At 51.1% G+C, this 55,558-nt stretch carries 59 protein-coding genes and 3 pseudogenes (1 of these 62 cut by a window edge); 31 read left to right on the forward strand and 31 right to left on the reverse strand.

Annotated features, from left to right (window positions below):
- Positions 1-233 precede the first annotated feature (233 nt).
- The 5 genes from cmoB to ACLJQD_RS05730 are packed head-to-tail and all read right to left on the reverse strand — an operon-like array spanning position 234 to position 3,815.
- Positions 234-1,205, reverse strand: coding sequence for a tRNA 5-methoxyuridine(34)/uridine 5-oxyacetic acid(34) synthase CmoB (gene cmoB / locus ACLJQD_RS05710; protein ID WP_000569035.1), 972 nt, complete (start codon positions 1,203-1,205; stop codon positions 234-236).
- Positions 1,202-1,945, reverse strand: a complete 744-nt coding sequence (gene cmoA / locus ACLJQD_RS05715; protein ID WP_000019609.1) for a carboxy-S-adenosyl-L-methionine synthase CmoA — start codon at positions 1,943-1,945, stop codon at positions 1,202-1,204. The genes cmoB and cmoA overlap by 4 nt, the downstream gene beginning before the upstream one ends.
- Before the next feature lie 40 nt (positions 1,946-1,985).
- Positions 1,986-2,381, reverse strand: a complete 396-nt coding sequence (locus tag ACLJQD_RS05720) for an MAPEG family protein (RefSeq protein WP_000252975.1) — start codon at positions 2,379-2,381, stop codon at positions 1,986-1,988.
- A 52-nt stretch (positions 2,382-2,433) separates the two neighbouring features.
- The gene (locus ACLJQD_RS05725; protein ID WP_000639226.1) at positions 2,434-3,252 is read right to left on the reverse strand and encodes a DUF72 domain-containing protein; all 819 of its coding nucleotides are present in this window, start codon (positions 3,250-3,252) and stop codon (positions 2,434-2,436) included.
- Positions 3,249-3,815, reverse strand: coding sequence for a hydrolase (locus tag ACLJQD_RS05730; RefSeq protein WP_000916146.1), 567 nt, complete (start codon positions 3,813-3,815; stop codon positions 3,249-3,251). The genes ACLJQD_RS05725 and ACLJQD_RS05730 overlap by 4 nt, the downstream gene beginning before the upstream one ends.
- Positions 3,816-4,139: 324 nt before the next feature.
- Here ACLJQD_RS05730 and aspS point away from each other — a divergent pair, with 324 nt between their 5' ends.
- From aspS to ruvC, 4 genes are all read left to right on the forward strand, one after another.
- Entirely contained in the window at positions 4,140-5,912 is a 1,773-nt protein-coding gene (gene aspS, locus ACLJQD_RS05735; RefSeq protein WP_001258633.1) for an aspartate--tRNA ligase, read from the forward strand.
- A 102-nt stretch (positions 5,913-6,014) separates the two neighbouring features.
- Positions 6,015-6,467 (forward strand): dihydroneopterin triphosphate diphosphatase, encoded by a 453-nt coding sequence (gene nudB, locus ACLJQD_RS05740; protein ID WP_000653693.1) that lies wholly within the window; start codon positions 6,015-6,017, stop codon positions 6,465-6,467.
- Positions 6,468-6,496: 29 nt separating this feature from the next.
- The gene (locus tag ACLJQD_RS05745) at positions 6,497-7,237 is read left to right on the forward strand and encodes a YebC/PmpR family DNA-binding transcriptional regulator (protein WP_000907242.1); all 741 of its coding nucleotides are present in this window, start codon (positions 6,497-6,499) and stop codon (positions 7,235-7,237) included.
- Between the two features lie 36 nt (positions 7,238-7,273).
- A complete protein-coding gene (gene ruvC / locus ACLJQD_RS05750) occupies positions 7,274-7,795 on the forward strand; it encodes a crossover junction endodeoxyribonuclease RuvC (RefSeq protein ID WP_000022509.1) in 522 nt (173 codons plus the stop codon).
- 1 nt (position 7,796) lies between these two features.
- Here ruvC and ACLJQD_RS05755 read toward each other — a convergent pair whose 3' ends face one another.
- Both ACLJQD_RS05755 and ACLJQD_RS05760 read right to left on the reverse strand, forming a co-directional pair.
- A complete protein-coding gene (locus ACLJQD_RS05755) occupies positions 7,797-8,396 on the reverse strand; it encodes a YebB family permuted papain-like enzyme (RefSeq protein WP_000716753.1) in 600 nt (199 codons plus the stop codon).
- 627 nt (positions 8,397-9,023) lie between these two features.
- Complete coding sequence (locus tag ACLJQD_RS05760; RefSeq protein WP_010989032.1) at positions 9,024-9,920, reverse strand: DUF4034 domain-containing protein; 897 nt, start codon at positions 9,918-9,920, stop codon at positions 9,024-9,026.
- A gap of 419 nt (positions 9,921-10,339) precedes the next feature.
- Here ACLJQD_RS05760 and ruvA point away from each other — a divergent pair, with 419 nt between their 5' ends.
- Together ruvA and ruvB are read left to right on the forward strand one after the other, a co-directional pair.
- Positions 10,340-10,951: a Holliday junction branch migration protein RuvA gene (gene ruvA / locus ACLJQD_RS05765; protein WP_000580335.1), complete on the forward strand. Its 612-nt coding sequence runs from the start codon at positions 10,340-10,342 to the stop codon at positions 10,949-10,951.
- Between the two features lie 8 nt (positions 10,952-10,959).
- Positions 10,960-11,970: a Holliday junction branch migration DNA helicase RuvB gene (ruvB, locus tag ACLJQD_RS05770; RefSeq protein ID WP_017441950.1), complete on the forward strand. Its 1,011-nt coding sequence runs from the start codon at positions 10,960-10,962 to the stop codon at positions 11,968-11,970.
- 78 nt (positions 11,971-12,048) lie between these two features.
- Here ruvB and znuB read toward each other — a convergent pair whose 3' ends face one another.
- Positions 12,049-12,834, reverse strand: coding sequence for a zinc ABC transporter permease subunit ZnuB (gene znuB / locus ACLJQD_RS05775; protein ID WP_000571508.1), 786 nt, complete (start codon positions 12,832-12,834; stop codon positions 12,049-12,051).
- Entirely contained in the window at positions 12,831-13,586 is a 756-nt protein-coding gene (znuC, locus tag ACLJQD_RS05780; protein WP_000203023.1) for a zinc ABC transporter ATP-binding protein ZnuC, read from the reverse strand. Before znuC ends, znuB begins: the two co-directional genes overlap by 4 nt.
- A gap of 78 nt (positions 13,587-13,664) precedes the next feature.
- Between znuC and znuA the strand changes: the two genes are divergently transcribed.
- The 3 genes from znuA (at position 13,665) to lpxM (ending at position 17,032) form a co-directional block, all read left to right on the forward strand.
- Positions 13,665-14,609, forward strand: coding sequence for a zinc ABC transporter substrate-binding protein ZnuA (gene znuA, locus ACLJQD_RS05785; RefSeq protein ID WP_000939597.1), 945 nt, complete (start codon positions 13,665-13,667; stop codon positions 14,607-14,609).
- A 15-nt stretch (positions 14,610-14,624) separates the two neighbouring features.
- Positions 14,625-15,944, forward strand: a complete 1,320-nt coding sequence (gene mepM, locus ACLJQD_RS05790; protein WP_001184028.1) for a murein DD-endopeptidase MepM — start codon at positions 14,625-14,627, stop codon at positions 15,942-15,944.
- 116 nt (positions 15,945-16,060) lie between these two features.
- Positions 16,061-17,032: a lauroyl-Kdo(2)-lipid IV(A) myristoyltransferase gene (lpxM, locus tag ACLJQD_RS05795; protein WP_000448397.1), complete on the forward strand. Its 972-nt coding sequence runs from the start codon at positions 16,061-16,063 to the stop codon at positions 17,030-17,032.
- Between the two features lie 72 nt (positions 17,033-17,104).
- Here lpxM and pyk read toward each other — a convergent pair whose 3' ends face one another.
- Together pyk and ACLJQD_RS05805 are read right to left on the reverse strand one after the other, a co-directional pair.
- Complete coding sequence (pyk, locus tag ACLJQD_RS05800; protein WP_000091156.1) at positions 17,105-18,547, reverse strand: pyruvate kinase; 1,443 nt, start codon at positions 18,545-18,547, stop codon at positions 17,105-17,107.
- Between the two features lie 123 nt (positions 18,548-18,670).
- Positions 18,671-19,540 (reverse strand): MurR/RpiR family transcriptional regulator, encoded by an 870-nt coding sequence (locus ACLJQD_RS05805; protein WP_001056719.1) that lies wholly within the window; start codon positions 19,538-19,540, stop codon positions 18,671-18,673.
- A 341-nt stretch (positions 19,541-19,881) separates the two neighbouring features.
- On the opposite strand from ACLJQD_RS05805, the gene zwf reads away from it, so the two are divergent.
- The 3 genes from zwf (at position 19,882) to kdgA (ending at position 24,082) form a co-directional block, all read left to right on the forward strand.
- On the forward strand, positions 19,882-21,357 hold the full coding sequence (gene zwf, locus ACLJQD_RS05810) for a glucose-6-phosphate dehydrogenase (RefSeq protein WP_000301711.1): 1,476 nt from the start codon (positions 19,882-19,884) through the stop codon (positions 21,355-21,357).
- Positions 21,358-21,591: 234 nt separating this feature from the next.
- The gene (gene edd, locus ACLJQD_RS05815; RefSeq protein WP_001069124.1) at positions 21,592-23,403 is read left to right on the forward strand and encodes a phosphogluconate dehydratase; all 1,812 of its coding nucleotides are present in this window, start codon (positions 21,592-21,594) and stop codon (positions 23,401-23,403) included.
- Positions 23,404-23,440: 37 nt separating this feature from the next.
- Positions 23,441-24,082 carry a bifunctional 4-hydroxy-2-oxoglutarate aldolase/2-dehydro-3-deoxy-phosphogluconate aldolase gene (gene kdgA, locus ACLJQD_RS05820; protein ID WP_000800494.1) on the forward strand — a complete coding sequence of 214 codons (642 nt, stop codon included), beginning with the start codon at positions 23,441-23,443 and terminating at the stop codon, positions 24,080-24,082.
- Positions 24,083-24,181: 99 nt separating this feature from the next.
- On the opposite strand, the gene purT is transcribed toward kdgA, so the two are convergent.
- The gene (gene purT / locus ACLJQD_RS05825) at positions 24,182-25,360 is read right to left on the reverse strand and encodes a formate-dependent phosphoribosylglycinamide formyltransferase (RefSeq protein ID WP_017441951.1); all 1,179 of its coding nucleotides are present in this window, start codon (positions 25,358-25,360) and stop codon (positions 24,182-24,184) included.
- A gap of 132 nt (positions 25,361-25,492) precedes the next feature.
- On the opposite strand from purT, the gene yebG reads away from it, so the two are divergent.
- The 4 genes from yebG (at position 25,493) to ptrB (ending at position 29,221) form a co-directional block, all read left to right on the forward strand.
- The gene (yebG, locus tag ACLJQD_RS05830) at positions 25,493-25,783 is read left to right on the forward strand and encodes a DNA damage-inducible protein YebG (protein WP_000257723.1); all 291 of its coding nucleotides are present in this window, start codon (positions 25,493-25,495) and stop codon (positions 25,781-25,783) included.
- Between the two features lie 67 nt (positions 25,784-25,850).
- A complete protein-coding gene (gene yebF, locus ACLJQD_RS05835; protein WP_001042123.1) occupies positions 25,851-26,204 on the forward strand; it encodes a protein YebF in 354 nt (117 codons plus the stop codon).
- A 93-nt stretch (positions 26,205-26,297) separates the two neighbouring features.
- Complete coding sequence (locus ACLJQD_RS05840) at positions 26,298-26,957, forward strand: tellurite resistance TerB family protein (protein ID WP_000024707.1); 660 nt, start codon at positions 26,298-26,300, stop codon at positions 26,955-26,957.
- Positions 26,958-27,169: 212 nt separating this feature from the next.
- Positions 27,170-29,221, forward strand: coding sequence for an oligopeptidase B (gene ptrB, locus ACLJQD_RS05845; RefSeq protein WP_001604737.1), 2,052 nt, complete (start codon positions 27,170-27,172; stop codon positions 29,219-29,221).
- Positions 29,222-29,255: 34 nt separating this feature from the next.
- Here the strand turns inward: ptrB and exoX are convergent, their stop codons facing one another.
- From exoX to ACLJQD_RS05860, 3 genes are all read right to left on the reverse strand, one after another.
- The gene (gene exoX, locus ACLJQD_RS05850) at positions 29,256-29,954 is read right to left on the reverse strand and encodes an exodeoxyribonuclease X (protein WP_000944282.1); all 699 of its coding nucleotides are present in this window, start codon (positions 29,952-29,954) and stop codon (positions 29,256-29,258) included.
- A 23-nt stretch (positions 29,955-29,977) separates the two neighbouring features.
- Positions 29,978-30,634 (reverse strand): carbon-nitrogen hydrolase family protein, encoded by a 657-nt coding sequence (locus tag ACLJQD_RS05855; RefSeq protein WP_000100257.1) that lies wholly within the window; start codon positions 30,632-30,634, stop codon positions 29,978-29,980.
- Positions 30,635-30,741: 107 nt separating this feature from the next.
- A complete protein-coding gene (locus ACLJQD_RS05860; RefSeq protein WP_017441952.1) occupies positions 30,742-30,972 on the reverse strand; it encodes a DNA polymerase III subunit theta in 231 nt (76 codons plus the stop codon).
- Positions 30,973-31,109: 137 nt separating this feature from the next.
- Between ACLJQD_RS05860 and yobA the strand changes: the two genes are divergently transcribed.
- Genes yobA through ACLJQD_RS05875 form a run of 3 tightly spaced genes read left to right on the forward strand, consistent with a single transcriptional unit; the run spans position 31,110 to position 32,730 of the window.
- Complete coding sequence (yobA, locus tag ACLJQD_RS05865) at positions 31,110-31,484, forward strand: CopC domain-containing protein YobA (protein WP_000168395.1); 375 nt, start codon at positions 31,110-31,112, stop codon at positions 31,482-31,484.
- On the forward strand, positions 31,485-32,360 hold the full coding sequence (gene copD / locus ACLJQD_RS05870; protein ID WP_017441953.1) for a copper homeostasis membrane protein CopD: 876 nt from the start codon (positions 31,485-31,487) through the stop codon (positions 32,358-32,360).
- 16 nt (positions 32,361-32,376) lie between these two features.
- The gene (locus tag ACLJQD_RS05875; protein WP_017441954.1) at positions 32,377-32,730 is read left to right on the forward strand and encodes a YebY family protein; all 354 of its coding nucleotides are present in this window, start codon (positions 32,377-32,379) and stop codon (positions 32,728-32,730) included.
- A 364-nt stretch (positions 32,731-33,094) separates the two neighbouring features.
- Here the strand turns inward: ACLJQD_RS05875 and ACLJQD_RS05880 are convergent.
- Positions 33,095-33,448 (reverse strand): annotated as a pseudogene (locus tag ACLJQD_RS05880) (tyrosine-type recombinase/integrase); the annotation flags it as partial.
- 262 nt (positions 33,449-33,710) lie between these two features.
- On the opposite strand from ACLJQD_RS05880, the gene sspH3 reads away from it, so the two are divergent.
- From sspH3 to ACLJQD_RS05895, 3 genes and pseudogenes are all read left to right on the forward strand, one after another.
- Positions 33,711-36,131, forward strand: a complete 2,421-nt coding sequence (gene sspH3 / locus ACLJQD_RS05885; protein ID WP_024149295.1) for a type III secretion system effector SspH3 — start codon at positions 33,711-33,713, stop codon at positions 36,129-36,131.
- Between the two features lie 33 nt (positions 36,132-36,164).
- A pseudogene (locus ACLJQD_RS05890) lies at positions 36,165-36,266 on the forward strand (DUF4113 domain-containing protein); the annotation flags it as partial.
- Positions 36,267-36,272: 6 nt separating this feature from the next.
- Positions 36,273-36,801: pseudogene (locus ACLJQD_RS05895) on the forward strand (transposase); the annotation flags it as partial.
- A gap of 145 nt (positions 36,802-36,946) precedes the next feature.
- On the opposite strand, the gene ACLJQD_RS05900 reads toward ACLJQD_RS05895, so the two are convergent.
- Both ACLJQD_RS05900 and ACLJQD_RS05905 read right to left on the reverse strand, forming a co-directional pair.
- On the reverse strand, positions 36,947-37,087 hold the full coding sequence (locus tag ACLJQD_RS05900; protein ID WP_031615664.1) for a hypothetical protein: 141 nt from the start codon (positions 37,085-37,087) through the stop codon (positions 36,947-36,949).
- Positions 37,088-37,252: 165 nt separating this feature from the next.
- Positions 37,253-37,522, reverse strand: a complete 270-nt coding sequence (locus ACLJQD_RS05905) for a hypothetical protein (RefSeq protein WP_077907250.1) — start codon at positions 37,520-37,522, stop codon at positions 37,253-37,255.
- A gap of 370 nt (positions 37,523-37,892) precedes the next feature.
- Between ACLJQD_RS05905 and ACLJQD_RS05910 the strand changes: the two genes are divergently transcribed.
- Positions 37,893-38,312 (forward strand): GNAT family N-acetyltransferase, encoded by a 420-nt coding sequence (locus tag ACLJQD_RS05910; RefSeq protein WP_017441959.1) that lies wholly within the window; start codon positions 37,893-37,895, stop codon positions 38,310-38,312.
- Between the two features lie 235 nt (positions 38,313-38,547).
- Here ACLJQD_RS05910 and ACLJQD_RS05915 read toward each other — a convergent pair whose 3' ends face one another.
- From ACLJQD_RS05915 to ACLJQD_RS05930, 4 genes are all read right to left on the reverse strand, one after another.
- Positions 38,548-38,706 carry a lipopolysaccharide 1,2-N-acetylglucosaminetransferase gene (locus ACLJQD_RS05915; RefSeq protein WP_023165344.1) on the reverse strand — a complete coding sequence of 53 codons (159 nt, stop codon included), beginning with the start codon at positions 38,704-38,706 and terminating at the stop codon, positions 38,548-38,550.
- Positions 38,703-39,197, reverse strand: coding sequence for a glycosyltransferase (locus tag ACLJQD_RS05920; RefSeq protein WP_077907251.1), 495 nt, complete (start codon positions 39,195-39,197; stop codon positions 38,703-38,705). The genes ACLJQD_RS05915 and ACLJQD_RS05920 overlap by 4 nt, the downstream gene beginning before the upstream one ends.
- Positions 39,198-39,452: 255 nt before the next feature.
- Positions 39,453-39,872: a type II toxin-antitoxin system HigA family antitoxin gene (locus tag ACLJQD_RS05925; protein WP_000561389.1), complete on the reverse strand. Its 420-nt coding sequence runs from the start codon at positions 39,870-39,872 to the stop codon at positions 39,453-39,455.
- The gene (locus tag ACLJQD_RS05930; protein WP_017441960.1) at positions 39,869-40,180 is read right to left on the reverse strand and encodes a type II toxin-antitoxin system HigB family toxin; all 312 of its coding nucleotides are present in this window, start codon (positions 40,178-40,180) and stop codon (positions 39,869-39,871) included. The genes ACLJQD_RS05925 and ACLJQD_RS05930 overlap by 4 nt, the downstream gene beginning before the upstream one ends.
- Before the next feature lie 178 nt (positions 40,181-40,358).
- Here ACLJQD_RS05930 and ACLJQD_RS05935 point away from each other — a divergent pair, with 178 nt between their 5' ends.
- On the forward strand, positions 40,359-40,658 hold the full coding sequence (locus tag ACLJQD_RS05935) for a hypothetical protein (protein WP_017441961.1): 300 nt from the start codon (positions 40,359-40,361) through the stop codon (positions 40,656-40,658).
- Between the two features lie 298 nt (positions 40,659-40,956).
- Here ACLJQD_RS05935 and ACLJQD_RS05940 read toward each other — a convergent pair whose 3' ends face one another.
- The 4 genes from ACLJQD_RS05940 to ACLJQD_RS05955 form a co-directional block, all read right to left on the reverse strand.
- Positions 40,957-41,739 carry a DUF2971 domain-containing protein gene (locus tag ACLJQD_RS05940; protein ID WP_023242818.1) on the reverse strand — a complete coding sequence of 261 codons (783 nt, stop codon included), beginning with the start codon at positions 41,737-41,739 and terminating at the stop codon, positions 40,957-40,959.
- 362 nt (positions 41,740-42,101) lie between these two features.
- Entirely contained in the window at positions 42,102-42,254 is a 153-nt protein-coding gene (locus ACLJQD_RS05945; protein ID WP_153257556.1) for a hypothetical protein, read from the reverse strand.
- Positions 42,255-42,405: 151 nt separating this feature from the next.
- Positions 42,406-42,882 carry a hypothetical protein gene (locus ACLJQD_RS05950; RefSeq protein ID WP_017441964.1) on the reverse strand — a complete coding sequence of 159 codons (477 nt, stop codon included), beginning with the start codon at positions 42,880-42,882 and terminating at the stop codon, positions 42,406-42,408.
- A 327-nt stretch (positions 42,883-43,209) separates the two neighbouring features.
- Positions 43,210-43,605, reverse strand: a complete 396-nt coding sequence (locus tag ACLJQD_RS05955) for a DUF1398 domain-containing protein (RefSeq protein ID WP_000422887.1) — start codon at positions 43,603-43,605, stop codon at positions 43,210-43,212.
- A gap of 680 nt (positions 43,606-44,285) precedes the next feature.
- Here ACLJQD_RS05955 and sopE2 point away from each other — a divergent pair.
- The 4 genes from sopE2 to pphA all read left to right on the forward strand — a co-directional run bounded on the left by sopE2 (position 44,286) and on the right by pphA (position 46,331).
- Positions 44,286-45,008 (forward strand): SPI-1 type III secretion system guanine nucleotide exchange factor SopE2, encoded by a 723-nt coding sequence (gene sopE2 / locus ACLJQD_RS05960; protein WP_017441965.1) that lies wholly within the window; start codon positions 44,286-44,288, stop codon positions 45,006-45,008.
- A gap of 284 nt (positions 45,009-45,292) precedes the next feature.
- A complete protein-coding gene (locus ACLJQD_RS05965) occupies positions 45,293-45,457 on the forward strand; it encodes a hypothetical protein (RefSeq protein WP_017441966.1) in 165 nt (54 codons plus the stop codon).
- On the forward strand, positions 45,448-45,663 hold the full coding sequence (locus tag ACLJQD_RS05970) for a hypothetical protein (protein ID WP_024137349.1): 216 nt from the start codon (positions 45,448-45,450) through the stop codon (positions 45,661-45,663). The genes ACLJQD_RS05965 and ACLJQD_RS05970 overlap by 10 nt, the downstream gene beginning before the upstream one ends.
- 17 nt (positions 45,664-45,680) lie before the next feature.
- On the forward strand, positions 45,681-46,331 hold the full coding sequence (gene pphA, locus ACLJQD_RS05975) for a protein-serine/threonine phosphatase (protein WP_017441967.1): 651 nt from the start codon (positions 45,681-45,683) through the stop codon (positions 46,329-46,331).
- Between the two features lie 18 nt (positions 46,332-46,349).
- Here pphA and ACLJQD_RS05980 read toward each other — a convergent pair whose 3' ends face one another.
- The 5 genes from ACLJQD_RS05980 to yebS form a co-directional block, all read right to left on the reverse strand.
- Positions 46,350-46,541 carry a YebW family protein gene (locus ACLJQD_RS05980; protein ID WP_000457838.1) on the reverse strand — a complete coding sequence of 64 codons (192 nt, stop codon included), beginning with the start codon at positions 46,539-46,541 and terminating at the stop codon, positions 46,350-46,352.
- 110 nt (positions 46,542-46,651) lie between these two features.
- Positions 46,652-46,888, reverse strand: coding sequence for a YebV family protein (locus ACLJQD_RS05985; RefSeq protein WP_024131108.1), 237 nt, complete (start codon positions 46,886-46,888; stop codon positions 46,652-46,654).
- Positions 46,889-47,005: 117 nt separating this feature from the next.
- On the reverse strand, positions 47,006-48,445 hold the full coding sequence (gene rsmF, locus ACLJQD_RS05990) for a 16S rRNA (cytosine(1407)-C(5))-methyltransferase RsmF (protein WP_023242819.1): 1,440 nt from the start codon (positions 48,443-48,445) through the stop codon (positions 47,006-47,008).
- A 77-nt stretch (positions 48,446-48,522) separates the two neighbouring features.
- On the reverse strand, positions 48,523-51,156 hold the full coding sequence (locus ACLJQD_RS05995) for a PqiB family protein (RefSeq protein ID WP_001529852.1): 2,634 nt from the start codon (positions 51,154-51,156) through the stop codon (positions 48,523-48,525).
- Entirely contained in the window at positions 51,125-52,408 is a 1,284-nt protein-coding gene (gene yebS, locus ACLJQD_RS06000; protein ID WP_001207293.1) for a membrane integrity lipid transport subunit YebS, read from the reverse strand. Before yebS ends, ACLJQD_RS05995 begins: the two co-directional genes overlap by 32 nt.
- A gap of 128 nt (positions 52,409-52,536) precedes the next feature.
- Between yebS and ACLJQD_RS06005 the strand changes: the two genes are divergently transcribed.
- The 3 genes from ACLJQD_RS06005 to prc all read left to right on the forward strand — a co-directional run.
- Positions 52,537-53,034: a GAF domain-containing protein gene (locus ACLJQD_RS06005; protein ID WP_001518229.1), complete on the forward strand. Its 498-nt coding sequence runs from the start codon at positions 52,537-52,539 to the stop codon at positions 53,032-53,034.
- Positions 53,035-53,131: 97 nt separating this feature from the next.
- A complete protein-coding gene (gene proQ / locus ACLJQD_RS06010; RefSeq protein WP_000431401.1) occupies positions 53,132-53,818 on the forward strand; it encodes an RNA chaperone ProQ in 687 nt (228 codons plus the stop codon).
- Between the two features lie 19 nt (positions 53,819-53,837).
- Positions 53,838-55,558, forward strand: partial view of a carboxy terminal-processing peptidase gene (gene prc / locus ACLJQD_RS06015; protein ID WP_001091237.1) — the 5' portion only. It continues 328 nt past the right edge of the window; the window shows 1,721 of its 2,049 coding nt (coding positions 1-1,721); its start codon is at positions 53,838-53,840; its stop codon lies off the right edge, out of view.

Here is a 55,558-nt window from a genome sequence, read left to right on the forward strand (position 1 = left end):
CCTGTTAGGGCGCGGCTGGTAAGAGAGCCTTACAGGCGCATCTGAAAAACCTCCGGCTATGCCGGAGGATATTTATTCTCCTTCATATTTCAGGCCGCAGCAGCGTTGGCCGCCTCGCGCACCCCGGTCACGTAGCTACCTACGTTCCCGGGGATTTGCTGCGTTGCCGCCTTGCTGCAACTTGAACTATTTTGGAGAAACGGTGCTATACGTAACGGTCATTCGGCAATCCATCACGGTTTACGCGCAATCAGCACCGCGCGCTGCGGGGCGGGATAGCCTTCCACCGTCTTGCTGCGATCGTTCGGGTCAAGAAAATCGGCCAGCGACTCGGTAACCATCCATTCGGTACGGCGCTGCTCTTCGGTGGTGGTGACGCAAACGTCAGCGATACGCACATCAATAAAGCCGCATTTTTCCAGCCATTTTTTTAATGCCGGCGCGGAAGGAATAAAATAGACATTACGCATCTGGGCATAGCGATCCCCGGGAACCAAAACGGTATTTTCATCGCCGTCGACGACCAGCGTTTCCAGTACCAGTTCACCCTCGTTGACCAACTGATCTTTTAACTGCCACAGATGTTCCAGCGGCGAGCGACGGTGATAAAGCACCCCCATCGAGAAGACGGTATCAAATGCTTTCAGTGCCGGGAGTTGTTCAATGCCCAACGGCAGCAGATGCGCGCGCTGATCGTTACCCAACAGTTTACGCACCGCCTCAAACTGGCAGAGGAAAAGCTGTGTAGGATCGATGCCGACCGCCAGATGTGCGCCCGCGCCAATCATCCGCCACAGGTGATAGCCGCTGCCGCAGCCGACATCAAGGATCGTCCGGCCGGTTAAATCTGACAGATGCGGCAGTACGCGATCCCACTTCCAGTCGGAGCGCCATTCGGTATCAATATCTACGCCATAAAGCGAGAACGGGCCTTTACGCCACGGCATCAGATTACGCAGCAATGTATCAATACGCTTTAGCTGACCTTCGCTGAGCGGCGTTTCGCTTTCCGCCGTGACGCTGTGCAGTAAATCCAGCCGCCAGGGCGTCATTTCCGGTAAAAATTCTACCGCGTTCGACCACTGTTTAAACAAGCCATGCTGCTGCTCGCGTTGCCAGGCGGCAATCTGCGCGGGCAATGTTTCCAGCCAGTGGGAGAGATGATTTTTAGCAATGAGCTGATAAAAGTTACCAAACTCGATCATGCGGCAACTCCGGCTTTTAACGCGACAAGCGACCCGAAATTAAAGCACTGGAACCACAGTTCACTGTGTTCGAAACCAGCCTGACGCAGGCGCGCTTTATGTGTTTCCACCGAGTCGGTGAGCATCACGTTTTCCAGCATACTGCGCTTCTGGCTGATCTCCAGTTCGCTGTACCCATTAGCGCGTTTAAAATCGTGGTGCATGTTGAATAACAGCTCGCCCACTTTCGCGTCTTCAAAGCTAAATTTTTCCGACAGTACCAGCGCGCCGCCGGGATTCAACCCCAGGTAAATCTTATCCAGCAATGCCTGGCGTTCGGCAGGTTCAAGGAATTGCAGGGTAAAATTCAGCACCACCATCGAGGCGTTTTCAATAGTGATATCGCGGATATCGCCTTCAACGACTTCAACCGGCGTAGGCGCTTTATACGCATCAATATGACGGCGGCAGCGTTCAATCATGGCCGGGGAGTTATCGACGGCGATAATGCGACAATGCTCATGGCGGATATTACGCCGAACAGACAGCGTCGCGGCACCCAGCGAGCAGCCCAGATCGTAGACCTGCGTGTTCGGCTGCACAAAGCGTTCAGCCAACATGCCAATCATGGAGATGATGTTGGAGTAGCCTGGTACCGAACGCTGAATCATGTCGGGGAAAACTTCGGCTACTCGTTCATCAAAAGTCCAGTCGCCGAGACGGGCGATAGGCGCAGAAAAAAGCGTGTCGCGGTGAGACATAACGTATACATCCGGGAAAAATAAAGGCGCATATTGTGCGCTAATACAGGGAGAAAACCAACTCCCAGGGCATATACCACAGGTTTGCCAGCACCATCAGCAACAATGCGCACCAGGTCGCGCTCATCCCCGCCCGCCGCCAGCGGAACAGACGGTGGTGAAAACCGTAATAATGCATCAGCCGACCGGCGATTAAAATGATGCCGCAGATATGCACCATCCACGTTTCGGCGCCGTTCATTTCCATAAACAGCAGCAGCACCAGCGCGACAGGAATATATTCCACCGCGTTGCCATGAATACGGATGGCGCTTTGCAATTCGCTAAAACCGCCGTCGCCATAGGCGACACGGTACTGCATTCGCAAGCGAACGACATTAAAAGAGAACTTCATTAATAATAACGCACCCAAAACGGCATACAGCGCGCTTACCATACAAACTCCCTTTTAAAATGGCTGATGGCACTGTCTATGATAGGGGGCATTTTCAGAAAAGAGAAGATTGCTGTGGAATGGACGGAGCAGTGCCGATTTCCGGTAAGACGCTGCGTAAATCATGCCAAAGCGTATTCACCAGTTCCGGCGCCTGCGCGATATCCGGAGTATGTAAAAAAAGAAAAGGCGTGGTGGTCTGCCGCCACTGCGGGAGTTTCTGCAACCAGGCGGCGAAAAACTCACGGTTTTGCGCCATATTATCGCTACCGATAAAACGCACCATCGGATGACTAGCCGTCACGACCGCATGTACCGGGACTTTGGGTTTTTTTCGCTGCGCGTCGCGGACGGCCTCGCTGTGGGGATGGGCGGCATGTACCGGACGACTATCCAGGATCACGCGGTTTACGCCGCGCGCGTGTAACCCGCGATTGAGCCGCTGTTCATCCTCACCTTTGTCAAAAAAACACGGATGACGAACTTCTACGCCATAGGTAAACGTGGCGGGGAGCGCATCAAGAAACTGCCATAAGGCGGGGAGATCGCGCGGTCCAAAGGCGGCGGGCAACTGCAGCCAGTATTGGCCAATACGCGTTTCCAGCGGCGCCAGGCGGGTAAAAAACGCCTGCACCAGATCGTCGCAATGACGCAGCGCGGCCTGGTGAGAAATGGTGGCGGGAAATTTAAAGCAAAAACGGAAATCGTCCGTAGTTTGCGCATACCAGCGATCGACAATTTCCGCTTTCGGCAGCGCGTAAAGCGTGGTGTTGCCCTCCACGCAATTAAAGTGGCGGGCATACTCTTCCAGACTGGTGATGCCGAGCCGCGCCCATTTCGGGTGCGACCATTGCGGCAAGCCAATGTAGATCATAAGGCGTTTAAAATATCCTCTACGCTGCGTACCCGGCCAATGCGCGGGAAAATATGCGTCATACTGCTCTGATGCTGCTCACTGCTGGCGGCGCTACAGGCATCTTCGGCAATAATAAGGTTAAATCCTAACTCCCAGGCGTTGCGCGCTGTGGATTCGACGCCGATATTGGTTGAGATCCCGCACAATATGATGGTGTCGATACCCCGGCGGCGAAGCTGTAATTCCAGGTCGGTGCCGTAAAACGCGCCCCACTGGCGTTTAGTCACTACCAGATCGCTGTCCTTTTTACCCAATGCCGTAGGCCAGGTCCACCAGTTTTCCGGCAACGCGTGCGCAGGCGTTGCGGCATCCACTGGCTGTTTTAACGCTTCGGCATAATCATCAGACCATCCAACGCGTACCATAACCACGGGCGAGCCGTTGGCACGACACTTTTCCGCCAGCCGCGCGGCGCGGGCGACCACCTCATTTGCCGTATACGGGCCGCCGGCAAACGGAAGAATTCCTTCCTGTAAATCAATAACCACCAGGGCGGTTGTGGTCGCGTTGAGTTTCAGCATGATAATCACTCTCCTAAAAATAGCGGATTTCACTACACCTTAAGCGCGATTAAAGAGGAAAGCGGCGACAAATATTGTTAATTTTTGTGAGCATACGCAATACCCGCGTGAAAAACCCGGGTACAGTCAGTATGAACCAAGTGTCGATACCGCATGAAACGGGCAAGTTATCGCTCCCATGCTGGATTGACTCTTATCGTGCGGCAGAATTTCCAGTATAATAGCCGCCTTTTTTCATCCAGTTGTGACATACAGCTAAAGCTGCGACTTCGTCGCCTGCATGGCAGGCAACAATCCGCCTGCGGCTAAGTTAAGGGATATCTCATGCGTACAGAATATTGCGGACAGCTACGTCTGTCCCACGTGGGGCAGCAGGTGACTCTGTGTGGTTGGGTCAACCGTCGTCGTGATCTTGGCAGCCTGATCTTTATCGATATGCGCGACCGCGAAGGTATTGTGCAGGTGTTCTTCGATCCGGATCGTGCGGACGCGTTAAAGCTGGCCTCTGAACTGCGTAATGAGTTCTGCATTCAGGTTACGGGCACCGTGCGTGCGCGTGACGCGAAAAACGTCAATGCGGATATGGCGACCGGCGAAATTGAAGTGCTGGCGTCCTCTCTCACTATCATCAACCGCGCAGACTCACTGCCGCTTGACGCTAACCACGTTAATACCGAAGAGGCGCGTCTCAAGTACCGCTATCTGGATTTGCGTCGTCCGGAAATGGCGCAGCGCCTGAAAACCCGCGCCAAAATTACCAGCCTGGTGCGTCGTTTTATGGACGATCACGGTTTCCTTGATATTGAAACGCCGATGCTGACCAAAGCCACGCCGGAAGGCGCGCGCGACTATCTGGTGCCTTCGCGCGTGCACAAAGGTAAATTCTACGCGCTGCCGCAGTCGCCGCAGCTGTTCAAACAGCTCCTGATGATGTCCGGTTTCGACCGTTACTATCAGATAGTCAAATGCTTCCGTGATGAAGACTTACGTGCTGACCGTCAGCCGGAGTTTACTCAGATCGACGTCGAGACCTCCTTCATGACCGCGCCACAGGTGCGCGAAGTGATGGAAGCGCTGGTGCGCCATTTGTGGCTGGAAGTGAAAGGCGTGGATCTGGGGGATTTCCCGGTCATGACGTTTGCCGAAGCGGAACGTCGCTACGGTTCCGACAAACCAGACCTGCGTAACCCGATGGAGCTGGTAGATGTCGCTGACCTGCTGAAATCGGTAGAGTTCGCGGTCTTCGCGGGCCCGGCTAACGATCCGAAAGGCCGCGTGGCAGCGCTGCGTGTGCCTGGCGGCGCACAGCTTAGCCGTAAGCAGATCGACGATTACGGTAACTTTGTTAAGATCTACGGCGCGAAAGGCCTGGCGTATATCAAAGTTAACGAGCGCGCGAAAGGTCTGGACGGGATTAACAGTCCGGTGGCCAAGTTCCTGACCGCCGACATCGTCGAGGCTATCCTTGAACGTACCGGCGCGCAGGACGGCGACATGATCTTCTTCGGCGCAGATAACAAAAAAGTGGTTGCCGATGCGCTGGGCGCGCTGCGTCTGAAACTGGGCAAAGACCTGAGCCTGACCGACGAAGACAAATGGGCGCCGTTGTGGGTGATTGACTTCCCGATGTTCGAAGACGACGGCGAAGGCGGTCTGACCGCGATGCACCATCCGTTCACCGCCCCGCGTGATATGACGGCGTCTGAACTGAAAACTGCGCCGGAAGAAGCCGTCGCTAACGCTTACGATATGGTGATTAACGGCTATGAAGTGGGCGGCGGTTCGGTGCGTATTCACAACGGTGAAATGCAGCAAACCGTATTTGGTATTCTCGGTATCAATGAGCAGGAGCAGCGCGAGAAGTTCGGCTTCTTGTTGGATGCGTTGAAATACGGTACGCCGCCGCATGCGGGCCTGGCGTTTGGTCTGGACCGTCTGACCATGCTGTTGACCGGCACCGACAATATTCGTGATGTTATCGCCTTCCCGAAAACGACCGCCGCCGCGTGTCTGATGACCGAAGCGCCGAGTTTCGCCAACCAGGCAGCGTTGACGGAGTTGGGTATTCAGGTTGTGAAGAAAGCCGAGAATAACTGATATGAACAATGTACACGACATCATTCGCGTGATATCGCGGCGGCCCGCAAGGGGGAGTCTCATCAATGCGCGGCGTCACCCAACAGCCAACAACGAGGTCGCGTGAAGGATAAAGTGTACAAGCGCCCCGTTTCGGTCCTGGTGGTTATTTTCGCGCAGGATACGAAACGGGTGCTAATGTTGCAGCGACGCGACGACCCGGATTTTTGGCAGTCAGTGACTGGCAGCATAGAAGAAGGGGAGACCGCGTTGCAGGCCGCCGTACGTGAAGTCAAAGAGGAGGTCACGATTGATGTTGCGGCAGAGCAACTGACCTTAATCGACTGCCAACGTACGGTGGAGTTTGAAATTTTTTCACATTTACGTCATCGCTATGCGCCGGGCGTCATGCACAATACAGAATTCTGGTTCTGCCTTGCGTTACCGCATGAGCGGCAGGTGATATTCACTGAACATCTGACGTACCAGTGGCTTGATGCGCCTGACGCGGCGGCGCTTACCAAGTCCTGGAGTAACCGGCAAGCGATTGAAGAGTTTGTCATTAACGTCGCCTGAAAAGGCGCGCTTTTTTTGAGGAAATATTTATGGCAGGTCATAGTAAATGGGCCAACACCAGACATCGTAAAGCTGCGCAGGATGCCAAGCGCGGTAAAATCTTCACTAAAATTATTCGTGAACTGGTAACGGCAGCTAAATTGGGCGGCGGCGATCCGGATGCCAACCCGCGTCTGCGCGCGGCTGTAGATAAAGCGCTGGCCAACAACATGACCCGCGACACTCTGAACCGTGCCATCGCTCGCGGTGTGGGTGGTGATGAAGACTCGAACATGGAAACCATCATCTATGAAGGTTATGGTCCTGGCGGCACGGCCATTATGATTGAGTGTCTGAGTGACAACCGTAACCGTACCGTAGCGGAAGTGCGTCATGCTTTCAGCAAGTGCGGCGGTAATCTGGGTACCGATGGCTCAGTGGCGTACCTGTTCAGTAAGAAAGGGGTCATCTCCTTTGAGAAAGGCGATGAAGACACCATCATGGAAGCCGCTCTGGAAGCCGGTGCGGAAGATGTTGTGACCTATGATGATGGCGCGATTGATGTTTACACTGCCTGGGAAGAGATGGGCAAAGTGCGTGACGCGCTGGAAGCGGCGGGTCTGAAAGCGGACAGCGCCGAAGTGTCTATGATCCCGTCAACCAAAGCGGATATGGATGCGGAAACCGCGCCGAAACTGCTACGTCTGATCGATATGCTGGAAGACTGTGACGATGTCCAGGAAGTCTACCATAACGGTGAGATCTCTGATGAGGTGGCGGCAACCCTGTAATGGTGCTGTTAAACGCCGGCGGGCAAGGGGTATAGCGTGTCGATTATTCTCGGTATTGACCCCGGCTCGCGCATTACCGGTTATGGCGTTATCCGCCAGGTAGGCAGACAACTGACCTATCTGGGCAGCGGATGTATTCGCACCAAAGTCGATGATTTGCCGTCTCGTTTGAAGCTCATATACGCAGGCGTGACGGAAATCATCACGCAGTTCCAGCCGGACTATTTTGCTATCGAACAGGTGTTTATGGCGAAGAACGCCGATTCAGCCCTCAAGCTGGGACAGGCGCGCGGCGTCGCGATTGTCGCCGCGGTCAATCAGGAACTGCCCGTGTTTGAATACGCGGCGCGTCAGGTGAAGCAAACCGTCGTCGGTATTGGTAGCGCGGAAAAAAGCCAGGTACAGCATATGGTTCGTACGTTGCTAAAGCTCCCCGCTAACCCGCAGGCCGATGCCGCGGATGCGCTGGCTATCGCCATTACGCATTGCCACGTTAGCCAGAACGCGATGCAAATGAGCGAGAGCCGACTCAATCTGGCGCGGGGAAGGTTGCGCTAAATCATTCTCCCTCAGCCTCGCGTTGAGGGGTTTCAATTCCACAGGCGCTAATTAATTCTAAATTGGGATGTTGCCACAGGCTGGCTGGCGTCACCGTCTTACGATCCCACGGGATTGAACCTAAAAACCAGAACTTCCAGAAGGCGAGTTTCGCATCAGGATTGCTGTGAAGCAATTCTTCGAATGTCTCAATATCGCCTACCGGAATACACAATGCTTCTTTATAGATATCAAACACAAATTTCGAGCAGAACTGGCGCGATGACTCGTATTTAAACCCCGTGTGATAAAACTTATTCAGCCGGGCGGGAACCTGCTCCATGATGGCGAGTTTCTGCTCGACCGTCAGGCCGCCGCGCAGACGACGAACCGCGTAACGTTGTCCGGCTGAACGTTGTATAAACAGTGACAGCGTGGTGACGGTTGAGAGGGGGACGCGACTTTCCGCCACCAGATAGTCATCACCATTATGACCAATAATAATCCCAACATGGTTGCTCCAGCACTGTGAAGCGGTGGATATCTGGCCGAAAAGCGCGGCACCTATACAGGTAAAGACGATATCCCCGGTTTCATATTGGACAGAATAATGTTTTTTCATGTTCACGTTCCATTATTACCTAAAATAATATCCTTTATTTTACGCTATTGGATAATTAGCATTATACTCACATAATGACAAGATATTATTATCAATAAATATCCATCATGAATATTATAATTTACGGTGATAATGATTTTACCTCTTTCCAGAGGTGAAAGTGAAAGGGAAAATAGACGAATGCAGGGAATAATTGGACTGTCCTTTCCATATTACATAATTGTTTGTATCGCCATATATTTTTTTTGAGTCTATGTTATTGTCTGGTTGTGTTTCTCTTCATGCTTATTGCTTTTGTTTTTAATAGGCATTTGAGGTGTGATCTGGCAAGAGTGGTTGGCGCAAATATTTGGCTGACTCTGCGTTATATTCAGCGCCAGGGGGAGCAGGAGGCGAAAGTGCAAAAGGTTAGGTTGCAATGTAAAAAAATATCGAGTTTGTACTGTTCATCAATCGCTGATTATTATTCTTGTAAAGGGTAAGGAAGTGATTAACAACGGTACCGTTTATCTCGTTCATGGTCCAGAGGTTGAAGGACATTTTCCATTAAACCACCTCTGCATATAACGGCTGAGGCGGCTTAATTCAATTAATGCTGTGCATTAAACTGTGATGGTAATCTGGCAATTATTGGAAGGACTGCTGGCATTCCCGATAATTTAACCCTTGTGGCCAGGTATCCCGCTCCGTTTCCCCTTGAATCATTTTATCTGCTTTCACAAAGGAGTCTTTATCGCGGGCAATGCAGGAGCTTATCAGAATATTATTAAGCGTGCGGGTTGATGGAAACTGTTTGTAGCGATCTCTCCAACCTTGCAGCATATCGTCCCAGGAGACAATCTGACGTTTATTCAGTAAAGCCATTAATTCAGGTTGGTAATGGATTGCATTACTCCAGATATAAGCGTAGTAAGAAAGTCCCGATTGATCTTTGTTTTTTTCTGCGGCCATTCTGGCGATTTTTTCGACTTCTTCCGGAGAACCACCCCATTTAGGCAAACGAGCGACCATGGCCTCGATATAAATATTTTGATAGGCGGGATATTTTTTGCTGGCTTCTTCCAAAGTGCTATAGAGCAGCTCTTTATCCTCAAGATTGCGTGCGACCATTTCCATTTCCTGATACCAGGTCACATCTTTGTCGGCAATATCTTTGTTCTTTAACAGATACTCTTTTTCCTGAATCATCAGCTTCTTATATTTCGGCCATATATCAGAGTCCACCGTGCTGGCCGCACCTTCACCGCGTAAATTCACGGCTTTAGCATCAAAAACCATTGCTTGCAGCAGCCTTGCACCCGTGGATTTGGGGTTTGCTTTAAGCCACTCTTTTGCCACGCCAGAAATACCATTGTCGGAAACATCTACTGAAAAAAGATTATAGATCCCTCCCCATGCGATAACCAGTTTATGAGTTCCGCCGCTGGTTGTCGGGAATCCGGTATTGTATTCCTGAAACATAGCGTCCAGCTTGTCCCACTTTTGGCTGACAGTATAGGCGATAGCTTGTTGCTCAATGGCCATTCTTTCCCGTGTTTCCGTGAGGCTATTAGCTGACGCCAGCGCAGGAATAGCCATTAATGTACCTATGACAATATTTTTCAATAACATTGAATTTCTGTCCTGAATGATTAAATAACAAGATGATTAATATTGTTTATAAAGGATGTGCTTTCACCGGAGGAAATTCAAGCTATAGTGATAATGCGTATCTGGACTTTTTATTTATTATTCTTACAGAAAATGTTATTGAATTATATTTATTATAGACACTTATTATATCTCCACATCATGGGGCGCGGCGGCACCCGGTGGTGTTGCGCGACCGATTCGAAGGGAAGGCCATTGAGATAGGCGAATAACGTGTTTTTCATCTGGATAAACATCCAGTCTTTTTTTATGATAGTGCATTATCTTTTCAGCCCTTTACGCAGGAGCGTCATGTGATAGGCAGACTCAGAGGCATTATTCTCGAAAAACAACCCCCGATCGTGCTGCTGGAGACAGGGGGCGTAGGCTATGAAGTACATATGCCTATGACCTGCTTTTACGAGCTGCCGGAGGCCGGGCAGGAGGCAATCGTCTTCACCCACTTTGTGGTGCGTGAAGATGCGCAGTTGCTGTACGGATTCAACAATAAGCAAGAGCGCACGCTGTTTAAAGAGCTAATTAAAACGAATGGCGTCGGGCCTAAGCTGGCGCTGGCGATTCTCTCCGGCATGTCGGCGCAGCAGTTTGTGAATGCGGTTGAGCGCGAAGAGCTTGGCGCACTGGTGAAGCTGCCGGGTATCGGCAAGAAAACCGCCGAAAGGCTGATTGTCGAAATGAAAGACCGCTTTAAAGGGCTACATGGCGATCTCTTTACGCCAGCGGTCGATCTGGTATTGACATCGCCGGCCAGCCCAACCTCGGAAGATGCAGAACAAGAAGCAGTTGCTGCGCTGGTGGCGCTGGGTTATAAACCGCAAGAAGCCAGTCGGATGGTAAGCAAGATCGCCCGTCCGGATGCAAGCAGTGAAACACTGATTCGCGACGCGTTACGCGCCGCGTTATGAGGTAAAGGATGATAGAAGCAGATCGCCTGATTTCAGCAGGCGCCACGATCGCAGAAGACGTCGCCGATCGCGCCATTCGCCCGAAGTTATTGGCGGAATATGTCGGCCAACCGCAGGTGCGCTCCCAGATGGAGATCTTTATTCAGGCGGCAAAACTGCGTGGCGACGCACTAGATCACTTGCTGATTTTCGGCCCGCCAGGGTTAGGTAAAACGACTCTGGCGAATATCGTTGCCAATGAAATGGGCGTCAATCTCCGAACCACGTCCGGCCCGGTGCTGGAAAAAGCAGGCGATCTGGCGGCTATGCTCACCAATCTTGAACCGCATGATGTGCTGTTTATTGATGAGATTCACCGGCTTTCACCGGTGGTGGAAGAGGTACTCTATCCGGCGATGGAAGATTACCAGTTGGATATTATGATTGGCGAAGGGCCTGCTGCACGTTCAATTAAGATCGATCTGCCGCCGTTTACGCTCATTGGCGCGACGACGCGAGCAGGTTCGCTGACCTCGCCGCTACGTGACCGTTTTGGTATTGTGCAGCGCCTGGAGTTCTACCAGGTGCCCGATCTGCAGCACATTGTCGGGCGCAGCGCAAGGCACATGGGGCTTGAGATGAGCGATGACGGCGCGCTGGAAGTGGCGCGTCGGGCGCGCGGTACGCCGCGTATAGCCAACCGTCTGCTCAGACGTGTGCGTGATTTCGCCGAGGTGAAGCATGACGGGGCTATTTCAGCGGAAATTGCCGCGCAGGCGCTGGATATGCTGAACGTCGATGCGGAAGGATTTGACTATATGGATCGTAAGCTGCTGCTGGCGGTTATTGATAAATTCTTAGGTGGTCCGGTGGGACTGGATAACCTGGCGGCGGCGATTGGCGAAGAGCGTGAAACCATTGAGGATGTGCTGGAGCCGTATCTGATTCAGCAAGGCTTTTTGCAGCGCACGCCGCGTGGGCGTATGGCAACGGTGCGCGCCTGGAACCATTTCGGGATCACGCCGCCAGAGATGCCTTAGCGCCTGAAGTCGCTGCGCTCATCAGACCTGGGCGATTTTGTAGGCCCGGTAAGCGCAGCGCCACCGGGCAACACGCGCTTAGCTTGCCTGCTTTTTCATCATACTGAAGATAAACAGCAGCGCGGCACACAGCACTACGGATGGCCCTGCCGGGGTATCATAAAAGGCTGAGAAGGTCAGTCCACCTGTAACTGCTATCATACCTACACCAACGGCGACGCCCGCCATCTGCTCCGGCGTACGGGCAAAGCGACGCGCGGTTGCGGCGGGGATAATCAGTAGCGACGTAATGATCAGCGCTCCGACAAACTTCATCGCCACGCCGATAGTTAACGCCGTTACCAGCATCAATAGCAGCTTCACGCGCTGTAACTTCACGCCATCGACAAAGGCAAGATCCGGACTGATAGTCATTGACAGCAAGTTGCGCCACTGCCAGAAGAGAATGGCCAGCACAATAACGACCCCAATAGCGATCGAGATAAGATCTTCCGGCGTGACGGCCAGCAAATCGCCAAACAGATAAGCCATTAAATCAACGCGGACGTTGGACATCAGGCTGACCACGACCAGTCCTAAAGATAAGGCGCTGTGCGCCATAATGCCCAGTAAGGTATCAATCGCGAGGTGAGGACGCTTCTCCAGCCATACCAGACCGGCGGCCAGCAGCAGCGTAACGGCGATTACCGCATAAAAGGGGTTAACGTCCAGCAACAGGCCAAACGCCACGCCCAGAAGCGACGCGTGAGCCAGCGTATCGCCAAAATAGGACATCCGACGCCAGACCACAAATGAGCCCAAAGGACCAGCGGCGCACGCCAGCATCATCCCGGCCAGCCAGCCGGGCAGTAATAATTCAATCATGAGTGACCATTTCCCCGGCGCAGTACAATACGACCCTGTAAATCGTGGCGATGATTATGATGATGGCGATAAATCCCTAATTGCTCCGCGCCTCGCGGGCCAAACATAGAGATAAATTCCGGATGCATAGACACCACTTCCGGCGCACCGGAACAGCAAATATGATGGTTCAGGCATAACACTTCATCCGTCTTTGCCATGACCAGATGTAGATCATGTGACACCATCAACACGGCGCAATCGAGTTCGCGACGCAGCTGATCGATAAGGTCGTATAACGCGACCTGGCCGTTGACATCCACGCCTTGCGTCGGCTCATCAAGTACCAGCAACTGCGGCCTGTTAAGCAGAGCACGCGCCAGCAGTACGCGCTGTGTCTCGCCGCCGGAGAGTTTTTGCATGGGCGCGTCAATCAAATGTCCGGCCTGAACGCGTTTAAGCGCCGGGAGAATATCCGTTTTTTGCGTGCCGGGACGTAAACGTAAAAATCGGTTTACCGTCAGCGGAAGCGTGGTATCGAGATAGAGCTTTTGCGGGACATAGCCGATACGGAGTTGCCCGTTGCGCTTGATCACCCCTTCATCAGGGGCTACCAGTCCTAAAACCACGCGTACAAGCGTTGACTTCCCCGCGCCGTTAGGGCCGAGAAGCGTTAAAATTTTTCCGGGGCTCAATTCAAGCGACACGTCAGAGAGGACGCGGCGTTGACCAAATGAGACCGAGACGTTTTCCAGTGAAACTAAACTTGTCATGTTAATTTTAGGCTTGCAGAAGTGATAGAATGTTATAATATCACATTTCACACATTCATTACGATGATTAGTCGCATTATGTTACAGAAAAATACGCTTCTTTTCGCAGCATTATCCGCCGCGCTTTGGGGGAGTGCAACCCAGGCTGCCGACGCCGCCGTTGTCGCTTCGCTTAAACCGCTTGGGTTCATCGCTTCCGCCATTGCTGATGGCGTTACGGATACGCAAGTATTACTTCCGGATGGGGCATCCGAGCATGATTATTCATTGCGTCCATCAGACGTAAAACGCTTACAGGGCGCGGACTTAGTCGTCTGGGTTGGCCCGGAAATGGAAGCCTTTATGGAGAAGTCGGTCAGGAATATCCCTGATAATAAGCAGGTTACCATTGCGCAACTTGCCGATGTAAAACCGTTACTCATGAAGGGCGCGGATGATGATGAGGATGAACATGCGCATACGGGCGCCGATGAGGAAAAAGGTGACGTACATCACCATCACGGCGAATATAACATGCATCTTTGGCTCTCCCCAGAGATAGCGCGGGCTACAGCGGTTGCAATCCATGAAAAATTAGTGGAACTTATGCCGCAAAGTCGAGCCAAACTCGACGCCAACCTGAAGGATTTTGAGGCACAATTAGCCGCAACCGATAAACAGGTCGGTAACGAGCTCGCGCCGCTCAAGGGGAAAGGGTATTTCGTTTTTCATGACGCCTACGGTTACTACGAAAAACACTACGGACTCACCCCGCTCGGTCACTTTACCGTGAACCCTGAGATACAACCTGGCGCGCAGCGTTTACATGAAATAAGAACACAGTTGGTTGAGCAAAAAGCAACCTGCGTTTTTGCTGAGCCACAATTCAGGCCAGCGGTCGTGGAAGCCGTGGCGAGAGGGACATCCGTTCGAATGGGAACACTGGACCCCCTCGGGACGAACATTAAACTGGGTAAAACAAGCTATTCAGCGTTTTTAAGCCAATTAGCCAACCAGTATGCGAGCTGCCTGAAAGGAGATTAACGAGGAAGTGAATACGTGCAACAGATAGCCCGCTCTGTCGCCCTGGCATTTAATAATCTGCCCCGACCCCACCGCGTTATGCTGGGGTCACTTACCGTTCTGACACTGGCCGTCGCCGTATGGCGGCCCTATGTTTACCACCCAGAATCCGCACCAATCGTTAAAACTATTGAACTGGAGAAAAGCGAGATTCGTTCCCTCTTACCGGAGGCCAGCGAACCCATCGATCAGGCCGCGCAGGAAGATGAAGCTATTCCTCAGGATGAGCTGGACGATAAAACCGCAGGCGAAGTCGGCGTCCATGAATACGTCGTCTCCACAGGCGATACGTTAAGCAGCATTCTGAATCAGTACGGCATCGATATGAGCGATATTAGCCGACTTGCCGCTTCTGATAAGGAGCTGCGCAATCTGAAAATTGGCCAACAGCTTTCCTGGACACTGACCGCCGATGGCGATTTACAGCGTCTGACATGGGAAGTCTCCCGCCGTGAAACGCGTACCTACGATCGCACTGCCAACGGTTTTAAAATGAGCAGTGAAATGCAGCAGGGGGACTGGGTCAACAGTCTGCTGAAAGGTACGGTAGGGGGGAGCTTTGTCGCCAGCGCGAAAGAGGCAGGTTTAACCAGCAGCGAAATCAGCGCAGTGATAAAAGCCATGCAGTGGCAGATGGATTTTCGCAAGCTGAAAAAGGGCGATGAATTTTCGGTTCTGATGTCGCGCGAGATGCTGGATGGCAAGCGTGAACAGAGTCAGTTGTTGGGCGTGCGGATGCGTTCCGATGGTAAAGATTACTACGCCATTCGCGCCGCTGACGGTAAATTCTATGACCGTAACGGTGTTGGCCTGGCGAAAGGCTTTTTACGCTTCCCGACCGCCAAACAGTTCCGCATCTCCTCCAACTTCAATCCGCGTCGTCTGAACCCGGTTACCGGACGCGTTGCGCCGCATCGTGGCGTTGACTTTGCGATGCCGCAGGGTACGCCGGTGCTGTCGGTGGGGGATGGCGAGGTCGTGGTCGCTAAACGTAGCGGCGCTGCCGGTTACTACATTGCGATTCGTCATGGACGCACCTACACCACACGTTACATGCACTTGCGTAAGCTGCTGGTGAAACCGGGGCAAAAAGTGAAACGTGGCGATCGTATTGCGCTTTCTGGTAACACCGGGCGCTCCACAGGGCCGCATCTGCATTATGAGGTATGGATCAACCAGCAAGCCGTTAACCCTCTGACAGCAAAATTGCCGCGCACGGAAGGTCTGACGGGGTCAGATCGTCGTGAATACCTGGCACAGGTGAAAGAGGTTCTGCCGCAACTGCGCTTCGATTAACAAATGCGCTGACAGAGCCGGTACGCGATGTGTGCCGGCTTTTTTGTTTTGTGTGAGACGCAGACGTCGCTACACTATTCACAATTCCTTTTCGCGTCAGCAGACCCTGGAAAAGCATGGAAACCAAAAAAAATAATAGTGAGTATATCCCTGAGTTCGAAAAATCCTTTCGCTATCCGCAGTATTGGGGCGCCTGGTTGGGCGCGGCGGCAATGGCGGGGATCGCATTAACGCCGGCATCATTCCGCGACCCTTTGCTGGCGACGCTGGGGCGTTTTGCCGGACGGCTGGGGAAGAGTTCTCGTCGCCGGGCGCTAATTAATCTGTCATTGTGCTTTCCGCAGCGTAGCGAAGCTGAGCGCGAAGCGATTGTCGATGAGATGTTCGCCACCGCGCCACAGGCAATGGCGATGATGGCTGAGTTGGCGATGCGCGGTCCGGAAAAAATTCAACAGCGTGTTGACTGGGAAGGTCTGGAAATCATTGAGGAGATGCGTCGTAACGACGAAAAAGTCATTTTTCTCGTTCCGCATGGCTGGGGCGTCGACATTCCAGCCATGCTGATGGCCTCTCAGGGGCAAAAAATGGCGGCGATGTTTCATAATCAGGGTAATCCGGTTTTTGACTATATCTGGAACACCGTGCGTCGGCGTTTCGGCGGACGTTTGCATGCGCGTAATGACGGGATTAAACCCTTTATTCAGTCTGTTCGTCAGGGCTACTGGGGCTACTACCTGCCGGACCAGGATCACGGCCCGGAGCATAGTGAATTCGTTGATTTCTTTGCGACATACAAAGCAACGCTGCCTGCAATTGGTCGGCTGATGAAAGTGTGCCGCGCACGCGTGATACCGCTTTTCCCGGTGTATAATGGTAAAACGCATCGCCTGACTATCCAGATTCGCCCGCCAATGGACGATCTGCTCACGGCTGACGACCACACTATCGCCAGACGGATGAACGAAGAGGTCGAAATTTTTGTCGGCCCGCATCCGGAACAGTACACCTGGATCCTGAAGCTGCTCAAAACCCGCAAGCCAGGCGAGATTCAGCCGTATAAGCGTAAAGATCTTTATCCCATCAAATAAATAAAGCCTCTCGTAAGAGAGGCTTTATGCTGACAAACCCTGTACTACCTGATGAACAGGCGTGGGGGAGTTTTACTCAACGGTCAAAATACGCGTGGTATTGGTTGAGCCGACGGTGCTCATGACATCGCCCTGGGTCACGATAACCAGGTCACCGGAAACCAGATACCCTTTATCGCGCAGCAGATTAACAGCTTCATGCGCCGCGACAACGCCATCAGCCGCGCTATCAAAATGCACCGGCGTTACTCCGCGGTAGAGCGCGGTCAGGTTGAGCGTGCGTTCATGGCGCGACATGGCGAAAATCGGCAGGCCGGAGCTGATACGGGAAGTCATTAGCGCGGTACGACCGGATTCCGTCATGGTGATGATCGCGGTAACGCCTTTCAGATGGTTTGCCGCATACATCGCAGACATGGCAATGGCTTCTTCAACGTTGTCGAACTGCACGTCGAGACGGTGTTTAGACACATTGATGCTGGGGATTTTTTCTGCGCCCAGGCAGACGCGCGCCATTGCGGCAACGGTTTCAGAAGGATACTGACCGGCTGCGGTTTCGGCAGACAGCATAACCGCATCCGTGCCATCCAGGACGGCGTTCGCCACGTCCATCACTTCCGCACGGGTCGGCATCGGGTTGGTGATCATCGACTCCATCATTTGCGTTGCGGTGATGACTGCGCGGTTTAGCTGACGCGCACGGCGAATCAGCGCCTTCTGGATACCAACCAGCTCCGGATCGCCGATTTCAACGCCCAGGTCGCCACGTGCGACCATCACAACGTCAGAGGCCAGAATGATATCGTCCATGGCGTTTTGATCGCATACCGCTTCGGCGCGTTCGACCTTAGCCACAATTTTCGCGTCGCAGCCGGCGTCGCGCGCCAGGCGGCGTGCATAGTTCAGATCTTCGCCGCAGCGCGGGAAGGAGACGGCCAGATAGTCAACGCCTATCAGCGCAGCGGTTTGAATATCGGCTTTATCTTTTTCGGTCAGCGCTTCAGCAGAAAGCCCGCCGCCGAGCTTGTTAATGCCTTTATTGTTAGACAGCGGGCCGCCGACGGTGACCTCGGTAAAGACTTTCATGCCCTGGACTTCAAGCACTTTCAACTGCACTCGACCATCGTCAAGCAGCAGGATATCGCCAGGAACGACGTCTGCCGGCAACCCTTTGTAATCAATGCCGACTTTTTCTTTATCGCCTTCGCCTTTACCCAGGTTAGCGTCTAACAGAAATTTGTCCCCGATATTGAGGAACACTTTGCCTTCTTTAAAAGTGGAAACGCGAATTTTTGGCCCTTGCAGGTCGCCTAAAATAGCCACATGACGCCCCAGTTTGGCGGCAATCTCACGGACTTTATCAGCACGCATTTTATGATCTTCCGGCGAGCCGTGAGAGAAGTTCATACGTACTACGTTTGCGCCCGCGGCGATAACCTTCTCAAGGTTGTTATCGCGGTCAGTTGCCGGGCCTAACGTGGTAACGATTTTGGTTCTGCGAAGCCTTCTGGACATGTAATACTCCGTTGACTAAAACAACTTGGTGTTGCGTGAACATTGATCCGGTCGTTCTGAAACCTTAACGGTATAAAATGAACGTCCCCGGATGACGAAAAGGGTAGAACATTGTTATTGCTTTTAGCGGTCATCACTCCTGATGAGTAATTCTTTATCAAAACGCGATTCCTTGAGCGCTTCCTTGACACGCTTCAAGTTATCTCTGAATTTTGCCCCGCGACGCAAAGTAAATCCCGTTGCCAGCACATCTATCACGGTCAGCTGAGCAAGTCGAGAGACCATGGGCATATAAATGTCTGTATCTTCCGGTACGTCGAGGGTAATGGCCAGCGTGGCTTCGCGCGCCAGCGGCGTTCCAGCGGAGGTCAGGGCGATCACCATCGCATCGTTTTCCCGCGCCAACTGCGCCAGTTCCACCAGGCTCTTGGTTCTGCCAGTATGCGAAATGAGCACGACGACGTCATCATCGTTACAATTCATACAGCTCATCCGTTGCAGCACGATATCGTCGGAGTAAATCACCGGCACATTGAAGCGAAAAAACTTATTCATGGCGTCATGCGCGACCGCGGCGGAGGAACCAAGACCAAAAAAGGCGATTTTTTTTGCCTGGGTCAGTAAATCGACGGCGCGGTTGACGGCCGATTTATCCAGCGACTGACGAACATGGTCGAGACTGGCCATGGCGGACTCGAAGATTTTTCCTGTATAGGCCTCGACGCTGTCATCTTCATCCACATTGCGATTAACATAGGGGGTGCCATTTGCCAGACTTTGCGCCAGATGCAGTTTAAAATCAGGAAAGCCGCGGGTATTCATGCTGCGACAGAAACGGTTCACCGTTGGCTCGCTAACGTTAGCTTCCTGGGCCAGCATGGCAATGCTTAAGTGAATCGATCTGCCTGGGGCGGCCAGAATAACATCGGCGACTTTTCGTTCAGATTTGCTTAAATGTTCCAGTTGAGACTGGACTTTTTCCAGCATATTCATGATTAGCAAGGCTCATGGGTATTAGCGATTTCAATGATGCGCGAAACCGAGCGCGTTTTGTTAGATATTACTCCTGGAGGCTGTCAAAGGGGGCAAAATGGCTAAAAAAGGTGTCGTTTTTTTTCATTACATGACCGACGTCGGATTTTAAGTTCCAGCTTGTGTGGAAAAGCGACAATTTTATTAGGCGTTTTGCCGATTATATTGCCAATCAAACGCCGGTTCACCTATGAAAAGGCGTTTACGGTTTCCGTAATCTCGTAAAAGCAGTACAGTGCTGTGTAATAAAATTACAACGATATCCTGGCTAAAGTACCAGGAGATTAACTGAGGAGAATGACATGGCGGTAACGCAAACAGCCCAGGCATGTGACCTGGTCATTTTCGGCGCGAAAGGCGACCTGGCGCGCCGGAAACTGCTGCCTTCCCTGTATCAGCTTGAGAAAGCCGGCCAGATCCATCCGGATACCCGGATCATTGGGGTGGGGCGCGCGGACTGGGATAAAGAAGCTTATACCCACGTCGTGCGTGAGGCGCTGGAAACCTTCATGAAGGAAAAAATTGATGAAGGCTTGTGGGATACGCTGAGCGGCCGTCTGGATTTTTGTAATCTTGACGTGAACGATACGCCTGCGTTTAGTCGCCTGGGCGATATGCTGGATCAAAAAAACCGCACCACCATTAACTATTTTGCGATGCCGCCCAGCACCTTTGGCGCTATTTGCAAAGGGTTAGGGGAGGCTAAACTCAACGCCAAACCAGCGCGCGTCGTGATGGAGAAACCGTTGGGTACTTCGCTGGCGACCTCGCGTGAGATTAACGATCGGGTCGGCGAATACTTTGAAGAGTGCCAGGTATATCGTATCGACCACTATCTGGGTAAAGAAACGGTTCTCAACCTGCTGGCGCTGCGTTTTGCCAACTCGTTATTCGTTAATAACTGGGATAACCGCACTATCGATCACGTTGAGATTACCGTAGCGGAAGAGGTGGGGATTGAAGGGCGCTGGGGATATTTTGACCAGGCCGGTCAGATGCGCGATATGATCCAGAACCACTTGCTGCAAATTCTCTGCATGATTGCCATGTCACCGCCGTCTGACCTGAGCGCCGACAGTATTCGCGATGAAAAAGTCAAAGTGTTGAAATCGCTGCGCCGTATTGATCGCTCCAACGTGCGTGAAAAAACGGTTCGTGGTCAATACACCGCGGGCTTTGCGCAGGGGCAAAAGGTGCCGGGCTATCTGGAAGAAGAGGGCGCGAATAAAAGCAGCAACACCGAAACTTTCGTCGCGATCCGCGTCGACATCGATAACTGGCGTTGGGCGGGCGTGCCATTCTATCTGCGCACCGGCAAGCGTCTGCCAACCAAGTGCTCTGAAGTCGTGGTTTATTTCAAGACGCCTGAACTGAACCTCTTTAAAGAGTCCTGGCAAGACCTGCCGCAGAACAAATTGACGATTCGCCTGCAGCCGGATGAAGGCGTAGATATTCAGGTACTTAACAAAGTACCGGGGCTGGATCATAAGCATAATCTGCAGATCACGAAGCTTGATCTGAGCTACTCCGAGACCTTTAATCAGACGCACCTGGCGGATGCATATGAGCGCCTGCTGCTGGAAACGATGCGTGGCATTCAGGCGCTGTTTGTCCGCCGTGACGAAGTGGAAGAAGCCTGGAAGTGGGTGGACTCCATTACCGAAGCATGGGCGATGGACAACGACGCGCCGAAGCCGTATCAGGCGGGCACCTGGGGACCGGTAGCGTCCGTGGCGATGATTACCCGTGACGGTCGTTCGTGGAATGAGTTTGAGTAAATTTGCCACTCACTCTTAGGTGGTATTTTACCGGTAACATGATCTAACACAGATTGTAGAATCATTTTTGCACTTTTAAGCCTCGTGTGGATTCACCTGCGAGGCTTTTTTTATTACACTGCCTGAAACGATTTTGCCCCATTATCACCGGACATCATGTATTTCACTGTCTTTCCACATTGATGAAACGCATGGTAAACCCGGTAGCCGGACAGATAAATTTCAGGAGCCTCTATGAATCCTAATTTGTTACGCGTAACACAGCGCATTGTCGAACGCTCGCAGCAGACCCGAAAAGCCTATCTTGCCCGCATTGAGCAGGCGAAAACCGCCACGGTCCACCGATCTCAACTGGCCTGCGGCAACCTGGCGCATGGCTTCGCCGCCTGTCAGCCAGAGGACAAAGCCTCGCTGAAAAGTATGTTGCGCAATAATATCGCCATCATCACCTCCTACAATGACATGCTCTCTGCGCATCAACCGTATGAACATTATCCGCAGATTATTCGTCAGGCCCTGCATTCCGTGAATGCGGTAGGTCAGGTCGCAGGCGGCGTACCGGCAATGTGCGATGGCGTTACGCAAGGGCAGGATGGCATGGAGTTGTCATTACTCAGCCGCGAAGTGATAGCGATGTCGGCAGCAGTGGGCCTTTCTCACAATATGTTCGACGGCGCGTTATTCCTCGGCGTATGCGACAAAATCGTTCCGGGGCTGGCGATGGCCGCGCTCTCTTTTGGTCATTTACCCGCGATTTTTGTTCCGTCAGGCCCGATGGCGAGCGGCCTGCCGAATAAAGAAAAAGTCCGTATTCGTCAGCTATATGCGGAAGGAAAAGTAGACAGAATGGCGCTGCTGGAGTCGGAAGCCGCCTCTTACCATGCGCCGGGCACCTGTACATTTTACGGCACCGCCAACACCAACCAGATGGTGGTGGAGTTTATGGGAATGCAGTTGCCGGGTTCTTCGTTTGTGCATCCGGATGCGCCGCTGCGCGAGGCATTGACTGCCGCTGCCGCACGTCAGGTAACACGTCTTACCGGCAACGGCAATACGTGGATGCCGCTCGGTAAAATGATCGACGAAAAAGTCGTGGTGAACGGCATTGTCGCGTTGCTGGCTACCGGCGGTTCCACCAACCACACCATGCATCTGGTTGCAATGGCGCGCGCGGCGGGCATTCTGATCAATTGGGATGACTTCTCGGATTTGTCGGAAGTGGTTCCGTTGATGGCGCGTCTGTACCCGAACGGTCCGGCGGACATTAACCACTTCCAGGCGGCGGGCGGCGTACCGGTATTGATGCGTGAGCTGCTCAATGCCGGATTGCTGCACGAAGACGTTAACACTGTCGCAGGCTTCGGCCTGAAACGCTATACGCTGGAGCCCTGGCTCAACAACGGCGAGCTGGACTGGCGTGAAGGCGCGGAAAGGTCACTGGATAACGATGTCATTGCCTCTTTTGATAAGCCGTTCTCTCCTCACGGCGGTACTAAGGTGCTAAGCGGTAATCTGGGGCGCGCAGTAATGAAGACGTCTGCGGTACCGGTTGAAAACCAGATCATTGAAGCGCCTGCCATGGTATTTGAAAGTCAGCATGATGTGCTGCCTGCGTTTGACGCGGGCCTGCTTGACCGGGATTGTGTCGTTGTCGTGCGTCATCAGGGACCAAAAGCGAATGGAATGCCAGAATTACATAAACTCATGCCGCCACTTGGTGTATTATTGGACCGCCGTTTCAAAATCGCGTTAGTTACTGATGGACGACTTTCAGGCGCTTCGGGTAAAGTGCCTTCAGCTATCCACGTAACGCCGGAAGCCTACGATGGCGGCTTACTGGCAAAAGTGCGCGATGGCGACATCATTCGCGTGAATGGGCAGACAGGTGAGTTAACTCTGCTGGTCGACGAGGCGGAACTTGCCGCTCGTCAGCCTCATATTCCGGACCTGAGCGCGTCGCGCGTCGGAACGGGGCGTGAGTTGTTTGGCGCGCTGCGCGAAAAGCTGTCGGGTGCGGAGCAGGGCGCAACCTGTATCACTTTTTAAGATGACACACTAGTAATCAGGCGAGAGAAGAATTCCGATGAAAAACTGGAAAACAAGTGCAGAAGCAATCCTGACCACCGGCCCGGTTGTCCCGGTCATTGTAGTCAATAAACTGGAGCACGCGGTGCCGATGGCTAAAGCGCTGGTGGCCGGGGGCGTTCGCGTTCTGGAAGTGACTTTACGTACGGCCTGCGCGATGGATGCTATTCGCGCTATCGCTAAAGACGTGCCGGAAGCGATTGTCGGCGCCGGAACCGTTCTCAATCCGCAGCAGTTGGCGGAGGTGACGGAAGCGGGCGCGCAGTTTGCGATTAGCCCGGGACTGACTGAGCCACTGCTGAAAGCCGCGACGGCAGGCACTATCCCATTGATTCCCGGTATTAGCACCGTTTCTGAACTGATGTTGGGCATGGACTATGGTCTGAAAGAGTTCAAATTCTTCCCGGCGGAAGCGAATGGCGGCACTAAAGCGTTGCAGGCGATTGCCGGTCCGTTCTCTCAGGTACGTTTCTGCCCAACCGGCGGCATCTCTCCGGCAAACTATCGTGACTATCTGGCGCTGAAAAGCGTGTTGTGCATCGGCGGTTCCTGGCTGGTGCCGGCCGACGCGCTGGAAGCGGGTGATTACGATCGCATCACCAAACTGGCGCGCGAAGCGGTAGAAGGCGCGAAGCAGTAAGCCGTTAAATGCCCGATGGCGCTTGCTTATCGGGCTTACGAGTGGCGATCAGGCAGGCCTGATAAAAATGCGCTAACGTCGCCATCAGGCGATGGCGCATTAGCCTTTTACCGTCACGCGGCTGGCGGCCTTTTTCGCTCTTATCACCGCTTCTTCAACGTTTTCACCTGTCGCTAACGCTACACCAAGACGACGGGTGCCGTCGATCTCAGGCTTACCAAACAGCCGTAGCTGTACTCCGGCTCCTACCGCCGCGTGTACATTATCAAACGTCACATTTCGACTGGTAAGCTGCGGCAGAATCACGGCCGAGGCAGCGGGACCATACTGGCGAATAGCGCCTACGGGCATTCCCAGAAAGGCGCGCACATGCAGCGCAAACTCAGAGAGATCCTGAGAAATCAACGTGACCATTCCGGTATCGTGCGGGCGAGGGGAGACTTCGCTGAAAATGACTTCATCGTCACAGACGAAGAGTTCAACGCCGAACAGGCCATGACCGCCTAACGCCAGTACCACATGACGGGCAATCTCTTGCGCCCGCTTCAGCGCCAGTTCGCTCATCTGCTGTGGCTGCCAGGATTCGCGATAGTCGCCATCTTGCTGACGATGACCGACCGGCGCGCAGAAATGCACGCCATCGACGGCGCTAACGGTGAGCAGCGTGATTTCAAAATCAAATTTAACCACGCCTTCCACAATCACGCGACCCGCGCCAGCGCGTCCGCCCTGTTGAGCATACTCCCATGCCTGCGCGAGCTGTTCGGCCGAGCGGATAAAGCTCTGGCCTTTGCCGGAAGAGCTCATGACCGGTTTGACGATGCAAGGAAAACCCACTGCGGCTACCGCATCATGAAAACTGGCCTCACTGTCGGCAAAGCGATACGTCGATGTCGGCAGACCTAATTCTTCTGCGGCCAGGCGACGGATCCCTTCGCGGTTCATTGTGAGCTGCGTTGCACGGGCACAAGGCACAACATTCAGCCCTTCGTCCTCCAGCTCGCGCAGCGTATCGGTGGCGATCGCTTCTATTTCCGGCACGATATAATGCGGTTTTTCCTCTGTTATCACATGACGTAGCGCCTCGCCGTCCAGCATATTAATGACGTGTGAACGGTGAGCCACATGCATGGCAGGCGCATCAGGATAGCGATCGACGGCGATAACCTCGATCCCCAGGCGTTGGCATTCAATCGCCACCTCTTTTCCCAATTCACCTGCCCCTAATAACATCACCCGCGTTGCTGCCGGACGCAGCGCAGTGCCTAATAGCGTCATATTTCTGTCCCCTTATTTACCTGCGCGCAGTATATACGAAAACGTTTGCGTATGTCTTTTCGAATAGATTGCTTTTCTTGCTGCCTTGCAATATACTGTATATAAACACAGGTAAATAAGGGGCTGCAAAAAATGGCGGTTGAAGTTAAATACGTAGTCATTCGCGAGGGTGAGGAGAAGATGTCATTTACCAGTAAAAAGGAAGCCGACGCCTGGGACAAAATGCTCGATACTGCCGATCTTCTTGATACCTGGCTTGAGCAGTCGCCAGTCGTGCTGGAAGATGGGCAGCGCGAAGCGTTGTCGCTGTGGCTGGCGGAACATAAAGAGGTGTTAAGCACGATCCTCAAAACCGGTAAGTTGCCTTCTCCGCAGGCGGTTGAAAAGGACGCCGCGAGTAAAACGAAAAAGCAAGCCGCCTGAACCCATACTTGCGCTCCCGGCGTTTTGTACCATGCTTTTCCTGAATCATTGTGCTAAGGAGAAAAGTATGAATAAAAGAGGAGCGTTGTTGAGCCTGCTGTTGTTATCCGCCAGCGTATCGGCATTTGCGGCATCCACCGAGAGTAAATCGGTTAAGTTTCCGCAGTGCGAAGGGCTGGATGCCGCCGGGATTGCGGCAAGCGTGAAGCGCGACTACCAGCAAAATCGTATCGTGCGGTGGGCAGACGACCAAAAAAAGGTCGGGCAGGCTGACCCGGTCGCGTGGGTTAATGTGCAGGACGTTGTAGGTCAAAATGATAAATGGACAGTTCCGCTAACCGTTCGCGGTAAAAGTGCCGATATTCATTATCAGGTTATCGTTGATTGCAAAGCCGGCAAGGCGGAATATAAGCCCCGCTAGCAGCGTAATTTGCGCTTCTTTTGCCGGAACAGACAATTCCTGACATCCCCTCAGGTACGCTTGACCATTATTGGTCTGTATTTGAGGGGTACTATGGCTAACTGGTTGAACCAATTACAATCACTTCTTGGGCAAAAAGGCGCTTCTGCATCGCCTTCCGGTGAACAGGGGTTAAATAAACTGCTGGTTCCCGGCGCGCTGGGCGGTCTGGCTGGACTGTTGGTCGCCAATAAGTCTTCGCGCAAATTATTAACCAAATACGGTACTGGCGCTTTGCTGGTGGGCGGCGGCGCGGTGGCGGGTTCCGTATTGTGGAATAAGTACAAAGATAAAGTACGCGCCGCGCATCAGGGGGAGCCGCAATTCGGCAGCCAAAGTACGCCGCTGGATGTTCGCACTGAGCGACTGATCCTGGCGCTGGTTTTTGCTGCAAAAAGCGATGGGCATATTGATGCCAAAGAACGCGCGGCGATTGAGCACCAACTGCGAGAGTCAGGTGTTGAAGAGCAAGGGCGTGTGTTTATCGAGAAAGCTATTGAGCAGCCGCTTGATCCACAACGTCTGGCACAGGGCGTTCGTAATGAAGAAGAAGCCCTGGAAATCTACTTCCTGAGCTGCGCCGCCATTGATATTGACCACTTTATGGAACGTAGCTATCTGAATGCGTTAGGAGACGCACTAAAAATTCCTCAGGAGGTTCGGGACGGTATCGAGCAGGACTTGCAGCAGCAAAAACAGGCGCTACCAGGCTGATAACCTGCCATTAAGTAACATGTTTCGCTTGCATCATGCGTGTCTTTTGCCACCCTTATAGGATGGATAGTTTACGTCATTCATGTTGCAGGATAGCGGCGAAGCAGTGACATCTCAGGCGCTTACCGAGGTGAGCGACCGGGACTACCATGCTACGCCGCTGTGTTTGCCGCGTGATATATAACAAATATTAACGCAAAAGAAAAAACGACATGTTGCCAAAAGCCAATCGAATTCCCTATGCCATGACCGTACATGGCGATACGCGCATTGATAATTATTACTGGCTGCGAGATGACACTCGCTCGCAGCCGGAAGTCCTTGATTACCTGCATCAGGAAAATGAGTATGGCCGGAAGGTCATGTCCTCTCAGCAGGCGTTACAGGACCGCATTCTAAAAGAAATTATCGATCGCATCCCGCCCAGAGAAGTTTCCGCTCCGTATGTGAAAAATGGCTATCGCTACCGTTATATCTATGAACCCGGCTGCGAATATGCCATCTATCAACGACAATCGGCGTTAAGCGAAGAGTGGGATGTGTGGGAAACCTTGCTCGATGCGAACCAGCGGGCCGCGCACAGCGAATTTTATACGCTCGGCGGACTTGCCATTACGCCGGATAATACCATCATGGCGCTGGCGGAAGATTATTTATCCCGTCGTCAATATGGGTTGCGTTTTCGTAACCTCGAAAGCGGTAACTGGTATCCGGAACTGCTGGATAACGTTGCGCCTGAATTTGTCTGGGCCAATGATTCCCTGACCCTTTACTATGTGCGTAAGCATAAGAAGACGCTGCTGCCCTATCAGGTTTGGCGGCACACGATTGGCACTCCGTCATCGCAAGATGAACTGGTATATGAAGAAAAAGACGATACCTTTTATGTCAGCCTGCATAAAACCACTTCGCAGCATTATGTGGTGATTCATCTTGCCAGCGCCACCACTAGCGAAGTGCTATTACTTGACGCGGAACTGGCCGATGCCGAGCCGTTTTCATTTTTACCGCGCCGCAAAGACCATGAATATAGTCTCGATCACTATCAACATAAGTTTTACCTGCGTTCTAACCGGAACGGTAAAAACTTTGGGTTGTACCGCACCCGCGTGCGCAATGAAAACGCCTGGGAAGAACTGATCCCTCCGCGCGAGCATATTATGCTGGAAGGGTTTACCCTGTTTACCGACTGGTTAGTGGTAGAAGAGCGTCAACGGGGGCTTACCAGCCTGCGGCAAATTAACCGTAAAACCCGTGAAGTGATAGGCATCGCCTTTGACGATCCGGCTTACGTGACTTGGCTTGCCTATAATCCCGAACCTGAGACCTCCCGGCTGCGTTACGGCTATTCTTCAATGACGACGCCAGATACCTTGTTTGAACTGGATATGGATACCGGAGAGCGACGGGTACTTAAACAGACGGAAGTGCCTGGGTTTGATTCTGGCTGTTATCAGAGCGAACACCTGTGGATCACCGCACGCGACGGCGTCGAAGTGCCGGTATCGCTGGTTTATCATCAGAAGTATTTTCGTAAAGGGCAAAATCCGCTTCTGGTTTACGGTTACGGATCTTACGGTTCCAGTATTGACGCCGACTTCAGCAGCAGCCGACTGAGTTTGCTGGATCGTGGCTTTGTTTACGCAATCGTACACGTTCGCGGCGGCGGTGAGCTGGGGCAGCAGTGGTATGAAGATGGTAAATTCCTCAAAAAGCGGAATACTTTTAATGACTATCTTGATGCCTGCGATGCCTTATTAAAACTGGGTTACGGTTCACCGTCGCTGTGTTATGGGATGGGCGGGAGCGCGGGCGGAATGTTAATGGGCGTCGCTATCAACGAACGCCCCGAGCTTTTCCACGGCGTTATTGCCCAGGTACCCTTTGTTGATGTATTAACCACGATGCTGGATGAGTCGATCCCACTAACGACAGGAGAGTTTGAAGAGTGGGGGAACCCGCAGGATAGTGAGTATTATGACTATATGAAAAGCTATAGTCCTTATGACAATGTCAAAGCGCAGGACTATCCGCACCTGCTGGTGACGACAGGATTGCACGATTCTCAGGTGCAATACTGGGAGCCGGCGAAGTGGGTGGCAAAATTACGCGAGCTAAAAACGGACCAACGTCTGCTGCTGTTATGTACGGATATGGACTCCGGGCACGGTGGTAAGTCGGGGCGGTTTAAATCCTACGAAGGCGTCGCGCTGGAGTTCGCCTTTTTAATCGGCCTGGCGCAGGGAACCTTACATAGCGCATAGACGCGCGCCCGCAACGGCTTGTAAGCGTCGCGGGTTATTGTGGTGTTCCATTGCTGCGTTGCTCGCCAGCCTGAACATCTTCCAGGTAGTGTTTAAGCGTCAGGCGAAGTTCTGGGCTCATATTATCAAGGTTATTAAAAAGCCAGCGTAAATAGCCCGGATCGCGTTTTGCGACTTCAGATACCGCCTTACCGCGGTATTTACCGAACGGGAAAGTGGTTAACAGCGCAGGACGGCCCGTGATATTGACCATTTCTTCCGCGGTCCAGCCGGTGGTTCGCATAATATCAATCAGCAAGGCGGCGGTGATATAGCAATCATAAAGCGCCCGGTGATGGTGCAGCCCCGGCGGCGTTTGTACGCTTAGTTTGCGCGATTTATAGAGCGCCATATTGCTGTATTTTATTCCCGGCCACAGGCGTCGCGACAACTTCATGGTACAGATCCACTCACCCGGCAATTCAGGTAATACGCGTCTGTCGAAACTGGCATTGTGAGCGACATACCACTCACTACCGTAATAAAGCGGTATGACATCTTCAATCCACGGCTTATCGGCGACCATGGCTTCGGTAATACGGTGTATCGCCATCGCCTGCGGCGTAATAGGGCGATCGGGGCGTATCAGGTGACTCATGGGATTGACAATGTTGCCATCAATGACATCAACAGAGGCTATCTCTACGATCCCGCCCTGCAGCCCGCAGGTTTCCGTGTCTATAATCCGCAACATGATTCATTCCTCACCGAAAGACCTTAGCGTAATGGAATGATATCGCCTTGCCAACCCTCCGTTGTGCGCAGGCCCGTCAGTAATAGCGAACCGCAATCGGCACGAACAATAAGTTGCCCGCTTTCATCCCACAGCGCGCTACTGCCACAGGCATTGGCCATCAGTACGGCCAGCGCATATTTATGCGAAAAACGTTGTAAGCGTGAGGTAGAAGCATGGAGCTCAGGTTCGTTAAGACATTGACTGGTTGTGAATAACGTAAATGAGGGATCTATATCACCACCTTCTGGCTGCTCATCCACCACGTTGATAGCGCTTCGCTGCCTGGCAATACAGGCGCCATGACTTTTGTGAAACATGAGCGGCGACGTTAGCCATGGGGCAAAAATAGCGATGCCTTTTACGAAGCGGCAGTTATGCTCAACAGGCATACCCACAATGATAGTCATATGGTGGGTATCGGCCGCATGAGTGAGCGGCTGTAAAAGCGCCTCGTCAGGCGGGGCGGGCAACGATTTATTTCTTTCGTCGCAGCCTAATAGCGACAGCGACGGAAAGACCAGCAGTTCGCACTGTTGACGAGCCGCAAGCTCAATATATTCCAGATGATGGGCGACATGCTCCGCCGGCGAGGCGTTCAAGGGCGCATACTGCGCAGCAGCAATTTTCCAGGAGGACATAATGACTTCCTTTTCATAGTCTCTACAGCCATTCTAAAAAGCATAGGTTAAGAATCGCCTTATAATGTAGTCGTCTGCATGTAAGGAAGTGTAACGTTATATAATTTTTATTTAACTTTGGGTTCGTAAGGGAGTCGGGATAGTGATACGGAAGCCAGACGATGGGCAATCAGCCGCTCACGAAACCAGGCGCGTAGATGCTCTGGCTGCTCACGTTCGACCGCCTCCACGACAACTGGCATATTGTAGCGCTCTTTAAATGCCACCCCGGCTGCCGCCAGGTCCACATTGACTTTATCCATTTCCGCTTGTTCAAGCTGAGCCAGATTCGTTTTCATACGTGTCTCCTTTTCTGTTGCCGCCAGAAGGTACTAAGAGTCCGCGGTAATGGCAAGATGGAAATGATGATCCTCGACTCATTGATTGTTGAAGGTTATTCTTTGTAACGTAGGTATAACAAAAAGGAATAGTGAATATGGCTTCTTCTGCACCATCGCGACGTTTAGCTTTACTGCTGCTGGCATCGACATTTGTGACGCCAGCGGCCTGGGCACATGCGCACCTGACGCATCAGTATCCAGCGGCGAATGCTGCCGTTACGGCCTCGCCACAGGCGCTGACCTTGAATTTTTCTGAAGGGATTGAGCCAGGGTTCAGCGGCGCAACCATTACTGGCCCTCAGCAAGAGCTCATCAAAACGCGCCCGGCAAAGCGAAATGAACAGGATAAAACGCAGTTGATTATCCCGCTTGAGCAGCCGTTAAAATCTGGCGCTTACACGGTAGACTGGCACGTTGTGTCGGTGGATGGACATAAAACAAAAGGGAAATACACCTTCAGCGTGAAATAAATGATGCTGACATTCGTCTGGATAACTCTCCGATTTATTCATTTTGCTAGTTTGATGCTGGTCTACGGCTGCGCGCTTTACGGCGCCTGGCTGGCACCCGCATCAATTCGTCGTTTAATGACGCGTCGATTTTTACATCTGCAACGACATGCCGCCGCCTGGAGCGTTATCAGCGCGGCTTTTATGCTGGCGATTCAGGGTGGACTGATGGGCGGCGGCTGGCCCGATGTTTTTTCCGTCTCGGTGTGGGGCGCGGTACTGCAAACCCGCTTTGGCGCGGTCTGGATATGGCAAATTATCCTCGCGCTGGTCACGCTGGCGGTGGTAGTCATTGCGCCGGTAAAAATGCAACGACGGCTTCTTATTCTAACCGTTGCTCAGTTTATCCTGCTGGCAGGCGTTGGACATGCGACGATGCGCGATGGTGTAGCGGGAACATTACAGCAAATTAACCATGCTCTGCATTTACTCTGTGCCGCAGCCTGGTTTGGCGGGCTGTTGCCAGTGGTTTATTGTATGCGCATGGCTCAGGGACGCTGGCGTCAACATGCCATTAGCGCCATGATGCGTTTTTCTCGTTATGGTCACTTTTTTGTGGCGGGCGTATTGCTCACAGGCATTGGCAACACGCTATTTATCACGGGATTTACCGCTATCTGGCAGACCACCTATGGACAGTTGCTTTTGTTAAAATGTGCGCTGGTGGTGCTTATGGTAGCAATTGCGCTGACGAATCGGTATGTTCTCGTACCACGTATGCGACAGGAAAATCCCCGGACTGACCTATGGTTTGTCAGGATGACGCAAATTGAATGGGGAGTTGGAGGCATAGTTCTGGCGATCGTCAGCCTGTTTGCAACCCTCGAACCTTTCTGATGGACTGGCATAACGAATGAAAAAAATACTCCTTCCGGCGCTTCTGCTGGCCACTTCGGGCGTAGCGTTGGCGGCGCCGCAGGTGATTACCGTAAGTCGTTTTGAAGTAGGAAAAGACAAGTGGGCGTTTAATCGGGAAGAGGTCATGTTGACCTGTCGGCCTGGCCAGGCGCTCTATGTGATCAACCCCAGTACGCTGGTGCAGTATCCCTTGAATGCCATTGCCGAACAGCAAGTAGCGGAGGGTAAAACGCGCGCTCAGCCTATTGCCGTCATTCAAATCGATAACCCGGCGAAGCCCGGTGAGAAAATGAGTCTGGCGCCGTTTATCGAACGTGCGCAAAAGCTTTGTGATTCATCCAATAACTGATTGATTTTTAATAAAAAAACCGTAAACCTTCACGAAAAGGCTTACGGTTTTTTTATCTCTGATGACAGACAAAACGCCAGGTTTTTTCAATCACCTTCGTCACAAACTGGAAAACTTGGCGTCGTCATCTATTCTTAAAGGGCAAGGCGATTTAGCCTGCATTAATGCCAACTTTTAGCGCACGGCTCTCTCCCAAGAGCCATTTCCCTGGACCGAATACAGGAATCGTATTCGGTCTCTTTTTATTTAGATTATAAATCAATGGGTTATGTGTTTCCCCTCGAAATTTCCTCGAATTTCTGTATTCCGGTCTTTTTGGTTATATCACATCCAAATCCAGTTTAACATTTCTTTTACAACAAAATCAGAGCATCACGTAAGCTTTATTATCGCGTTCATCGAGATAGAGTTTCGTGGTGTTCTCTGAGGTGTGGCCCAGTAGTTTTTGAGCGAATTCCTCGCCGAGTTCGTCTTTGTATAGCCGCCCGGGCAGGCTACGGATCTCGTGAAATGTCGGTGGGTTATCACTAAATTTAGCGCCTGAAATTTTTCTGGCTTTTACAAATTTCTTTGTCAGCCCATCCGGGTGAATATTCCCGGTCGGGCTATTTTTCCTGATTCCTGCACTGATCATGAAATCAGTTCGGCTTACCAGCCGGCAGCGATCGATAACCGTTCCCGGACGTAACCCTGGCGCCTGAAGTGTCAGGGATCTGCCTGCCAAAATTGAACGCCCGGGCGCTGATGCCGGATGATCTGGTCATCGTAGAAAGCGCCCCTGAAAAAATCGACACCTTTAGCTGCAAAATGACAGTCCCGCCATCCGGTCATCATAACGGATTTTTCTTCTGCACCTACTGAAGCCCGCCATGGCAGGACGACCATGAATCCGTCGATAACCTTATTGTGAAATTAAGACCAGGGAAAGAGGATGTCCGCCAGACAGACATTATGTGTAAATTTATAAAGGTTTTTTTATTATGCCCTTGCATGTTGGACGCGGATGTCTTCCCGCCACAATTACTAATCTTCGTATTAACTGTATAGCCCAATCTGCAACCCCGCCTGAAATGAGCTTATGGGAAAAAATTAAGGAGTTTTTCTGCTCAACGCACCAGACTGAAGCGCAGGAATGTATCTGGACGATTTGCCACCCTTCGGTCGGAACGACGCGGGAGGATGTAGTCAGCAGATTTGAACAGCTCAGGATGCTCGTGTATGCCGGATACGAGGAAAGCATTCACTCCGGCCGCCACGGGGAAAGCCACTTCTGTATCCTGGATGCAGACAACCAGGAGATATTGTCGGTCACCCTTGATGACGCCGGGAACTATACCGTGAATTGCCAGGGGCACAATGAAACATATCGCTTCACCATGGACATAGAACAGGGAGAGGAATGTACAGAACATGCGGAAGGGGCATCCGGGACACTCCAGGTATCCCCCCTTCCGGCTCCGGCGGCTCCACAGACACCAGCAGAGTATGATGCTGTCTGGTCAGAATGGAAGGGGGCTGCGCCAGCAGAAGAGTTACGCGGTCGTGCTGCGACGGTACAGAGAATATGTACCTGCCTGAATAACGGCAGTCGAGAGCTTAATGTGGGAGAGTCAGGCCTTACCGCCTTACCAGACCGTTTACCAGCGCATATAACAACATTGGTTATTCCTCATAATAATTATCTGACCAGCCTGCCGACGCTGCCGTCAGGACTGGAGGTGCTTACTGTCGAAGATAACCAACTGACCAGCCTGCCGCCGTTGCCGTCAGGACTGGAGGTGCTTACTGTCGAAGATAACCAACTGACCAGCCTGCCGCCATTGCCGGCAGGACTGGTGGTGCTGACGGTATCAGGTAACCAACTGACCAGTCTGCCGCCGTTGCCGGCAGGACTACAGACGCTGTCGGTAGCAGGTAACCAACTGACCAGCCTGCCGCCGTTGCCGGCAGGACTACAGATGCTGTTGGTAGCACGTAACCAACTGACCAGCCTGCCGCCGTTGCCGGCAGGACTACAGATGCTGTCGGTAGCAGGTAATCAACTGACCCGCCTGCCGCCGTTGCCGGCAGGACTACGGAGGCTGTTGGTAGCAGGTAACCAACTGACCAGCCTGCCGCCGTTGCCGGCAGGACTACAGGTGCTGTCGGTATCAGATAATCAACTGACCAGCCTGCCGCTGTTGCCGGCAGGACTGGAGTTGCTGACGCTCGAGCGCAATCCACAACTGGTGCGCCTGCCGCCGTTGCCGGAAGGACTACAGACGCTGTCGGTTGATGCTAACCCACAGTTGACCCGACTGCCGGCGTTGCCGTCAGGCCTACAACGGTTGTATGCCCGCAATAACCAACTGACCCGCCTGCCGGAAAGCATCACGGGTCTGTCTTCAGAGGCAAGCGTAAATCTGGAAGGCAATCCTCTGTCTGAACGCACTCTGCAGGCGCTGCGGGAGATCACCAGCGCGCCAGGCTATTCAGGCCCCAGGATACTATTCGATATGGCGGGAGCCTCAGCCCCCCGGGAAGCCCGGGCACTGCACCTGGCGGCCGCTGGCTGGCTGGTGCCTGCCCGGGAGGGCGAACCGGCTCCTGCAGACAGATGGCATATGTTCGGACAGGAAGATAACGCTGCTGCCTTCAGCCTCTTCCTGGACAGACTGAGTGAGACGGAAAACTTCATGAAGGACGCGGGGTTTAAGGCACAGATATCGTCCTGGCTGGTACAACTGGCTGAAGATGAGGCGCTGAGAGCAAAAACCTTTGCCATGGCAACAGAGGCAACAGCAAGCTGCCAGGATCGGGTCACACTTGCTCTGCACCAGATGAAGAACGTACAACTGGTACATGATGCAGAAAAAGGGCAATACGATAACAATCTCGCGGCGCTGGTTGCCACGGGGCGTGAGATGTTCCGTCTGGAAAAACTGGAACAGATTGCCCGGGAAAAGGCCGGAACCCTGGCCTTGGCCGATGATGTTGAAGTCTATCTGGCGTATCAGAATAAGCTGAAGAAAGCACTCGGGCTGACCAGCGTGACGGCAGAAATGCGTTTCTTTGGCGTATCCGGCGTGACGGTTTCAGACCTTCAGGCTGCGGAGCTTCAGGTGAAAGCCGCTGAAAAAAGCGAGCTCAGGGAGTGGATACTGCAGTGGGGGCCGTTACACAGCGTGCTGGAGCGCAAAGCGCCGGAACGCGTTAACGCGCTTCGTGAAAAGCAAATATCGGATTATGAGGAAACGTACCGGATGCTGTCTGACACAGAGCTGAGACCGTTTGGGCTTGTCGGTAATACCGATGCAGAGCGCACTATCGGAGCAAGAGCGATGGAGAGCGCGAAAAAGACATTTTTGGATGGCCTGCGACCTCTTGTGGAGGAGATGCTGGGTAGCTATCTAGCGCCTTAACTGAACATGATATTCACCGCGCCAGGCGAATGGGGGACGTTGTACTTCGCCGGGCAGGGGATGCCGCAACAGTGGGCTATGAAGCGAGAAATGCTTTCGCCTCGGTACACCACCCGCTATGAAGACCTGCTTCGTCCTGATGTTCAGGACATCCTGATTGCCTGTGTGGATGGTCTGAAGGGCTTCCCGGGTGCGATAAACAGCGTCTTCCCGCAGACCCATATCCAGCTGTGCATCATTCATATGGTGCGTAACAGCCTGAAATACGTGTCCTGGAAAGACTACAAAGCCGCCACCAGCGGCCTCAGGCCCGGCCGAAGATGCGGTACTGATGGCGATGGATGCGTTCGCGAAAGTCCGGGACGATAAATATCCGCAAATCAGCAAAAGCTGGCGTGCGCACCGGGAAAACCTCAATACGCTCTTCAGTTATCCGCCGGATATCCGCAAGGCCATCTATACGACAAACGCAATCGAATCCCTGAACTGCGTGATCCGTGCCGCGATTAAGAAACGCAAGGTGTTCCCAACGGATGACTCAGTACGAAAAGTTATTTATCTGGCAATCAAGGATGCGTCAAAAAAATGGAGTATGCCGATCCAGAACTGGCGGCTGGCGATGAGCCGTTTTATTATCGAGTTCGGTGACCGCCTGAGCGATCACCTTTAATAACTGGGCAGTTACACAGAATTACTGACAGGCTCATTCTTTTGTGTTGCACCTCTCTGTTTCTATTGTTTTAGATAGCCATAAGAGCTCCGTTGCTGAGAGTTTTAGTCGTGGGGTTCTTTCTTCTGCACCGGGTGGGCGCATTTCATAACTGCAGGACCATCTGCTGAATACTGTATAGCACTGTATATCGCATGTTGTTGAGGTCAGTGTGCAATTCCTCGGTACTGGCTTGTTCTGTATAGGTCCGGAGATTTCTGGGTAGTGTCCTTTTGGGCCTGAACATATGTGTTTGATTGAAAATGGCATCGTGTTTTATCCTTTACGCTGTGAAATGTTGTTTTGTGCTCTTCTGTTGTGATTGGTGATGTGACGGGATCGTCCATGCACCCTTCCTTTTATTGACGGCGTATCAGTCCATTGATGCCATGCTTGCTTAATTTGTCCAGCATCAGCAAGCCGTCGTTTTCTTTCTGCTGCAATTCAAGCAACTTAAACCGTATTTCGTTAAGTAAAGGTTTAATAACTCCGCGCTTGCGAACCACCTTTCTGATAACGTCTTTTTCGAAGTATAAACGGCAGAAGTGATTTTCATAATTCGCCTACACTCTTCACCCTGTGCTGGCAAATCTTCAACGCTGAAAGGCTGGGGAGAAGGGCGTCCAGTTGCTGAACGGAGAGCGAACCAAACGCCCTGATTCCACGCGTTATCAAACTTCATACCGTGGTCATCATCCAGACAAGGCGCTTGAGGTTGCTCATATCTTTTGGGGAAAGAGGTTTGGCGGTGGATACTGGATATCCTGGATCGGGAAGTGGGTTCCACTGGTGCCAAATACAGGGTGCTGGTAAACCGGGTGGATACCTCAAATCCTGACAGGCCAGAGCATCAGCCTGATAAAATCGTATTACTGATTTCTAACCAGTGGCACATTAATTGTACCAGCTCAGACTCCAACTGACAGTTTGCTTTAAGCGAGTAGCGGACGTGACCTGTCCCGCAGGAGTAAAAATAAACTTTCTATTGATACATTTAATTAACTTATTTATAACGTTATATTCCAAATGCAAACTTGTTCAATTGGATATGTATGGACATTCAAATCACACATCAAGTTACTGAATTTGATAAAGAAGAACTATTAGCCGGATTAAGAAGCTACAATGCTCAGTTCGTCGATTTTAGTAAAAATGGGCAGCTTGGGGTCTACTGCAGAAACGAAAGCGGCGAAATGGTAGGCGGATTAATTGCTGACAGAAAAGGTCCGTGGCTCTGCATCGACTATCTTTGGGTAAGTGAATCTGCAAGAAGCTGCGGTCTGGGGAGCAAACTTATGGAGATGGCCGAAAAAGAAGGTTTGCGGAAAGGCTGTGTTCATGGACTTGTAGATACCTTTAGCTTCCAGGCTCTCCCTTTTTATGAAAAACAGGGTTATATACTTCAAATGTCGCTACCGGACTTTCCTAAAGTAGGTTCGCAAAGGCATTATTTAATTAAGCCCGGTTTATAGCTTTGCTGCATTTGAATACCCATAGCTTTATGAAAGCTGTAATCAGGTAGCTTTAAAATATATCGTACTGGTGGTCTGTACACACCATGATCAGCGTCCGCTTCTGGCACAGGGCGGACAGTCAGATTAGGTTTGGCGCTGTGCCATAGATATGTCAGCTCACATTTGAGCTAATGCGCATTAATTATCTAAACCAGTTATTAACCACTTCCTCAAACCGCTGGGTTACTTTTTCTCACGGGAATTTCTCTTCCACACAACGTTGTCCATGTAAGGCAATATTGTTTAAATCAGGGGATGCCAGCGCTTTATTAATGTCCCTGGCAATGGTCTCCGGGGTCATTGGCTCCTGCAAATGGAAGCCGGTATCCCCCTCTTTTACGAGCTCAGTCATCCCGCCGCGTGTACTGACCAGTACAGGCTTTCCTGCCCCATTGCTTCAATTGCAACCATGCAGAACGGTTCCTGGAATTGAAAGGGAATAACAACCAGAACTGCTAACGAATAGTAATTGTATATCTCTTCAGGCGTTACACCTTCAACCATATGACAGTGTGGTTTTAGCCGTTTTGCTAATTCCCGCACCTCACGCTGATAGGTTGCTTTTTCACCTTTACTTTTACTCATATAGTTACCAACGACAACTAACTCTATATCGTTGCGTTCCTTGAGGAGTTGTTCGAACGCCTGTAAAAGCAAAGTCACTCCCTTATCCGGTGATATAAGGCCTGCAAAGAAAATCGTTTTTTTCTCCGGAGTTATTCCCTGGTCAGACTTTTGCAGTGGTACAGCGTTTTTCTGATAGGCCTCCAGGTCAATACCATTAGGGACGATAGCGATATCAGCATCCGGCAGGTACGCCTGATAATGCTTCTTCAAAAACATGTTAGTGATTTTGTTTCCGGGGAGAATTCTACCTTTTTAACTTCGTCGGTATTCAAAGGAATAACCGGGCCATCTACTGGTATATCGTTCATGATCTATCTCTCCTTTTATCTGGTTACTTTCGCATCGCAACGATATCAGGCGAGGTAATACGCCGCCAGAAAATGTCCTGGTGGCAATCTTTTTCTGCAGATCACATCAAAACCATCCAATGGAAGTGAGGGCAAATAGCAGCTTCCACTGCTAAGCGTTGTTTTATAAGAACCACTCAGGTTTCACGCCAAATCGTGCTGAAAGCGCTTTGATGTGCGTAATCGTTAACGAGCGCTGTCCGGACAGGATCTGACTTACCAGTGATTTGGAACCGATTTCTTCTTTAAGATCTGAGTATGAGAGTTTGTACTGGTCAATTAGCGTGCGCAGCAGGGCAACACCAACCGGCATTTCAGCAACAGATTTGTTGAACTCGGCGAACTGCTTGCTGTTATCTTCGTACTCGGCAATTTTGCTTGCCAGGAAGTCAATCAGCGGGTTTTCATCGTCATTTTCGATAAGATAATCAACCAGCGCTAGCGCATCACGATAATCTTTCTCTGACGCGCTGCCACCCAGGAAAGGAACGGCGGCGACCAGCGCCTTTGTGGCTTCGATAGCTTTTGCGGTGTTGGCAATCATTCTTTATTCTCCCTGTAGTAGCGGGTCAGCTTGTCATATTCAGCGTGAGTGGCGATGTGTTTCACATAAAAGCGTTTGTTTATAAAGTTGATGTAAGCGATCACCCTCAGGTTGTTGCCTCCGACATCCAGTACCCACCACTTGTTACGGTACTTAAAGTTATCGAGACTCGGTATGACTTTTCGTAGCTCTGCCGGAGAAGAGAAATCTCTTTCGCGGACTAAGCGATACAGGGCTTTTATGGCTAACGAGTCATTGGGATATCGTCTTGCCGCTTCATCAAAAGGCTCTTTTGATATGACATGCATTATGCGTTAAACCTGCCTGTTTACACTATGTGAACATTATACCAGTGATGCTTTCCGTTTACAATATGTGAACGGTTTAATTTTGAACACACTTCAATTACGCATCCGCCCAATCAGCCACCTACATATCACATACCCTGACACCGTGGGCGAGACGCTTTCCATCAACGGACAGACAATGAAACTTCCTGAACTTAACTGGCCCTGGGCCGCATACTTCTGGGTCGGCTGTATCTGGCTTGGCTCTATTGCGCATTCAGCGTTTTGTGTGCTCGTGGGTGATGATGTCACTGTCATTGGTGTCATTCTGCAACTGATCGTCGCGTCGTTCGCCGGGCTGCTGGCAATCCTCATTGCCATCCGCTTTAACTGGAGCGCTGAAACAGCGGGGAGTGTCTGTTCAATCGCTGGCTGGGCCGGTGGCCGGTTCGTTCAGGCTGTTGAGCACAAGGTAATGACGATGATCGCGAAAAAGTGATCTTGTAAATTCTGACCGAGGAAATCCAAATGAAAAAAAACGTATTAGCTGTACTCGCAGCGGTTTCGCTGTGCGCGTTATCGGCGTGCTCGACTTACACCGAAGCAACTGGCCCTAACGGGACGACAGTGAAGCATGTTGCCGTGGCACCGGGAACCAGTGCGGTCACATCGAACGGTGGGTATATTAATTCAGGTGGTGGAGTGTGTGAACAGCAGACGGCCAGCACAACTACTGCCCAGTAACCACTACAGAGCGTCAGGGGTTGGCGCTCTTTGCCAAATGTTTGCCTATTTCGTCAGACTTTAAGATGGTCTAAACTGTAATTTCTTTTGTTTATTTTATTTTCGAATATATTAGTTTCGGGTAAATGATTATGAATCATACATAATATTTTATTCCTATCCTGTTCCTGCATAGCGCAGCCAAGTGTAACTGATTTGAAGCATTCTTTCGGGAGAGAGAATAGTCCGTTTTCAGCAAGATTTTTTATTGGTATTATTGATCTGTATTCATTTTCATAATTCCAAATTTCTTGCTTTGTCAAAAGCAATACTTCAAAAAGCTTTTTGGCTTCTTCGGGGAATAACTCCTTATTCATGCCCTTAATCATTTCAAAGGTTATCTCAGGGAATTGTTCTGTGTACTTTATTTTTTTTAGTGTGTTAGCGATTACAGTGCATTCTTTTAGTTTTTCTATATCGATTTCGAACATAATGCCTGTATGGTTTTGTGCGTAATGAGACCACATTAAATGGTTGTTCGGTATTTTACTTAAACATAAAACACCGAATTTTTCTTTGATTATTTTATGAGTTGCGTCGATAAATCCTTTATATCCATATATGGTTTTCTCCATTATGTCTGAAATTGACATGCTATGCCTTATAGCTTTCTCTATATTTAAATAATTATCGACTGTCTTATTTTCAATGAACAATTGAATTGAAGTGTTTATGATGTTATTTGCTTTCACTAGTTCTTGATGTTTACCCGGTCTTTTCTCTTTAAATTGTTCATATATGGTGTTTGTGTCGTTTGGTGTTAGCAGTCTGCAAGTGATTGATGAAGCTATAGCCATTAATCTTATTGCGTTGCTTTCATTTTTTTCATCGAGGTGAAATCTTGACTCAAATGGATCGTTAAAGTCGAGGATAGATGACCATCTGAAACTCTGATTCTGTATAATGCGAGTGGCACTGTCAAACGTAGTATATTTATATAATGATGATGGTATGTTCATAAATTTTATATTTGCAGTAAATTAATAAAACATGATGTATCTTCTCTGATTATGTTTCACTTGTACATGTGTAAATAATGTTATACGTGCTTTTTTTGTTATTTTATGTGAAATAACAACCTCATCTGAAGGCGAATAATTAACCAAAACCGACTCATCCAAAATTATCGGCAGAAGCGCACCGCTGAAACCGAAAAGGCTCAGAACAAATCAAACTGCGGCGTGGCCCGAGGATCGTACTCTTCAACTGAAATCCCCAGCTCGCGCCGGAACCATCGTGCAACCAGTTGCTGGTGGCAGAACTCCCCAGGCTTTTCCCAGCACATCAGCACCGGCTCCACATTCCCCATCAACAGGTGCAGCTCATTCCAGGTCTGCTCAGGATTTAACTTCGCCAGTATGTCGCGCTCGTACAGTTCGATATTAGGAGGAGATCACTCCACATAAACGTAATTAATTTTATACTAAATCTCTATGGTATGGCGCAGGCGTTTAGAAGATAGGTCAATTGCGATCTGCTGGCTGGGATTTCGTCGCGCCACTCAAAAATGCGCAGAGTTTTTCACCCGCCGTCAATGGCTCAATGGGCGTTTTTCTGAGGGCGGTCTCAGTCATGACGATGGCAGGACCAATAAGCATGGACCATGCTTCGCTCGCGTCTTGCTCAAGCGATGTGAAGGCAAGGAACAGTGTTTTATCTGAAGGAAAGCGGTGCTGAGTATTAAAAAGTTTCAGCCAGGCGCGGGACTGCCGGTCGGCCTGTGCTGATCGCGTGCCGAAGCGGAGTACTCTTTTTAGTATGGCGATACCCACAATGCCTGGCCCCAGAATAAAGGGACTCCCGATGTTTATGGTGACGCCGACCCCGAGAAAAACGAGGGCGAATGACAGCACGTTATCTACTCTTCTGGTAAGAGTACTGTATAGCTTTTCCAGAGAGTACCGGTAAAGAATTTGATAACTGATTTCATCCTTGCTCATACATCTCCAGATGGTTTTCCGATTACGCTCCGGTATGCTCCCGGAATCCTGACAGATTCTGCAATTATGCCACACTTCCTGGAGGGTATTAATTAGATAGAATATAAATAGCAGGCAAATATTTTGAGCTTTTAGTCGATATCGCTTTGAATATCATTTCTCCTGCATCAGGAGATGCTGTTGTCGAGCATCGTGTCAAACGTTGCTGCGTCGGTCGGACTGCACAGGATAACTCTCGTAGTCAGACTCTCATCATGGTCTCAAATGGATAAACCGCAGTCGTAACACGCCGGATGTCACGACTGACGCTATTATTACCCTGGCTTGTTAAAGCGGCATGACCACATTTTCTATATATAATAATTGGTTGTCTTTCGACCAGTATTGTCGAGTTTTTTGGTTTAATTCCACAATCCATTTAAAAACGCCTGCTGTTGCCAGATCGGTACAGTATTTTTCATAGGAATGCTCCCCCGAAAAGTGTTTGGCTGAAGTCAATTTTATTAATTGCGTATTCGGTGTTGAATTGACTTTAATCAGCTTTCTATTGCTTTTAATAGAAATGAAGTGGCCTGCATGAGTGATAATTTTCACATTACCGGTAGCAACAAAATAGATGTAATAAGCGATATTATTATATTCCAGATCGATTAGAAATGCGTTGAAATTTGCATCCTTTCTGACGCGCTCGAAAAAGTGGTTAAGCATAAGCTGTAATTCCATTTGTTAACCTATTGTAAGTTATAATGTTATATGTTGTGTTAGAGTATTGTTACTTAAAAGCAGCCATACAAAGATGTTACCTAAAAGCAATAATAATCACCTGGTATCATATAGTTTACGTTATGATTGGAATAGTGTCGCAATTGTTACTGATTATTTCTCGTAGCGCGTTTTTTTGACCACTAATAGATGAGTCAATCCATTTTATTTGTAGTTTTTCTGAACGCCATGAAAAGTCATAATATATAAAAATCAGTTAATTAATTGATATTTAGATAAGGATTACAGTGGTGGAGAGGTTTGGCGTGGCGACTTTATAGGTTTTGAAAAAGCAGCTAACTCGCTGGCAGGATAACTGACAGTCAGCGTTTGAATGTGGGCAAAATCGTAACAACATCAGCATAAATAATAATATTCATGAATGTTTTGTGTGACGCAGCAGTTGAATTGAAGTGATGTTTTGCCTGTTCAGGATTGTCCCGATAAAAATGTTCCTCGATAAAAGTCGATCACCTTGTGCCGAAAAAAAAGCTAAGTGACAGAAGAACAAAATTCATCAGGAAAATAAAATTTATACAGATCAATGAGTAAAAATGGTTGTGGAGAAGGTGGCTATTTTTTGAAAGCAAGAAATATAAATAAAGTGTAGCTATGCATAGTTATCTAAAAGGAGAACTACCGTGACTAATATAACCCTATCCACCCAGCACTACAGAATCCATAGAAGTGACGTTGAACCAGTAAAAGAAAAAACAACGGAGAAGGACATTTTTGCAAAAAGTATTACTGCCGTTAGAAATAGCTTTATCAGCCTGTCGACGAGTTTGTCAGATCGCTTTAGCCTGCATCTGCAAACAGACATACCGACTACCCATTTTCATCGTGGGAACGCCTCTGAGGGTAGGGCAGTATTAACCAGTAAAACTGTTAAAGATTTTATGCTGCAAAAGCTCAATAGCCTGGATATCAAAGGTAATGCGAGTAAAGATCCGGCCTATGCTCGTCAGACATGCGAAGCCATGTTATCAGCCGTGTACAGTAATAATAAAGATCACTGTTGTAAATTACTCATCAGTAAAGGGGTCAGTATTACCCCCTTCCTGAAAGAGATAGGAGAGGCTGCGCAGAATGCGGGGCTACCTGGGGAGATAAAAAACGGCGTATTTACTCCAGGTGGGGCAGGAGCGAATCCTTTTGTCGTCCCCCTCATTGCTGCAGCGAGCATTAAATATCCGCATATGTTTATAAATCATAATCAGCAGGTGTCTTTTAAAGCGTATGCTGAGAAAATCGTTATGAAAGAGGTTACGCCGCTGTTTAATAAGGGGACGATGCCGACGCCACAACAATTTCAGTTAACTATAGAAAATATTGCAAATAAGTATCTTCAGAATGCCTCCTGAAGATAGCAAACACAATACTGCTATTAACCATATGAATTAATAGCAGATTTTCTGAAACTGTATATTCATTTTTATGGCGACGCTTTTAACAAAACGTCGTCATTTTTATTTTAATATAAAAATCAAATGGATACCCTTAAAACTTAAAATAATTGTTATTACTCTAAATAACGGTATAACCAGACAGCTTTTTTTATAACGCTGCGTGTTGTTAAGTCTATGATACCCGCGCACGGATGATGTCTCGATAAGGATTAATGGTCTGTTAACTGTCAGGAGAGGTTATGCCGCCTTTAAAAAAAATTATGCTGCTCCTGTTTGTGGGGGGGATGGTCGCCACAGTAACAACACCTGCATTGGCGCTGGTTTGCCTTGCATCTCACTCAGCTAAAGAGTGTGCTGAAGCCTGTGGTGTCGATATGTGGTTTATGTTTTTGGCATGCTTTTAAGGAGGAAGAATATTGAAGGTGAACAGGCGATAGTGAGTAGCTCGCTGCGCCAGGGGATAACACTCCCCTGGCGCAGCCAGTTATATTTTATTGCGATAATAACAAAGTATTTACTCGCTACTGATGAAATTCGCTATTTACAACAGAGCACGTTTACTAAGCAAGAAAATCTGCACACGCTATCCTTTTATATCTGTCCTGGGTAATGAACGACAGGAAAAATATGATGCGGCCTGAAGAGGTTTATCAGCGAATAGAGGCAAAGAATTGGCGGCATGTCTGGGTGGTCGGCGATATCCACGGCTGTTTTTCAATGTTAATGAAAAAGTTACGTGAGTGTCGATTTGATCCGCAACAAGACTTGTTAGTTTCTGTGGGCGATCTCATTGATAGAGGCCCGGACAGCCTGGGTTGCCTGGCTTTACTGCGTGAGTCCTGGATGATGGCGGTTCGCGGCAATCATGAACAAATGGCGCTGGATGCGCGGGCCTCATCGCAGTCGACGCTGTGGTTGATGAATGGTGGCGACTGGTTTACCCGCCTGACGGCTGAACACGCTGCGCAAGCTGAAGCGCTTTTTATTCTTTGTCAGCGGCTGCCCTGGATACTGGAAGTTCGCTGCCGCCATAGCACGCATGTGATCGCTCATGCAGATTACCCCGCGTCAACCTATCAATGGCAAAAAAAGGTCGATTTACATCAGGTTCTCTGGAGCCGCGAACGGCTCATAAATAAGCGCGGCGGGATTAGCGGAGCCGATCATTTTTGGTTTGGCCATACGCCGTTGCGTCGGCGCATGGATTTTGCCAACGTACACTATATTGATACGGGCGCGGTATTTGGCGGGCAATTGACGTTAGCGCGGATACAATAGCGGTATCAGCGACCAGGGTTAAAAATCGCTATATTGCTGCGCAGGTCGCCAGAAGCCGTCGATAAAATCCTCTACCGGAAAACAGCCGCCATGGCGAATCCGTTGATCGTCCATCGAATAAAGACACTGCTGCTCGGTATCGTAGATGTCCACGACAATATCCTCGCATCCTCCATCCAGGTAACATACAAAAAGTACCAGCGCGAACATTACATCCTCAATGTTAACTACTTTACACGATAGTGTAGGAGAGGTTAGCGCAGGGGGGAAATGAGAAAAGGAAGAATAAATAACCCGCCTGGCGACGGGTTCTTTTTGAGTCAGGCAAGACGCATGACCCAGGCATCAGATTTAGGATCGTAATGAGTACGGAACAAAACGGAATGTTCCCCGTTGAGAATGGCGGGAACGCTGGTTTCGGCATCCCAGGCATCCAGTTGCATACATAAATCCGGATCGGATTTACAGGGGATAGTTAACGTTCGCTCCCCCGGCGATTCGCCATGTAATTCGGCATCGTCGATTTCAAAAGCGCCAATGCGCACACTGGTTTTCATCATCGTGCTCTCCGTTAATACGCTAATTGTGGTACGACCAGTTTAGCCGTCCATTTTTCAGCGTAGTCAACGTACGCAAAAGCGCCAGTCAAAAAGTGCGGTTTTTTTGTGCGCCTTTTAACTATTACCAGTAAAGAGTTTGCCATCCCGCACCAGTTCACGCGGGTAACTGTTCTTTATTCTTGAGCCGATACGTTTTGCCAGACCAAGCGGCTGACGCTGGAACGTCACCAGGACATCATCAGCGGCAGGGGGTGTTTGCGGATAAATATCCCGACCGCGATACCACTCCTCCGCCTCTTGCGCAGAAAGTTCGAACGCGTGAGCATGAGTCGGGCAGGCAAGGGCTATCGTCGCTTCATGTTGCCAGCGATAGCCTTTATTATGACTTTCGGCCAGCTTAATACCGAGCCGGGAAAAACGGACTTTTCCGATCAGTGATTCAATTTCTGCCGGGAACAGCCAGACCTCTTTTTCACGCTGCCAAAGATGGAGATTTTCATCCCATAGCAGTCCGACGGCGTTGGCCGCCTGGGTAACGTGTAATGCTTCGCGGCCTTTGAGGGGGGTAAAAGGAAACGCCCCCACTTTATACCCCGGCGCGGGCATGGCTGGAAGGGATGACATTTTACGCAGACGTGCGACGAAGAATCCTTCGCAGTCGTAAATTTGCGGGAAGACGTGCAGGAAGCCTTCCGGGGTGAGGGCGCGGTCAGCGTCAGGAAACAGATCACCCAGCGGCAAAAATTCAACGGCGTCGGCGTAGGTCTCTTTCAGCCAGAGGCAGACCTCTTCGTTTTCCTGGCGATTTAACGTGCAGGTGGAGTAGACCAGCGTGCCGCCGGGTCGTAAAGCATGAAAAGCGCTGTCGAGCAGTTCCCGCTGTGTCGCCGCGATATCCAGATTACTTTCTGGCGACCAGTTTTTTAGCGCATCAGGATCTTTACGTACTACGCCTTCGCCAGAGCAGGGCGCATCCAGCAGGATAGCGTCAAACATCTCCGGTAACGCAGCGCCAAATACGCGACCATCGAAATGCGTCAGTGCGGTATTGGCGATTCCACATCGGCTGATATTAGCGTGCAGAACTTTGACGCGGCTGGCCGAAAATTCGTTGGCCAGAATGGCGCCGCGGTTCCCCATGCGGGCAGCGATCTGCGTGGTTTTTGAGCCAGGCGCCGCTGCCATATCCATGACCCGCTGCGGATGATTATCATCGGCGAACAGGGCCGCGACCGGCAGCATCGAACTGGCCTCCTGAATGTAAAACAGGCCGCTTAAATGCTCAGCGGTACTGCCAAGCGGCAATGCCTCTTCATCATCGCGCTCGATCCAGAATCCTTCATGACACCACGGAATTGGCGTGAGCGACCAGCCGTAGGGCGCGATTAGGGCAAGGAAATCAGCCACGGAAATTTTAAGCGTATTGATGCGTATACTGCGGCGCAACGGGCGTTGGCAGGCCGAAATAAATTCATCAAAAGAGAGCGTGGAAGGCATTGCTTCACGCATTTGCGTCAGAAAAGCGTCAGGAAAATAGACAGCGTGTTGAGCCACAGGTGTATCGCCGGCAAAAAAACAGGCGCGCAGTGTAGCATAAAACGCTCCGGCGCGAGTACGCCGGAGCCTGGTGTTTAACGTGGCAGAGCGGTGCCCCATTCACGCCACTCTTTCGGTTCGCTCTCTTGTAACAGGAAATGCTTACCGGCTTGCGCTTTTGGCGCCAGCGGCGTACCTGGTGGAGTAGCGAAGGCGATACCGCCACGGATGAACTGATTGAATGTCCCCGTTTTCACCACGCCGCCTGTCAGACCAAAGTCGAGACTATAGCCGGAGGCAAGCCAGAATACGGAGTTATTACGCACCAGATATTGGTAACGCTTACTGATACGCAAGGTGATCATCACGCGATCGGAGAGCGACCCCAGGGACATTCCGGTGACGGTTCCCACTTCGATACCGCGGAACAGGACGGGGGTGCCAATATTAAGCGAGCCTGCTTCTGGCGCCTCCACGACGATGCTTAACCCATCCAGATAGCGTGAGTCGGTAATCGTGGCTTCCTGCAGTTCAAAGTCGCGCCGTGCCGCGCCGCGTCCTGGCTCAACGTTAATATAGGGCTGGAGAATCGTATCCAGATGCTCGACGCCTGCCGCGGAAATTTGTGGCGTAATAACGGAAAAACGTGTCCCGGCGCGGGCAAATGTCTGTACGTACTCCGGATAAAGGACGGCTTTTGCCTGCACTTCATTACGTGCGGTGATCAATTCCAGCGTCTGGATCTGGCCGATATCAATACCGAGGTAACGAATTGGCATCCCTTCCGCCAATTTTCCAGCGTCGAACGCGTGCAGCGTAATTTGTCCGCCTACCGCGCGGGCGGAAGTTTCTGAAGCATAAAGAATGCGTTTATCGCCTTTGCGCCTACTGGCGCTGGCGCCGCTCAGGTTATCAAAACTAATGGCCCCTTTCAGTGCGCGGGAGAGTGGCGAGGCCTGTACCGTTAGGCCGCTGCCGTTAAGTTGCACCTTCGCGCCGCCTTCCGCCCAGAACACGCTATTGCTGGTTAACAGGTGGCGATACTCCGGCTTAATATGCAGGTCGATGTCAAAGGTATTGGCGCGTGGGCGAACGGTGATGACTTCGCCTACTTCAAATTTTCGATACAGCACGACGGAACCTGCCTGGACATCCGGCAACGTTTCGGCCGTCAGCGTTAAGGTGGTAGTCGGTAAGTCACTGAGGCTATTTTCCAGCGCTTTTTCCAGGTTAGCATAGAGCGGGTAGGTGGATTTCATCTTCCCGCTCGTACCGGGTAAAATACGAATTCCGCCGTCAATCCACTCGCTGGCGCTGGCGCCGAGGAACTCTACGCCGTCAAGGCCGACTTTGACATCCACCCGGCTGTTGACCACGAATTTACTGTCGCCCTGTACCAAATCCCGGTGCTGCGGTTCAATCGCGACGGTGAATGACACGCCTTTACTGGATAAGTTGCGCTCAATGACCTGGCCAATTTTTACACCATGTAAAATTAACGGCTGGCCCGGTTCGATGCCGTAACTTTCCGGGGCCGTCAGCGTCAGGGTTAAGGCATTCGCCTCATGCAGCAGGGCCTTTTCACCCGGCACCACCACAAATTCACTGCGCGGTTCGCCGTCGCCCGGCACCAGCTCGAAGGTTTTTCCGGTTAACAACGAACTGATATTCGCGTCGCTCAGCGACAGTTTGGGATTGCGTAACTCAATACGCGTATTTTCCCGCATCAGCGGAACAACGCTGGGATCGACGGTCATCTCTCCGGTGACTTTACCGCCAGGGTTGAGCGTCAGTTTAGAAAGCTCACCCACCTCCAGTCCCTGGTACATGAGCGGCGTAGATTCCGCCTTCAGACCGTCTCCGCTGGGCAGCTCAAGTTTAACGATTACCCCTCGTTGGCTGTGGGCTAAATCTTTATATAAGCCGAACGTGTCATCCTGGGCGGCGGGTTTGGAATTGTCCGGCGAATCAAACGCAATCGCGCCATTGACCAGGGCCGCGAGGCTTTCCAGTTTCACCTTCGCGCCGCTCAGGCTTAGATCGGCGTCAATGCCGGAGACATTCCAGAAACGGCTGCCTTTTTTCACCAGATCGGTAAACCGTCGCTCAATCAGAACGTCAATCGTCACGCCTTGTTTGTTAGGGTTAATCGAATAGTCATACACCCGTCCGACAGGGATTTTACGGAAATAGACCAGTGAACCGCTATTAAGCGAGCCGAGATCCGGCGCATTGAGATGAATCATCAGATCGCCGTTGCTAAGCCGGTATTTAGGCTGTGTATCCAGGGCGACGAAATGATCTCTGGGCTTGCCTTTACCTGGCATCATACCGATGTAATTCCCGCCGACCAACGCATCCAGGCCGGAAACGCCCGCCAGCGAGGCTTTGGGCGTCACCAGCCAGAATTGCGTCTCTTCGCGCAACGCATCTTCCATATCTGATTTGATACTGACGCGAACTTCAATTTTGCGCAGATCTTTGCTCAGGCTGACATCTTCCACGGTGCCGACTTCTACTCCCTGATAGCGAACGGGAGTACGGCCTGGTACGATACCATCCGCTGACATAAAATCGATAGTCACGCTATTGCCGCGATCCTGGTAGCTATCCCATACCAGCCACCCCGCGATCATTAGCGCGATAAGCGGTAGCAGCCAGAAAGGTGAAATACGGCGTTTGGTTTTAATTTGCGCTTCAGTCTTCGAAGCGGGCGTTTCCTGACTCATGTGCATCCCAAAGTAAGCGGCTATCCAGCCATTCCACTGCAAGAATAGTCAAAATTACCGCTGCGCCGAAATAAAACGCAGCCGGTCCCATAGTAAAAGCCAGAATCTGATCGCGATTAATCAGAGACATGGTTAACGAGATAACGAAAAGATCCAGCATCGACCAGCGGCCTATCCATGTCACCAGACGCAGCAACAGAATTCGCGTCCGCAGTCCCTGTTCGCATTTAAAATGGATACTCAATAGTAGCGTAAACATCACGATGACTTTGGTAAACGGCACCAAAATACTGGCGATAAAAACGACGGCGGCGACGGCGATATTGCTGCTGGCAAGCGACATAATGCCCGACAGGATAGTATCTTCCTGACGCCCGCCATTAATGTAGATTACCGAGATAGGCAGCAGGTTTGCCGGCAGCAAAAAGACAATAGACGCCAGCAAGGCCGCCCAACACTTCTGTATGCTCTGTTTTCTGCGTAACCGTAGCGGAATATGACAACGCGGGCAGCGTCCTTTCGCATCCGGATAGCCGCTAAAGTGGCAGCCAAGACAGACGCGCAATCTTTCGTCCGCACGTTGAGCAGGGCGCTGCGGATAAAATCGTTCCCATAGTTGCTCCACATTCAGATGAATCATAGTCAGAATGCTAAGAACCACCAACGAAACGAACGCTAAAAGCCCGATGCCCGGCTGCAGAAAGGCATAGTCCTGCACTTTGATAGAGGCAACGCCAATACCGACCAGATAGATGTCCAGCATCACCCACTCTTTCAGTTTTTCCAGCATCAGCAGGACTGGACGCAGATTCATGCCGAGAAGGCTACCAAACCACAGGTAAGCAATTGAAAAAACCAGAATAAGCGGCGCGCCAACCACGCAAAAGAGCACCATTGCGGCGGTTAACGGATCGCCCTGCTGCGTCATTTGCCAGATGCCGTGCATCACATTGGCATCAATGCGTACGCCCAACAGGTAGATATGGAGTAACGGTTCGCTCCAGGCAAACGGCATCAATAGCAGCATGGTTACCGCCATCGCGGTCAGCCGCGTCAGCGACCAGTCGCGCCCATCGCGAATTTTGGCCTGGCAACGAGGACAATAAGCGCTTTGATGAGCGCTCATCTCCGGCAAGCTGAACAGCATGTCGCATTCAGGGCAGCGCTGGTAGTGGCTGCGCGGCAGCGCTTCGCTAATTGACCTGATCGTTAGCTTTTTTGTTGGCGTGACGTGTGAGGTGTTCAGAGCCATGTATCGTGAATCAAAGTGTTAGAATAATGTAATCTTAACTCATGACAGGAATAATCTTGAGCAAGAACGCATTTAATGCTTATTTTAATAGCCTGTGTTTAGGAGTAAGACCACGAAGTGATTATATAATGAGCAAAACAGAACTATACGCGGCGTTAAACCGCGATTTTCAGTCGTTAATGGCAGGTGAAACCAGCTTTCTGGCCACGCTGGCGAATACCAGCGCGCTACTGTTCGAACGTCTTACCGAGGTAAACTGGGCAGGGTTTTATCTCCTCGAAGGCGATACGCTGGTGTTGGGGCCGTTTCAGGGGCGAATCGCCTGTGTGCGGATTCCGGTTGGTCGCGGCGTGTGCGGCGCAGCGGTAGCGCAGAATAAGGTTCAACGTATTGATGATGTTCATGCGTTTGACGGCCATATTGCCTGTGATGCCGCCAGCAACGCCGAAATTGTGCTGCCTGTCACGGTTGGCGAACGGATTATCGGCGTGCTGGATATAGATAGCACGGCGTTTGGCCGTTTTACCGAAGAAGATGAACACGGCCTGCGTACGCTGGTCGCACAGCTTGAAACCGTGCTTGCAACGACGGATTACAAAAAATTCTTTGCGAGCGTCGCAGGATAATCAACGGATAACGTAGCAATTACTGATGGCGTCATTATAATGACGCCTGTTCATGCCTGCTGCTTGTTGGCTACGTCCGTTGTAATCAGGAAATTTCATGGAAAATCAACCTAAGTTGAATAGCAGTAAAGAAGTTATCGCGTTTCTGGCCGAGCGTTTTCCTCACTGTTTTAGTGCGGAAGGCGAAGCTCGCCCGCTGAAAATTGGTATTTTTCAGGATCTGGTAGAGCGAGTTGGGGGCGAAATGAACCTCAGCAAAACGCAACTTCGTTCCGCTTTACGTCTTTATACTTCAAGCTGGCGTTACCTGTACGGCGTTAAGCCGGGCGCAACGCGCGTCGACCTTGATGGCAATCCGTGCGGCGAGCTGGAAGAACAGCATGTCGAACATGCGCGTAAGCAGCTTGAAGAAGCCAAAGCCCGTGTTCAGGCGCAGCGCGCAGAGCAGCAAGCGAAAAAACGCGAAGCTGCCGCGGCGGCTGGCGAAAAAGAAGACGCGCCGCGACGCGAGCGTAAACCTCGCCCGGTAGCGCGTCGTAAAGAAGGCGCTGAACGTAAACCTCGCGCTGATAAACCGACGACGAAAGCGCCGCGTGCGCCTCGCGAAGAGAAGCACACGCCGGTTTCTGATATTTCAGTATTGACCGTAGGGCAGTCCCTCAAGGTGAAAGCGGGTAATAATGCGATGGATGCCACCGTATTAGAAATCACCAAAGATGGTGTCCGTGTACAGCTGAATTCGGGTATGTCTTTGATTGTACGCGCAGAACACCTGGTGTTCTGAAACGGAGGCCAGGCCTGGCATGAACACTTTTTTTAGGCTTACCGCGTTAGCTGGCCTGCTTGCATTAGCAGGCCAGTCCTTCGCCGTGGAAGATATTACGCGTGCCGATCAAATTCCCGTACTAAAGGAAGAGACGCAACATGCGACGGTGAGCGAGCGCGTAACGTCGCGTTTTACCCGCTCCCACTATCGCCAGTTCGATCTGGATGAGGCATTTTCGGCAAAGATTTTTGATCGCTATCTGAATCTTCTCGACTATAGCCACAACGTTTTGTTGGCGAGCGATGTCGAGCAGTTTGCGAAAAAGAAAACCGTGTTGGGCGATGAGCTGCGCACGGGTAAGCTGGATGTTTTTTACGATCTTTATAACCTGGCGCAAAAGCGCCGGTTTGAACGTTACCAGTACGCGCTAAAAGTGCTGGAACGGCCAATGGATTTCACCGGAAACGATACGTTTAACCTGGACCGCAGTAAAGCGCCCTGGCCGAAAGATGAGGCTGAGCTAAATGCGCTGTGGGATGGTAAAGTGAAATTCGATGAGCTCAGTCTGAAACTCACCGGCAAGAGCGACAAAGAAATTCGCGAAACGCTGACGCGTCGCTACAAATTCGCTATTCGTCGCCTGGCGCAGACCAACAGTGAAGATGTGTTCTCGCTGGCGATGACCGCTTTTGCGCGTGAAATCGACCCACATACAAATTATCTTTCTCCCCGCAATACCGAGCAGTTTAATACCGAAATGAGCCTGTCTCTGGAAGGTATCGGCGCGGTGCTGCAAATGGATGACGATTATACTGTCATTAACTCATTGGTTGCCGGCGGCCCGGCAGCGAAGAGCAAGTCGATTAGCGTCGGCGATCGTATCGTCGGCGTAGGGCAAGCTGGAAAACCGATGGTCGACGTCATTGGCTGGCGTCTTGATGATGTGGTGGCGCTGATCAAAGGGCCAAAAGGCAGCAAGGTTCGACTGGAAATACTGCCGGCTGGCAAAGGGACGAAAACGCGTATTATCACGCTGACGCGTGAACGGATTCGTCTTGAAGATCGCGCGGTTAAAATGTCGGTGAAAACCGTCGGCAAGGAAAAAGTTGGCGTACTGGATATTCCAGGCTTCTATGTCGGCTTGACCGATGATGTCAAAGTTCAGCTTCAGAAGCTGGAAAAACAGAACGTTAACAGCATCGTTATCGATCTGCGTTCAAACGGCGGTGGGGCGCTGACGGAAGCCGTTTCGCTTTCCGGTCTGTTTATCCCTTCTGGTCCGATAGTTCAGGTGCGCGACAATAACGGCAAAGTGCGTGAGGATAGCGACACCGACGGCGTGGTCTACTACAAAGGCCCGCTGGTGGTGCTGGTCGATCGTTTCAGTGCCTCGGCATCGGAAATCTTTGCTGCCGCGATGCAGGATTATGGGCGCGCGCTGATTGTCGGTGAGCCGACCTTCGGTAAAGGGACGGTACAGCAATATCGTTCGCTAAACCGAATTTACGATCAGATGCTTCGCCCGGAATGGCCTGCGCTGGGTTCGGTGCAGTACACCATTCAGAAGTTTTACCGTGTCAACGGCGGCAGTACGCAGCGTAAAGGGGTCACGCCGGATATCATCATGCCGACTGGCAATGAAGAGACGGAAACCGGAGAAAAATTTGAAGATAACGCCTTGCCGTGGGATAGCATTGATGCGGCGAAATACGTGAAATCGGACGATTTGGCCCCGTTTGGCCCGGAATTATTGAAAGA

This window comes from Salmonella sp. SAL04214 (assembly GCF_046550615.1).
Taxonomy (GTDB): Bacteria; Pseudomonadota; Gammaproteobacteria; order Enterobacterales; family Enterobacteriaceae; genus Salmonella; species Salmonella enterica.

Excerpts from the sequence above, each read along its gene's own strand:
- cmoB (WP_000569035.1), bottom strand. The coding sequence starts at position 1,205 with ATGATCGAGTTTGGTAACTTTTATCAGCTCATTGCTAAAAATCATCTC.
- cmoA (WP_000019609.1), bottom strand. The coding sequence starts at position 1,945 with ATGTCTCACCGCGACACGCTTTTTTCTGCGCCTATCGCCCGTCTCGGC.
- ACLJQD_RS05720 (WP_000252975.1), bottom strand. The coding sequence starts at position 2,381 with ATGGTAAGCGCGCTGTATGCCGTTTTGGGTGCGTTATTATTAATGAAG.
- ACLJQD_RS05725 (WP_000639226.1), bottom strand. The coding sequence starts at position 3,252 with ATGATCTACATTGGCTTGCCGCAATGGTCGCACCCGAAATGGGCGCGG.
- ACLJQD_RS05730 (WP_000916146.1), bottom strand. The coding sequence starts at position 3,815 with ATGCTGAAACTCAACGCGACCACAACCGCCCTGGTGGTTATTGATTTA.
- aspS (WP_001258633.1), top strand. The coding sequence starts at position 4,140 with ATGCGTACAGAATATTGCGGACAGCTACGTCTGTCCCACGTGGGGCAG.
- ACLJQD_RS05745 (WP_000907242.1), top strand. The coding sequence starts at position 6,497 with ATGGCAGGTCATAGTAAATGGGCCAACACCAGACATCGTAAAGCTGCG.
- ACLJQD_RS05755 (WP_000716753.1), bottom strand. The coding sequence starts at position 8,396 with ATGAAAAAACATTATTCTGTCCAATATGAAACCGGGGATATCGTCTTT.
- ACLJQD_RS05760 (WP_010989032.1), bottom strand. The coding sequence starts at position 9,920 with ATGGCCATTGAGCAACAAGCTATCGCCTATACTGTCAGCCAAAAGTGG.
- ruvB (WP_017441950.1), top strand. The coding sequence starts at position 10,960 with ATGATAGAAGCAGATCGCCTGATTTCAGCAGGCGCCACGATCGCAGAA.
- znuB (WP_000571508.1), bottom strand. The coding sequence starts at position 12,834 with ATGATTGAATTATTACTGCCCGGCTGGCTGGCCGGGATGATGCTGGCG.
- znuC (WP_000203023.1), bottom strand. The coding sequence starts at position 13,586 with ATGACAAGTTTAGTTTCACTGGAAAACGTCTCGGTCTCATTTGGTCAA.
- znuA (WP_000939597.1), top strand. The coding sequence starts at position 13,665 with ATGTTACAGAAAAATACGCTTCTTTTCGCAGCATTATCCGCCGCGCTT.
- lpxM (WP_000448397.1), top strand. The coding sequence starts at position 16,061 with ATGGAAACCAAAAAAAATAATAGTGAGTATATCCCTGAGTTCGAAAAA.
- pyk (WP_000091156.1), bottom strand. The coding sequence starts at position 18,547 with ATGTCCAGAAGGCTTCGCAGAACCAAAATCGTTACCACGTTAGGCCCG.
- ACLJQD_RS05805 (WP_001056719.1), bottom strand. The coding sequence starts at position 19,540 with ATGAATATGCTGGAAAAAGTCCAGTCTCAACTGGAACATTTAAGCAAA.
- zwf (WP_000301711.1), top strand. The coding sequence starts at position 19,882 with ATGGCGGTAACGCAAACAGCCCAGGCATGTGACCTGGTCATTTTCGGC.
- edd (WP_001069124.1), top strand. The coding sequence starts at position 21,592 with ATGAATCCTAATTTGTTACGCGTAACACAGCGCATTGTCGAACGCTCG.
- kdgA (WP_000800494.1), top strand. The coding sequence starts at position 23,441 with ATGAAAAACTGGAAAACAAGTGCAGAAGCAATCCTGACCACCGGCCCG.
- purT (WP_017441951.1), bottom strand. The coding sequence starts at position 25,360 with ATGACGCTATTAGGCACTGCGCTGCGTCCGGCAGCAACGCGGGTGATG.
- yebG (WP_000257723.1), top strand. The coding sequence starts at position 25,493 with ATGGCGGTTGAAGTTAAATACGTAGTCATTCGCGAGGGTGAGGAGAAG.
- yebF (WP_001042123.1), top strand. The coding sequence starts at position 25,851 with ATGAATAAAAGAGGAGCGTTGTTGAGCCTGCTGTTGTTATCCGCCAGC.
- ACLJQD_RS05840 (WP_000024707.1), top strand. The coding sequence starts at position 26,298 with ATGGCTAACTGGTTGAACCAATTACAATCACTTCTTGGGCAAAAAGGC.
- ptrB (WP_001604737.1), top strand. The coding sequence starts at position 27,170 with ATGTTGCCAAAAGCCAATCGAATTCCCTATGCCATGACCGTACATGGC.
- exoX (WP_000944282.1), bottom strand. The coding sequence starts at position 29,954 with ATGTTGCGGATTATAGACACGGAAACCTGCGGGCTGCAGGGCGGGATC.
- ACLJQD_RS05855 (WP_000100257.1), bottom strand. The coding sequence starts at position 30,634 with ATGTCCTCCTGGAAAATTGCTGCTGCGCAGTATGCGCCCTTGAACGCC.
- ACLJQD_RS05860 (WP_017441952.1), bottom strand. The coding sequence starts at position 30,972 with ATGAAAACGAATCTGGCTCAGCTTGAACAAGCGGAAATGGATAAAGTC.
- yobA (WP_000168395.1), top strand. The coding sequence starts at position 31,110 with ATGGCTTCTTCTGCACCATCGCGACGTTTAGCTTTACTGCTGCTGGCA.
- copD (WP_017441953.1), top strand. The coding sequence starts at position 31,485 with ATGATGCTGACATTCGTCTGGATAACTCTCCGATTTATTCATTTTGCT.
- ACLJQD_RS05875 (WP_017441954.1), top strand. The coding sequence starts at position 32,377 with ATGAAAAAAATACTCCTTCCGGCGCTTCTGCTGGCCACTTCGGGCGTA.
- sspH3 (WP_024149295.1), top strand. The coding sequence starts at position 33,711 with ATGCCCTTGCATGTTGGACGCGGATGTCTTCCCGCCACAATTACTAAT.
- ACLJQD_RS05900 (WP_031615664.1), bottom strand. The coding sequence starts at position 37,087 with ATGTTCAGGCCCAAAAGGACACTACCCAGAAATCTCCGGACCTATACA.
- ACLJQD_RS05905 (WP_077907250.1), bottom strand. The coding sequence starts at position 37,522 with ATGAAGTTTGATAACGCGTGGAATCAGGGCGTTTGGTTCGCTCTCCGT.
- ACLJQD_RS05910 (WP_017441959.1), top strand. The coding sequence starts at position 37,893 with ATGGACATTCAAATCACACATCAAGTTACTGAATTTGATAAAGAAGAA.
- ACLJQD_RS05915 (WP_023165344.1), bottom strand. The coding sequence starts at position 38,706 with ATGACTGAGCTCGTAAAAGAGGGGGATACCGGCTTCCATTTGCAGGAG.
- ACLJQD_RS05920 (WP_077907251.1), bottom strand. The coding sequence starts at position 39,197 with ATGTTTTTGAAGAAGCATTATCAGGCGTACCTGCCGGATGCTGATATC.
- ACLJQD_RS05925 (WP_000561389.1), bottom strand. The coding sequence starts at position 39,872 with ATGATTGCCAACACCGCAAAAGCTATCGAAGCCACAAAGGCGCTGGTC.
- ACLJQD_RS05930 (WP_017441960.1), bottom strand. The coding sequence starts at position 40,180 with ATGCATGTCATATCAAAAGAGCCTTTTGATGAAGCGGCAAGACGATAT.
- ACLJQD_RS05935 (WP_017441961.1), top strand. The coding sequence starts at position 40,359 with ATGAAACTTCCTGAACTTAACTGGCCCTGGGCCGCATACTTCTGGGTC.
- ACLJQD_RS05940 (WP_023242818.1), bottom strand. The coding sequence starts at position 41,739 with ATGGCTATAGCTTCATCAATCACTTGCAGACTGCTAACACCAAACGAC.
- ACLJQD_RS05950 (WP_017441964.1), bottom strand. The coding sequence starts at position 42,882 with ATGAGCAAGGATGAAATCAGTTATCAAATTCTTTACCGGTACTCTCTG.
- ACLJQD_RS05955 (WP_000422887.1), bottom strand. The coding sequence starts at position 43,605 with ATGGAATTACAGCTTATGCTTAACCACTTTTTCGAGCGCGTCAGAAAG.
- ACLJQD_RS05965 (WP_017441966.1), top strand. The coding sequence starts at position 45,293 with ATGCCGCCTTTAAAAAAAATTATGCTGCTCCTGTTTGTGGGGGGGATG.
- ACLJQD_RS05970 (WP_024137349.1), top strand. The coding sequence starts at position 45,448 with ATGCTTTTAAGGAGGAAGAATATTGAAGGTGAACAGGCGATAGTGAGT.
- pphA (WP_017441967.1), top strand. The coding sequence starts at position 45,681 with ATGATGCGGCCTGAAGAGGTTTATCAGCGAATAGAGGCAAAGAATTGG.
- ACLJQD_RS05980 (WP_000457838.1), bottom strand. The coding sequence starts at position 46,541 with ATGTTCGCGCTGGTACTTTTTGTATGTTACCTGGATGGAGGATGCGAG.
- ACLJQD_RS05985 (WP_024131108.1), bottom strand. The coding sequence starts at position 46,888 with ATGAAAACCAGTGTGCGCATTGGCGCTTTTGAAATCGACGATGCCGAA.
- ACLJQD_RS05995 (WP_001529852.1), bottom strand. The coding sequence starts at position 51,156 with ATGAGTCAGGAAACGCCCGCTTCGAAGACTGAAGCGCAAATTAAAACC.
- yebS (WP_001207293.1), bottom strand. The coding sequence starts at position 52,408 with ATGGCTCTGAACACCTCACACGTCACGCCAACAAAAAAGCTAACGATC.
- ACLJQD_RS06005 (WP_001518229.1), top strand. The coding sequence starts at position 52,537 with ATGAGCAAAACAGAACTATACGCGGCGTTAAACCGCGATTTTCAGTCG.
- proQ (WP_000431401.1), top strand. The coding sequence starts at position 53,132 with ATGGAAAATCAACCTAAGTTGAATAGCAGTAAAGAAGTTATCGCGTTT.